The 57,671-nt window shown below is 43.4% G+C and carries 51 protein-coding genes and 2 tRNA genes (1 of these 53 running past the window's edge); 5 read left to right on the top strand and 48 right to left on the bottom strand.

Features of this window, described 5'->3' with window-relative positions:
- From CSX02_RS06225 to CSX02_RS06180, 10 genes are all read right to left on the bottom strand, one after another.
- A protein-coding gene (locus tag CSX02_RS06225; protein WP_031545762.1) for a GGGtGRT protein crosses the window boundary here: on the bottom strand, nt 1-234 show its 5' end (the start). Its footprint begins 777 nt before the window's first position; only the first 234 of its 1,011 coding nucleotides appear in the window; its start codon is at nt 232-234; its stop codon lies off the left edge, out of view.
- A 21-nt stretch (nt 235-255) separates the two neighbouring features.
- Nucleotides 256-957, bottom strand: coding sequence for an iron-sulfur cluster assembly scaffold protein (locus CSX02_RS06220; RefSeq protein WP_031545765.1), 702 nt, complete (start codon nt 955-957; stop codon nt 256-258).
- Nucleotides 958-1,052: 95 nt separating this feature from the next.
- Nucleotides 1,053-1,727 carry an LbetaH domain-containing protein gene (locus CSX02_RS06215; RefSeq protein WP_099386026.1) on the bottom strand — a complete coding sequence of 225 codons (675 nt, stop codon included), beginning with the start codon at nt 1,725-1,727 and terminating at the stop codon, nt 1,053-1,055.
- Nucleotides 1,727-5,632 carry a DNA topoisomerase III gene (locus CSX02_RS06210; RefSeq protein ID WP_099386025.1) on the bottom strand — a complete coding sequence of 1,302 codons (3,906 nt, stop codon included), beginning with the start codon at nt 5,630-5,632 and terminating at the stop codon, nt 1,727-1,729. The genes CSX02_RS06215 and CSX02_RS06210 overlap by 1 nt, the downstream gene beginning before the upstream one ends.
- Nucleotides 5,633-5,667: 35 nt before the next feature.
- Nucleotides 5,668-7,029, bottom strand: coding sequence for an ATP-binding protein (locus CSX02_RS06205; protein WP_099386024.1), 1,362 nt, complete (start codon nt 7,027-7,029; stop codon nt 5,668-5,670).
- Nucleotides 7,030-7,154: 125 nt separating this feature from the next.
- Nucleotides 7,155-8,246: an aspartate-semialdehyde dehydrogenase gene (gene asd, locus CSX02_RS06200; protein ID WP_031545776.1), complete on the bottom strand. Its 1,092-nt coding sequence runs from the start codon at nt 8,244-8,246 to the stop codon at nt 7,155-7,157.
- A 156-nt stretch (nt 8,247-8,402) separates the two neighbouring features.
- The gene (gene argH / locus CSX02_RS06195) at nt 8,403-9,776 is read right to left on the bottom strand and encodes an argininosuccinate lyase (RefSeq protein ID WP_099386023.1); all 1,374 of its coding nucleotides are present in this window, start codon (nt 9,774-9,776) and stop codon (nt 8,403-8,405) included.
- Nucleotides 9,777-9,793: 17 nt separating this feature from the next.
- Nucleotides 9,794-10,435, bottom strand: a complete 642-nt coding sequence (locus tag CSX02_RS06190; RefSeq protein ID WP_099386022.1) for an epoxyqueuosine reductase QueH — start codon at nt 10,433-10,435, stop codon at nt 9,794-9,796.
- 75 nt (nt 10,436-10,510) lie between these two features.
- A complete protein-coding gene (locus tag CSX02_RS06185) occupies nt 10,511-10,828 on the bottom strand; it encodes a hypothetical protein (protein ID WP_143248142.1) in 318 nt (105 codons plus the stop codon).
- 37 nt (nt 10,829-10,865) lie between these two features.
- A tRNA-Thr gene (locus tag CSX02_RS06180) sits at nt 10,866-10,938 on the bottom strand.
- A gap of 149 nt (nt 10,939-11,087) precedes the next feature.
- On the opposite strand from CSX02_RS06180, the gene CSX02_RS06175 reads away from it, so the two are divergent.
- The 4 genes from CSX02_RS06175 to CSX02_RS06160 all read left to right on the top strand — a co-directional run bounded on the left by CSX02_RS06175 (nt 11,088) and on the right by CSX02_RS06160 (nt 15,821).
- Complete coding sequence (locus CSX02_RS06175; protein WP_099386021.1) at nt 11,088-12,164, top strand: ABC transporter ATP-binding protein; 1,077 nt, start codon at nt 11,088-11,090, stop codon at nt 12,162-12,164.
- Entirely contained in the window at nt 12,157-12,981 is an 825-nt protein-coding gene (locus CSX02_RS06170) for an ABC transporter permease (RefSeq protein ID WP_099386020.1), read from the top strand. Before CSX02_RS06175 ends, CSX02_RS06170 begins: the two co-directional genes overlap by 8 nt.
- Nucleotides 12,975-14,816: an extracellular solute-binding protein gene (locus tag CSX02_RS06165; protein WP_099386019.1), complete on the top strand. Its 1,842-nt coding sequence runs from the start codon at nt 12,975-12,977 to the stop codon at nt 14,814-14,816. The genes CSX02_RS06170 and CSX02_RS06165 overlap by 7 nt, the downstream gene beginning before the upstream one ends.
- A gap of 126 nt (nt 14,817-14,942) precedes the next feature.
- Nucleotides 14,943-15,821 (top strand): DUF5688 family protein, encoded by an 879-nt coding sequence (locus CSX02_RS06160; RefSeq protein WP_099386018.1) that lies wholly within the window; start codon nt 14,943-14,945, stop codon nt 15,819-15,821.
- A 139-nt stretch (nt 15,822-15,960) separates the two neighbouring features.
- Here the strand turns inward: CSX02_RS06160 and CSX02_RS06155 are convergent, their stop codons facing one another.
- The 21 genes from CSX02_RS06155 to aroD all read right to left on the bottom strand — a co-directional run bounded on the left by CSX02_RS06155 (nt 15,961) and on the right by aroD (nt 36,430).
- Nucleotides 15,961-16,650, bottom strand: coding sequence for a hypothetical protein (locus CSX02_RS06155; RefSeq protein WP_099386017.1), 690 nt, complete (start codon nt 16,648-16,650; stop codon nt 15,961-15,963).
- A 10-nt stretch (nt 16,651-16,660) separates the two neighbouring features.
- Entirely contained in the window at nt 16,661-17,869 is a 1,209-nt protein-coding gene (locus tag CSX02_RS06150) for a papain-like cysteine protease family protein (RefSeq protein WP_099386016.1), read from the bottom strand.
- A 12-nt stretch (nt 17,870-17,881) separates the two neighbouring features.
- On the bottom strand, nt 17,882-19,345 hold the full coding sequence (glgA, locus tag CSX02_RS06145; RefSeq protein WP_099386015.1) for a glycogen synthase GlgA: 1,464 nt from the start codon (nt 19,343-19,345) through the stop codon (nt 17,882-17,884).
- The gene (gene recN / locus CSX02_RS06140; protein WP_099386014.1) at nt 19,342-21,015 is read right to left on the bottom strand and encodes a DNA repair protein RecN; all 1,674 of its coding nucleotides are present in this window, start codon (nt 21,013-21,015) and stop codon (nt 19,342-19,344) included. Before recN ends, glgA begins: the two co-directional genes overlap by 4 nt.
- A 23-nt stretch (nt 21,016-21,038) precedes the next feature.
- Nucleotides 21,039-21,488: an arginine repressor gene (gene argR / locus CSX02_RS06135; RefSeq protein WP_031545797.1), complete on the bottom strand. Its 450-nt coding sequence runs from the start codon at nt 21,486-21,488 to the stop codon at nt 21,039-21,041.
- A gap of 14 nt (nt 21,489-21,502) precedes the next feature.
- The gene (locus tag CSX02_RS06130; RefSeq protein ID WP_031545799.1) at nt 21,503-22,327 is read right to left on the bottom strand and encodes an NAD(+)/NADH kinase; all 825 of its coding nucleotides are present in this window, start codon (nt 22,325-22,327) and stop codon (nt 21,503-21,505) included.
- Nucleotides 22,324-23,130, bottom strand: a complete 807-nt coding sequence (locus CSX02_RS06125) for a TlyA family RNA methyltransferase (RefSeq protein WP_031545801.1) — start codon at nt 23,128-23,130, stop codon at nt 22,324-22,326. Before CSX02_RS06125 ends, CSX02_RS06130 begins: the two co-directional genes overlap by 4 nt.
- Nucleotides 23,127-24,980: a 1-deoxy-D-xylulose-5-phosphate synthase gene (dxs, locus tag CSX02_RS06120; protein WP_099386013.1), complete on the bottom strand. Its 1,854-nt coding sequence runs from the start codon at nt 24,978-24,980 to the stop codon at nt 23,127-23,129. The genes CSX02_RS06125 and dxs overlap by 4 nt, the downstream gene beginning before the upstream one ends.
- A 19-nt stretch (nt 24,981-24,999) precedes the next feature.
- Entirely contained in the window at nt 25,000-25,893 is an 894-nt protein-coding gene (locus CSX02_RS06115) for a polyprenyl synthetase family protein (RefSeq protein WP_031545806.1), read from the bottom strand.
- Entirely contained in the window at nt 25,893-26,111 is a 219-nt protein-coding gene (xseB, locus tag CSX02_RS06110) for an exodeoxyribonuclease VII small subunit (protein WP_031545809.1), read from the bottom strand. The genes CSX02_RS06115 and xseB overlap by 1 nt, the downstream gene beginning before the upstream one ends.
- Complete coding sequence (xseA, locus tag CSX02_RS06105) at nt 26,098-27,309, bottom strand: exodeoxyribonuclease VII large subunit (protein ID WP_099386012.1); 1,212 nt, start codon at nt 27,307-27,309, stop codon at nt 26,098-26,100. The genes xseB and xseA overlap by 14 nt, the downstream gene beginning before the upstream one ends.
- A complete protein-coding gene (gene nusB / locus CSX02_RS06100; RefSeq protein WP_099386011.1) occupies nt 27,302-27,697 on the bottom strand; it encodes a transcription antitermination factor NusB in 396 nt (131 codons plus the stop codon). Before nusB ends, xseA begins: the two co-directional genes overlap by 8 nt.
- A gap of 131 nt (nt 27,698-27,828) precedes the next feature.
- Entirely contained in the window at nt 27,829-28,200 is a 372-nt protein-coding gene (locus tag CSX02_RS06095; protein WP_031545815.1) for an Asp23/Gls24 family envelope stress response protein, read from the bottom strand.
- 69 nt (nt 28,201-28,269) lie between these two features.
- Nucleotides 28,270-29,412 (bottom strand): glucose-1-phosphate adenylyltransferase subunit GlgD, encoded by a 1,143-nt coding sequence (gene glgD, locus CSX02_RS06090; protein ID WP_031545817.1) that lies wholly within the window; start codon nt 29,410-29,412, stop codon nt 28,270-28,272.
- A complete protein-coding gene (locus CSX02_RS06085; protein ID WP_031545820.1) occupies nt 29,406-30,617 on the bottom strand; it encodes a glucose-1-phosphate adenylyltransferase in 1,212 nt (403 codons plus the stop codon). The genes glgD and CSX02_RS06085 overlap by 7 nt, the downstream gene beginning before the upstream one ends.
- 78 nt (nt 30,618-30,695) lie before the next feature.
- Nucleotides 30,696-31,628, bottom strand: coding sequence for a homoserine O-acetyltransferase MetA (metA, locus tag CSX02_RS06080; protein WP_099386010.1), 933 nt, complete (start codon nt 31,626-31,628; stop codon nt 30,696-30,698).
- 41 nt (nt 31,629-31,669) lie between these two features.
- Nucleotides 31,670-33,631, bottom strand: coding sequence for an NAD-dependent DNA ligase LigA (ligA, locus tag CSX02_RS06075; RefSeq protein WP_099386009.1), 1,962 nt, complete (start codon nt 33,629-33,631; stop codon nt 31,670-31,672).
- 13 nt (nt 33,632-33,644) lie between these two features.
- The gene (locus CSX02_RS06070) at nt 33,645-34,364 is read right to left on the bottom strand and encodes a pseudouridine synthase (RefSeq protein ID WP_034219448.1); all 720 of its coding nucleotides are present in this window, start codon (nt 34,362-34,364) and stop codon (nt 33,645-33,647) included.
- A gap of 63 nt (nt 34,365-34,427) precedes the next feature.
- Nucleotides 34,428-35,510 carry an SH3 domain-containing protein gene (locus tag CSX02_RS06065; protein WP_099386008.1) on the bottom strand — a complete coding sequence of 361 codons (1,083 nt, stop codon included), beginning with the start codon at nt 35,508-35,510 and terminating at the stop codon, nt 34,428-34,430.
- A gap of 51 nt (nt 35,511-35,561) precedes the next feature.
- Nucleotides 35,562-35,633 (bottom strand) — tRNA-Arg (locus tag CSX02_RS06060).
- Between the two features lie 23 nt (nt 35,634-35,656).
- Nucleotides 35,657-36,430, bottom strand: a complete 774-nt coding sequence (gene aroD, locus CSX02_RS06055; RefSeq protein WP_099386007.1) for a type I 3-dehydroquinate dehydratase — start codon at nt 36,428-36,430, stop codon at nt 35,657-35,659.
- A gap of 159 nt (nt 36,431-36,589) precedes the next feature.
- Here aroD and CSX02_RS06050 point away from each other — a divergent pair, with 159 nt between their 5' ends.
- Nucleotides 36,590-37,618 (top strand): 3-deoxy-7-phosphoheptulonate synthase, encoded by a 1,029-nt coding sequence (locus tag CSX02_RS06050; protein WP_031545832.1) that lies wholly within the window; start codon nt 36,590-36,592, stop codon nt 37,616-37,618.
- On the opposite strand, the gene CSX02_RS06045 is transcribed toward CSX02_RS06050, so the two are convergent.
- The 17 genes from CSX02_RS06045 to CSX02_RS05965 all read right to left on the bottom strand — a co-directional run bounded on the left by CSX02_RS06045 (nt 37,594) and on the right by CSX02_RS05965 (nt 57,339).
- On the bottom strand, nt 37,594-38,136 hold the full coding sequence (locus tag CSX02_RS06045) for an NUDIX domain-containing protein (RefSeq protein WP_099386006.1): 543 nt from the start codon (nt 38,134-38,136) through the stop codon (nt 37,594-37,596). The two genes, CSX02_RS06050 and CSX02_RS06045, sit on opposite strands and share 25 nt — an antisense overlap.
- Before the next feature lie 58 nt (nt 38,137-38,194).
- Nucleotides 38,195-39,748 carry a ribonuclease Y gene (gene rny, locus CSX02_RS06040; protein WP_031545837.1) on the bottom strand — a complete coding sequence of 518 codons (1,554 nt, stop codon included), beginning with the start codon at nt 39,746-39,748 and terminating at the stop codon, nt 38,195-38,197.
- 136 nt (nt 39,749-39,884) lie between these two features.
- Nucleotides 39,885-40,499: a regulatory protein RecX gene (locus CSX02_RS06035; protein ID WP_099386005.1), complete on the bottom strand. Its 615-nt coding sequence runs from the start codon at nt 40,497-40,499 to the stop codon at nt 39,885-39,887.
- 6 nt (nt 40,500-40,505) lie between these two features.
- A complete protein-coding gene (recA, locus tag CSX02_RS06030) occupies nt 40,506-41,552 on the bottom strand; it encodes a recombinase RecA (RefSeq protein WP_031545843.1) in 1,047 nt (348 codons plus the stop codon).
- Between the two features lie 237 nt (nt 41,553-41,789).
- Nucleotides 41,790-43,382 carry a peptide chain release factor 3 gene (locus tag CSX02_RS06025; protein WP_031543316.1) on the bottom strand — a complete coding sequence of 531 codons (1,593 nt, stop codon included), beginning with the start codon at nt 43,380-43,382 and terminating at the stop codon, nt 41,790-41,792.
- 9 nt (nt 43,383-43,391) lie between these two features.
- Nucleotides 43,392-45,179: an arginine--tRNA ligase gene (argS, locus tag CSX02_RS06020; RefSeq protein ID WP_099386004.1), complete on the bottom strand. Its 1,788-nt coding sequence runs from the start codon at nt 45,177-45,179 to the stop codon at nt 43,392-43,394.
- Between the two features lie 166 nt (nt 45,180-45,345).
- The gene (gene ftsZ / locus CSX02_RS06015; RefSeq protein ID WP_099386003.1) at nt 45,346-46,575 is read right to left on the bottom strand and encodes a cell division protein FtsZ; all 1,230 of its coding nucleotides are present in this window, start codon (nt 46,573-46,575) and stop codon (nt 45,346-45,348) included.
- A gap of 72 nt (nt 46,576-46,647) precedes the next feature.
- Nucleotides 46,648-47,376 carry a cell division protein FtsQ/DivIB gene (locus CSX02_RS06010; protein WP_242970427.1) on the bottom strand — a complete coding sequence of 243 codons (729 nt, stop codon included), beginning with the start codon at nt 47,374-47,376 and terminating at the stop codon, nt 46,648-46,650.
- A 52-nt stretch (nt 47,377-47,428) separates the two neighbouring features.
- Nucleotides 47,429-48,538 (bottom strand): FtsW/RodA/SpoVE family cell cycle protein, encoded by a 1,110-nt coding sequence (locus CSX02_RS06005; protein WP_031543328.1) that lies wholly within the window; start codon nt 48,536-48,538, stop codon nt 47,429-47,431.
- The gene (gene murD / locus CSX02_RS06000) at nt 48,528-49,880 is read right to left on the bottom strand and encodes a UDP-N-acetylmuramoyl-L-alanine--D-glutamate ligase (RefSeq protein ID WP_031543330.1); all 1,353 of its coding nucleotides are present in this window, start codon (nt 49,878-49,880) and stop codon (nt 48,528-48,530) included. The genes CSX02_RS06005 and murD overlap by 11 nt, the downstream gene beginning before the upstream one ends.
- Before the next feature lie 44 nt (nt 49,881-49,924).
- Nucleotides 49,925-51,928, bottom strand: coding sequence for a peptidoglycan D,D-transpeptidase FtsI family protein (locus CSX02_RS05995; protein WP_099386034.1), 2,004 nt, complete (start codon nt 51,926-51,928; stop codon nt 49,925-49,927).
- 66 nt (nt 51,929-51,994) lie between these two features.
- Nucleotides 51,995-52,465 (bottom strand): FtsB/FtsL family cell division protein, encoded by a 471-nt coding sequence (locus CSX02_RS05990; RefSeq protein WP_099386001.1) that lies wholly within the window; start codon nt 52,463-52,465, stop codon nt 51,995-51,997.
- Nucleotides 52,466-52,474: 9 nt separating this feature from the next.
- Nucleotides 52,475-53,413: a 16S rRNA (cytosine(1402)-N(4))-methyltransferase RsmH gene (gene rsmH, locus CSX02_RS05985; RefSeq protein WP_099386000.1), complete on the bottom strand. Its 939-nt coding sequence runs from the start codon at nt 53,411-53,413 to the stop codon at nt 52,475-52,477.
- 17 nt (nt 53,414-53,430) lie between these two features.
- Nucleotides 53,431-53,862, bottom strand: coding sequence for a division/cell wall cluster transcriptional repressor MraZ (gene mraZ, locus CSX02_RS05980; RefSeq protein ID WP_031543339.1), 432 nt, complete (start codon nt 53,860-53,862; stop codon nt 53,431-53,433).
- Nucleotides 53,863-54,105: 243 nt separating this feature from the next.
- Nucleotides 54,106-55,758, bottom strand: coding sequence for a methyl-accepting chemotaxis protein (locus tag CSX02_RS05975; RefSeq protein WP_099385999.1), 1,653 nt, complete (start codon nt 55,756-55,758; stop codon nt 54,106-54,108).
- A 195-nt stretch (nt 55,759-55,953) separates the two neighbouring features.
- The gene (gene lgt, locus CSX02_RS05970) at nt 55,954-56,817 is read right to left on the bottom strand and encodes a prolipoprotein diacylglyceryl transferase (RefSeq protein WP_330676157.1); all 864 of its coding nucleotides are present in this window, start codon (nt 56,815-56,817) and stop codon (nt 55,954-55,956) included.
- Between the two features lie 21 nt (nt 56,818-56,838).
- Nucleotides 56,839-57,339 (bottom strand): SEC-C metal-binding domain-containing protein, encoded by a 501-nt coding sequence (locus CSX02_RS05965; RefSeq protein ID WP_099385997.1) that lies wholly within the window; start codon nt 57,337-57,339, stop codon nt 56,839-56,841.
- Between the last annotated feature and the right edge of the window lie 332 nt (nt 57,340-57,671).

The raw sequence follows: 57,671 nt of genomic DNA, 5'->3' as shown, positions 1-57,671 counted from the left end.
TGCAGCATCTGCTGCTCTTCTGCATCCCTTTTTGATTGCGATTGCTGCACCTACAGTGTATGCCCAGCAAGCATTTTCAAAGCAGATTGGCTGAATTTTCTTAACCTGCTCATATACATCAAGACCAGCGTCTTTTGTGATCTTTTCTGCTTCTTCGATGGAAGCGATGCCATAGCTGTTTAATACAGCGTTGATCTGGTCGATTCTTCTTTCGTATGATTCAAATAATGCCATTTTATGTCTCTCCTTTCCTGATTACTCTACACGAGGGTCAATGATCTTTACTGCACCCTGCTCAGGAGTTACGCGACCGTATGATCCGGAAGCCTTTTCCCATGCTGTGTTCGCATCATCACCCTTCTTGATAAAGTCAGTCATCTTTCCAAGAGAAACGAACTGATATCCAATTACTTCATTATCTTTGTCAAGTGCGATACCGGTTACATAACCTTCTGCCATTTCAAGGTAACGAACACCCTTCTCCTTGGTTGCATACATGGTACCAACCTGAGAACGAAGTCCCTTTCCTAAATCTTCAAGTCCTGCACCGACTGCAAGTCCGTCATCGGAGAAAGCAGACTGTGTACGACCGTAAACGATCTGTAAGAATAACTCTCTCATAGCAGTATTGATTGCATCACATACAAGGTCTGTATTCAAAGCCTCGAGAATGGTCTTTCCCTGAAGGATTTCTGCTGCCATAGCTGCAGAATGTGTCATTCCGGAACATCCGATTGTCTCAACGAGAGCTTCTTCAATAACTCCGTTCTTTACATTGAGGGAAAGCTTGCAGGCACCCTGCTGTGGTGCACACCAGCCTACACCATGTGTAAAACCGGAGATATCCTCAATCTTCTTTGCGTGGACCCACTTTCCTTCTTCAGGAATAGGAGCAGGCTCATGCTTTGCACCCTTAGCAATTGGGCACATGTTCTCAACTTCTTTTGTGTAAATCATGTTAAGACTCCTTTCGATATTATGTTGTTATCTTTTTAACAGACTGTGGTTATTATACTTTTATTTTCAAAGTCTGTCTAGGTTTTTTTGGTATGTTAGTGCTTTTCCACTACATTTTTTTCATCCTTAAAAATATGATTTTCAGGAATCACAAAGCGTACACGGCTGAGTGGATAAATCTGACATCCTCTTCCGATGACCGTACCCGGATTCAAAACACTGTTGCAGCCCACTTCCACATAGTCGCCGAGCATGGCACCAACCTTCTTTCGATTTGTCGGCAGTTCCTCTTTCGTATCATAGGCATCCTTGATTACCACAAGCGATTTGTCGCTCTTGACATTCGAGGTAATCGATCCGGCTCCCATATGGGATTTGTATCCCAGAATCGAGTCGCCAACATAATTATAATGCGGCACCTGTACGGTGTCAAAAATGATATCATTTTTGATTTCTGTGGAATTGCCGACTACCGAGCCTTTTCCGATGATGGCGCTTCCGCGCACATAGGCACAGTGGCGGATTTCGGCCTCCTCATCGATAATGAGCGGCCCGTTCAGGCATGCAGTTTCAGCAACGGTTGCACTTTTGGCGATCCAGATATTCTCCTCCTTTTGCTCGAAGCGTTCAGGGTCCAGCTTCGGACCGAGTTCGAGAATAAAATCACTGATTCCGGCCAGCGCCTCCCACGGATATTCAAATTGTGCAAGATATTCTCCCGCAATTGTTTTTGTTAAATCATACAAATGAGAAATCTTTGCGTTTTCCATTATTCATTACCTTCCTCTTCTTCGCGATGCATTTGCTCTATCATCTCCGAAATTTCATTCATATCCTGTTCATTGACCGGACCAAACGGCGTAGTCTCCGCCGTTGTTTCGCGCACAACAGGATTGCCCTGCGCATCCATAAAGCCGTCTCCTTCACTTTCAAAGTCGTATCCGATTTGTCCATTTTCCCATTTGAGGCAGGCATCAAAGATATTTCCTGCTTTGGAGCAAAATCCGACAATCTTTTTCGAAGACTTCCCGTTGGCAAGAATTTCTGCAACAACCTGTTCTGACAGTTCCTGTTTGCCTATGGTATGCCAGAATTTTGTACCGCATTCGCATTCATATTGCCATTGACCGCGCTTCATCTTTTGATGGCAGGACGGACATTCTATTTCGGAATCAACCGGCTTTGGCTTCTCCGGAAAATCAAATTTAATTTCTCCTTCATCTGTCAGTTTCAAACCGGCAGCAAATTTGATTCCGGTCTTTGCGACAAAACCTTCGATTGGTGCTGTCTTTTTGAGTGTCAAAAGTTCCAGCAACTGATTTTCTTTTAATTTTACGGATGCAATCTCACCTACGCGGAAATCGCATGTCGATTCTTCCGGATTTCTTTTCCGGTTGACGCAGGAATATCCCCACGGCATAATCGCAATATTGCCCCCGCATTTCGGGCATTTCGCATCTTTGACCAGTTTTGGCTCGAGGTCGTCAAAGTCAAATTTCAGCCCCGTCACTTTACCGTCTTCATCCTTCGAAAGTGCGATGCGCGCATCAAATTTCTTTTTTGACTTTGATTTAAAGCCCCGGATTGTCTCGGTTCTGCCCTCCTCGATCAGCTGTTTCATCTGCTTTTCGTTCAGCGATTTGCCGCACAGTTCCCCTACGGAAAATTTACAGCCTTCGCCCTCTTTGACATAATTGCTGCATCGGTAGCCGTATTGTGTCACAATCACTTTGCCGCCGCAGGACGGGCATGGCACATCAAGTATTTTATCTTCGACATGCTCAAAGTCAAAAACAATCTGTTCTTTTTGATTCTCATCCGGCTTTAGCATCAGGCAGGCATCGAATTTCTTTCCGTTTTTGGATTTGAATCCGCGAATGGTATCCGTGTGCTTTTCCGTCAACAGCTGACGCAGATTGGCTTCCGTCAGTTTTTTACCGGCAATTTCCCCGACTGAAAACCGACAGCTGTTCTCATCATCGCGTCTGTAATTGTCACATCCGAATCCAAACGGTGTCTTTTTGATGGCACCTCCGCACCATGGGCAGGTCACATCTTTGATGATCTGCTCTTCGACATTTTCGAAGTCAAAGACAATTTCTTCCTGCCCCTGTTCATTTTTCTTTAAAACCAGACAGGCATCAAACTTTTTACCGTTCTTGGATTTGAATCCGCGAATGGTATCCGTGCGCTTTTCCGTCAATAGCTGGCGGAATACGGCTTCCGGAATCGTCTTGCCTGCAATCTCTCCGACTGAGAATTTACAGCCTTCGCCTTCTTTGACATAATTGCTGCATCGATAACCGAAATGGGTCTTGCACATCGGTGCGCCACACCATGGGCAGTTCAGATCCTCCATCGGTTCCGGGCGGACATCTTCAAAAGCAAAATCAATATGATAGCGCTTCTGTTCGCCTTCTTCCCATGTCATGACAAGTGCAGCATCAAACCGACTTCCTTTTTTTGAAACAAATCCCTTGACGACATCGGTCTTGTTTTTTTCAATCAGATCTTTGTATTGTCCATCCGACAAGGTCACACCGGCAATTTCTCCGATATTAAAATTACATCCGCTTTTGTCCGGTTTGTAATTGGAGCAGCCCACTCCGAACGGTGTCGTCACAATATCGCCTCCGCAAAGCGGGCAGGACACGCCGATTTTGCGTCTTGCACCTGCGCCTTTTCCATCACGATCCGCAAAATTGCTGATGCGTTCAGCGAGGTCTGACTCAATATTCTGCCCGATCATCTTGACGGTCTCATCATGGATGAATTTTTCCAGTTTGGTGCGATATTCCAGATATTCCACGGTACCGTTTGTGATGCCGTCAAGTCCTTTTTCCCAGGATGCCGTCATCTTGGGATTTAACAATGCAGGTACCGTCATGGATACCACTTCAAATACCATTTCTCCGAATTTGGCAGGGGTCAAAATCTGTGCCTTATTCTGATTCAGATATCCGATATCAACCAGTTTCTTGATGATTTCCGCACGTGTCGCGGAGGTACCGATTCCGGAACCTTTGATCTGTGCACGCAATTCTTCGTCTTCAATCAGCTGTCCGGCATTTTCCATGGCAAGCACCATGGAACCTGAGGTATATCGCTTCGGTGGAGACGTCTTTCCGAATCCGATTTCATATCCACCAACAGAAACCGTATCTCCTTTTTGCAGAGATTCCGCCAGCTTTAACAATGCTTCCGGATCGGTTTTGTCTTCCGTATCCTCCTCGTTCTCCGCATTCTCTTCCTTTGCATCGCCTTCTTTTTTCTTTGGAAGTCCTGCGATTTCGAGATATCCCGGATTTTTAAGGGTCTTTGCCGAAGCAAAGAACGATTCCGTATCTGCCTTAATACATAATTTCACATTGTCATATTCCGCAGCCGGATAAAAAATGCTCAAAAATCTGCGGACAATCATATCAAATACTTTTGCTTCCAACTCATTTAAGTGGGACAGTTCCGTCAACTGTCCGGTTGGAATAATCGCATAGTGATCCGTAATTTTGCTGTCGTCTGTATATTGCGAATTCGCAATCTGCGCATGCAAATGCTTTTGCATAATCGTTTCACAATATTGGGCAGTCGGTTCATAGCCCTTCAGCCGACTGATATTCCTGCCGATTTCGCCTGCAATTGCCGTCGAGAGCACACGTGCGTCCGTACGCGGATAGGTGGTCAGCTTCTTTTCATATAAGGACTGCGCCACATTGAGTGTCTCATCCGGCGAAATCTTAAATCTCTTTGTACATTCCGCCTGCAATTCCGCGAGATTGAATAACAGCGGTGCCTTTTTGCGCGAGGTAAAGCGCTCGATGGAATCCACATGCGCCTCTTTGCCCACCAATTCGCCAATCAGCTTTTGCGCTGTTGCCTCTTCTTTAAAGCCATTCTCCTTATAGAGCAGCGGCGACTCAAAATAGCGGGAGCCCTCGACTGCTTTCCATTCTCCGATGATTCCCGCATCGGTAAAGCGTCCTATAACACGATAAAACGGAGTGCCGTTAAAATTGCGGATTTCCCGCTCGCGAATGACTACCATGCCAAGTACACAGGTCATGACACGGCCGACCGCAATTGCGGCATATTTGTGGGTAGCCGCAGCATTGTTCAACAGTCTTCCGTATTTGACCGACATCACGCGGGAAAAATTAATTCCCATCGCATAATCCTCGATTGTTCGCATGATTCCGGACAATCCGAGATTCGCATAATCCTCCATCGGACGCGCCTCACGGATTCCGCGCAGAATTTCCTCCTCCGTCTGGGAATCAATCCAGACACGGAGCTCTTTCATGCCTTCACGCACCCCTCCGTAATTGCGAATGTTTTCCTCGATGGTTTGTCCTTCTTTTCCGGCATCACCGGCCCAGTAAACCGTATCAATGTCTTCTCTTTGCAGCAGTCCATGCACAATATCATATTGCTTGGACACGCTCTCAATGACATGATATTTGTAATCTTTCGGTAAAAAAGGTAAGTCTTCCAGCTTCCATTCTTTGTATTTTAAATCGTAATCTTCCGGATAAACCAGTCCCACGAGATGACCGACGCACCAGGAAATTACATATTCCGTATTTTCGATATAACCGTCCTGGCGACCGTTTACATGCAATACAGCCGCAAACTCCCGCGCCACCGACGGTTTCTCGGTAATGATTAACTTTTTGCCCATTGCTTCCTCTCTTGATTTTTATTTTGAAATCAAAATTAGAGTTCTCTCATATCAATCAATTCAAGAGTCGCATCTTCTTTGGCAAGTTGTACCAGCTGTGGATCGAATGCTTTTGCGGAAAACAGATAGATATGATCTGCACTGACGCGTGCAAGCGCCATAGTTTTCTTTAATTCTTCAAGCATATCCACAGTCATAACCAGCTTTTCCCAGTTACACAGACCGACAATCATCCGTCTGTCGGTACTTTTTGCAATAATATCAATATTGCCGTTCTTGCCAATCCAGCTTCCCATTTTGCTGATATCAATCGGCAAACGCTTCATCTGATTCAGGAGTGACAAATACTCCTTACATACCTCGATGAAGTAGCGATTCAGATAAGCATCCAGATTCTTTGCAATATATTTGTCATAAAAATCAGACGCAGAAAGGATTTGCAGATCGGAAAGATGCGGATATACAAAGCGATACCAGAAATTGACAAAGGTATCCGAAATCCGGTAAACACCTTTTTTCGCCTGATCCATTCCGCCTGTTTCTACGGATTGCTGCTTTTCGATGATATCGAATTGCGCAAGATTTTTCATATAAACACTGATTTTTGCGCGGGAAAATCCGGTTTCCTCATACAAGTCGTTCAATTTGTCTTTGCCGGACGCAATCGTGGACAGAATGGTATTGTAAACTGCAAGTTCACGCAATTCGGCAGAGATAATATTCTCTGCGGCCTCATACAGATATCCGCCTTCTGTCAAAACCAGATCGCAGATGTTCTGCTTAAAATTCTTTTTGCGGTTCCAACGGCTCAAATAGCCCGGAACACCGCCCAAAACGCCATACAGCGAAACCGTATCGCTGACAGACATCTCAGGAAATGCGCGTACCACATCAAGGAAAGACCAGTCCGTCATCTTATGTACATCCGAAAAGGCCTGCTTCATCTTAGAATGCTCTGCAAGCACCGTCTGCTCCGCCCATACAATCGATGAACTTGTCAAAATAATCATCACCGGACCCGGATACAATTTGCGCTCTTTCAATTCAACAATTGCCTCCCAGAACGTCTCATCCTTTTTCATGATATGATGTGCTTCCTGAATGACAATTACGAGTTTGCTCGGTCCGTTGCTCTTCACGCGTTTGAAATATTCGCGATAAGTCTGTTCCTGTAAATGAACACCATACTGGCGTGCAATTTCATCCCCCATCATGGCAAGCTGAGCTTTTTCAGACGCGCGGCGCGCATGATAAAAGAAAAACCGCTTGTCTTTGATAAATTCTTTCATCAGATTGCTCTTTTCTGAATCTTTTTTGCCATATAAGAACACCAGCTGATTGCCATTTTGTTCATATAAAGCCTCTAATCTTTTCAATTCTGCCGTTTTTACTATCATTTTATTTATCCTCCAAACAACTTGCTTAACGCATCGAAAATTATATCATTTTTTAATTTTTTTCACAATAAAAAACAGGAAACTTCTTATGAAGTTTCCTGAAAATTTTTAAATCAAAAGACTTTTTATTTTTTTGTGATATATCCCTGTGCTTTCAGAAGTTCTGCACATAATACAGCTCCGCCGGCAGCGCCGCGAACAGTATTGTGAGAAAGTCCCACGAACTTCCAGTCATAGACTGTATCTTCTCTCAAACGGCCTACCGAAATGCCCATTCCGTTTTCGTAATTGACATCTTCCGCAACCTGTGGACGGTTATCCTCTTCGAGATACTGGATAAACTGCTTCGGTGCACTTGGCAGATTCAGTTCCTGCGGAACACCCGAATAGCTGCGAAGCCTTTCAATCAGCTGTTCCTTGGTCGGCTGCTTCTTGAATTTTACAAATACCGAAGCGGTATGACCGTTCAATACAGGAACACGGATACACTGTGCGGTAATCAGCGGAGAGGTTGCAGGAACAATCTCCTTCTTCTCATCATCCACATATCCCCATACACGAAGCGGCTCTTTCTCGGATTTTTCTTCTTCACCACCGATGAACGGAATAATGTTTCCAACCATTTCCGGCCAGTCCTTGAAAGTCTTGCCTGCACCTGAGATTGCCTGATAAGTAGAAACAACTACTTCGTATGGTTCAAATTCTTTCCATGCGGTCAGGACCGGTGCATAAGACTGGATTGAGCAGTTTGGCTTTACTGCCACGAATCCACGCTTGGTGCCAAGACGCTCTCTCTGATATTTGATTACTTCCATATGTTCCGGATTGATTTCCGGAACCACCATCGGAACGTCCTTTGTCCAGCGGTGTGCACTGTTATTGGAAACAACAGGTGTCTCAGTCTTTGCATACGCTTCCTCAATTGCTTTGATTTCTTCCTTGGACATATCCACTGCGGAGAAAACGAAATCTACTTCGGATGCAACCTGCTCCACCTCATTGACATTCTTTACCACAATATTCTTAACAGCCTGCGGCATCGGAGTATCCATCTTCCAACGATCACCGATTGCTTCTTCATATGTTTTGCCCGCACTTCTCGGACTTGCTGCAATCACAGTCACCTCAAACCATGGATGATTTTCCAGCAAAGAGATAAATCTTTGACCAACCATTCCGGTTCCGCCTAAAATACCAACTTTTAATTTCTCACTCATTTGATTTCCTCTTTCCGTGTCCGTCTGTCGCGAACAACTGTTTTTGTGTTAGATAATATATTATCGGAATCCGATTAAAAAAACAAGGAATGTGAAAATAGAAAAAATGTAGTTTTTTTCAGTTTTTCTGTTCAATATGCACAATCCGATTCCATATTATTTCAAATAGTCTTCATACTTTGCAATCACCTGCTCCATTGCTGTGCGGGATGGAGCGCCGATTGTCAATCTGGTATTGACACAGGTCTCCATTGAAATTGCATCATAAATATCATTTTCAAAAACCGGACTGATCTGCTTTAATTCCTCCATGGACAGATCGTCAATGGCACAATTCTTTTCGATGCAATAAAGCACCAGACGTCCAACAATTCCGTGTGCATCGCGGAATGCCACGCCATGCTTCACCAGATAATCTGCGGCATCCGTTGCATTGGTAAATCCGTTATTGGCAGATTTGCGCATATTGTCCTTACAGAAAGTCAGTGTCTTTAACATTCCGTCAAATAATGCAATGCATCCTTTTGCGCTATCCATCGCATCAAAAGACAGTTCCTTATCTTCCTGCATATCTTTGTTATATGCAAGCGGAATGCCCTTCATCGTGGTCAAAAGAGACATCAGCGCTCCATAAACTCGTCCGGTCTTGCCGCGCACGAGTTCTGCAATATCCGGATTTTTCTTTTGAGGCATAATGCTGCTTCCGGTGCTGTATGCGTCGTCAATTTCCACAAACTGATATTCATTGGAATTCCAGATAATGATTTCTTCCGAGAAACGGGAAAGATGCATCATCACGATGGAAAGCGCATTCAAAAATTCAATCAGATAATCGCGATCGGACACGCCGTCCATACTGTTTAAGGTCGGACCGTAAAAATCGAGAAGTTCTGCGGTATATTCACGGTCAAGCGGATATGTGGTTCCTGCAAGTGCACCGGATCCGAGCGGACAATAATTCATGCGCTCATAGATATCATGCATACGGCTTCTGTCACGGCGGAACATTTCAAAATATGCACCCATATGGTGCGCCAGTGTAATCGGCTGTGCCTTTTGCAAATGGGTAAATCCCGGCATAATGGTATCCAGATTTTCTTTCATAATGCCAAGGATGGTCTCCAGCAAAGACTTTAACAATTCATCCGTCTCCTGCACCTGTTTACGGGTATACATACGCATATCCAAAGCAACCTGATCGTTGCGGCTTCTACCGGTATGCAGCTTTTTGCCGACATCTCCGATCCGGTCAATCAATGTTGCCTCAACAAAGCTGTGAATATCTTCATAGGCATTGGAGATTTCGAGCCTGCCGGCTTTCACATCGTCGAGAATTCCATGCAGTCCCTGCGCAATCTGCTTTCCTTCTTCCTCAGTGAGAATGCCCTGTTTTGTCAGCATTTTTACATGTGCCATACTTCCTGTGATATCTTCTTGATAGAACTTCTGATCAAAAGAAATGGAAGCATTAAAATTATAAACAAGTTGATCGGTCTCTTTGGTAAATCTGCCGCCCCATAATTGTGCCATAGCAGTACTCCTTTCTCTTAGTGCATTTTTTGTGCTATCTCGCGGTCCCTCTGCTCTTTGGAGAACACACAACCGCAATAATATTGTCGGTACATCCCGTATTCACGGGATATTTCCGTTGATTTCTTGTATCCTTCTTTTTTCTTAAAGTCCGAAAACAAATATAAAATATCATATTTTTCGGCAAGTTCGCCACCGATTTCATTTAATTTGGCAGCATTTTTTAATGGGCTGATTGAAAGTGTCGTCGTAAAATAATCAAACTGATTTTGTTTTGCATATTCAGCCGTCTTTTCAAGCCGCAAACGGTAACAGAGGAAACAGCGTTCTCCTCCTTCCGGCTCCTTTTCATATCCCCTGATATAGTCATAGAATTCTTTCGGATCAAACGGACCTTCCACAAAGGATACAGGATGTTTCACCGGGAATTGCTCTATAAACCGCTTTTGCTCTGCAGCGCGGCATGCATACTCTTCCGGTGGATAGATATTGGGATTAAAATAATATACCGTCACGGAAAAATATTCGCTCAATGTCTGAATGCAATAGGTGCTGCATGGTCCGCAGCAACTGTGCAGGAGCAGCTTCGGTACAGCTTCGTTCTGCCGTATCTTTGCAATTTCTTCTTCCATGCGCTTTTGATAATTGATTTGATTCATAAAAATCTTCCTCAACTTTGCTACTTTATCTCATTAAAACCAACAAATAAAAAAAGAAAGAGTCGTTTACGACTCTTAATTTTCATTCGCAAACAAATATTTCAATGCACAAATTGTGACCGCATACATGATCACCGCAATCACTGCCGTGCTGATTCTCGGAACCAGAATGCCAACAATCAGTACCACAATCATCAATGTACCGTGCAGCCACAGCTCCGCATTGTGAAGGCATACCGCAATTGCAATATCCAAAAGCATAATGCATACCACTGCGACAAGCGGCTGATGAAATGCAAGTGCACCGACAAGTATCGCTGCAAGAAATGCAACCGCAAATGCTGCCAAAATAATCAGATTCTGTTTATCCTTAAAATTTAATTTCTTAAACATATCCATAAGCCTGCCTCCGTTCCTTAGATTGTTCAAAAGCCGATAAGGGGACTCGAACCCCTGACCCACGCATTACGAATGCGTTGCTCTACCAACTGAGCCATATCGGCTTGCCTTACAGCAACAATAACTATACCAAACTCATCCGTCAAAATCAAGCAATAATTCACCGAATCCTATTGACTTTTTTTACTGATTTTATACAATACAGTTCGAAGTTATTTTTCGCAATAAGAATGAGGAAAGGATTTTTTCATTTATGGGCAAGAAACATTTAATTGATTTTGTGGATATTTCAAAGTCTTATCACCATAATCTGGTATTGGATGAATTTAATTTATATATTCGGGAGAATGAATTCGTGACATTACTCGGACCGTCCGGATGTGGCAAAACCACGACACTGCGACTGCTCGGCGGATTTGAGAAACCTGACAAGGGACAGATTCTATTTGATGGTGCAGATATTACAAATGTGCCTGCGAACGAGCGCAAGCTGAATACGGTCTTCCAGAAATACTCTCTCTTCCCGCATATGAGCATTGCGGAAAATATTGCCTTTGGATTAAAAATTGCCAAAAAAAGCGATGCCTATATCAAAGACAAGATTTCATATGCGTTAAAGCTGGTCAATCTTGACGGATATGAGAATCGTTCCGTGGATTCGCTCAGCGGAGGCCAGCAGCAGCGAATTGCGATTGCACGCGCGATTGTCAATGAGCCGAAGGTGCTGCTGCTCGATGAGCCGCTCGGTGCATTGGATTTAAAATTGCGCCAGAGCATGCAATACGAATTGATGCGCTTGAAGGATGAACTTGGAATCACCTTCGTCTATGTCACACATGATCAGGAAGAGGCCTTGACCATGTCGGATACCATTGTCGTTATGAATCAGGGCTATATCCAGCAGATCGGCACTCCGGAAGGAATTTACAACGAACCGGAAAATGCATTTGTTGCAGATTTCATCGGGCACAGCAATATCATCGACGGCATTATGCTGCATGACGAACTGGTTGAGATTCTCGGTGTCCCGATGCCTTGCGTGGACAAGGGCTTCGGCATCAACAAGCCGGTTGATGTGGTGATTCGGCCTGAAGACGTGGAGCTGGTTGCCCCGGGCAGCGGCAAACTGCACGGCACAGTCATCTCCAACCTTTTTAAAGGTGTGCATTATGAGCTCGAAGTACGCGCAGCCGGCTATGAATGGCTGGTACATACCACAAAATATTATGAGGTAGGTCAGGAAGTGGATCTGGATGTCATTCCGTTTAATATCCAAATCATGCACAAACCTGAATCCTCCGACGAAAAGGCGGTGGAAATCGATGAATAAACGAACGGGGCGCCTGTTGGCCGGACCATATCTTTTCTGGATGATTGGATTTGTCATTTTGCCGCTTTTATTTGTATTTGTCTATGCCTTTACCAATTCAGACGGAAACATTTCTTTGGAAGCATTCCGTACCATATTTACCGCAACCAATGCAAAAGCCATTGGACTGTCTCTGGAACTGGGATTGCTGACAACCGTCATCTGTCTGCTTCTGGCCTATCCGCTTGCCATGATTTTAAACGGATTAAAAATCAAAAGCCAGAGCTTTATTGTATTTATCTTTATGCTTCCGATGTGGATGAATTTTATGCTCCGCATTCTGGCATGGAAACAGTTGCTGAACAAAAACGGCGTTCTGAACGCCTTTTTGTCTTTGCTTGGCCTGCCGGGCATTGATATTTTGAATACACCCGCAGCGGTTGTTTTTGGTATGGTTTATGATTTCCTGCCTTTTATGCTTTTGCCGATTTATAATGCGATGAGCCGAATCCGACAGGACTGGATTGAAGCAGCCAGGGATCTGGGTGCAGGCAATCTTCTCATTTTGGTGCGCATCATTTTTCCGCTCACCCTCTCCGGTGTCATCAGCGGAATCGTCATGGTTTTCGTACCGTCACTGACCTCATTCGCCATTTCACAGATTCTCGGCGGTGGTAAGGTTCTGCTGATCGGTAATGTGATTGAACAGGATTTCATGCAGGGAAATCAATGGAATGCCGGAAGCTCATTGTCAATGATACTGATGATTTTTGTCCTGCTTTCCATGGCCATTATGAATTTGTTTCAACATGATGAGGAGGGTACACAGTTATGGTAAAGAAAACACTCTCCCGCATTTACATATTTTTGATTTTTTTGTTTTTATATGCGCCGATTTTGGTTCTGGCGGTGCTCTCCTTTAACCGTTCAGACTCGCGTGTCAGCTGGGGAGGTTTCACACTCTCACGCTATGTGGCATGCTTTGAATCCGAAAGCATCATGTCAGCCTTTGCGACGACACTTGAAATCACTTTCTGCTCGGCTGTCATTGCAACCATCATCGGAACGCTTGCCGCAATGGGTATCAGTTCCATGAAAAAACGCGGTCAGGCTATTTATCTGGGTGCCACCAATATCCCGCTTTTGAATGCAGATATTGTCACCGGTATCTCCATGATGCTGCTGTTTGTCCGTTTCACCAATCTCGGCTTTGTCACCGTCCTGATTGCACATATCACATTTAATATTCCATATGTCATATTAAATGTATTGCCGAAACTCAAACAGGCAAACCGCTCGACCTACGAAGCGGCTCTGGATCTCGGTGCCTCACCTGTGCGCGCATTTTTTACGGTCACCTGGCCTGAAATCCGCTCCGGTGTATTCTCCGGATTTTTGATGGCAGTCACAATGTCACTGGATGATTTTTCCATCACATATTTTACCAAAGGAGCCGGAGTCAATACCCTTTCCACGATGTTGTATGCGCAGCTGCGCAAAGGCATCAAACCGGAACTGTATGCACTTTCCACTATCCTTTTTCTGACGGTATTATTGCTTTTGATTGCCACCAATATCAATGGAGACAAAAAGGTCGACAATCGCCTGATTCGCCGTGTCATCAGCGCAGTGATTATGCTTGCACTGTTTACCGGATCCGTCTTTGTCCTGGTTCAGCAACACCGGATTTCCGGAGGTGGCGACCGCACCATCACGGTATTGAATTACGGAAAATATATTGATGGAGAACTGCTCGACCGCTTTGAGCGTGAAACAGGAATCACCGTCAAATATGAAGAATATGAAGAGCCGGAAGAAATGTATACGAAATACAAAGCCGGTGCCATCTCCTATGATTTGATCTGCACCTCGGATTATATTATTGAAAAATTGATTGAAGAAGACGAATTGCTGCCGATTGATGATTCACAACTGACCAATTATGAGAATATTGATCCCGCATTGATTGAGATGTCGACCTTTGATCCGTCCCATCAATATACCATTCCGTATTTTTACGGCACACTTGGAATTCTCTATAATACCAAAGATTACAGCGAAGATCAGGTAAAAAGCTGGGATCTGATTTGGGACAAACAGGTATCGGGCCACCTGATTATGACCAATTCCGTCCGTGATGCATTTTCACCGGCATTGATTGCATGCGGCTATTCCATCAATGATACCGACCCGGCGCATTTAAAGGAAGCACAAATGGTTCTTTCCAGACAAAAGCCTATGGTCAGTGCCTATTATGTAGATGAAACCGCAAACGAAATGATTGCGGAAAATGCGTCTCTGGCCGTTTGCTATTCCGGAGAAGCGGCACTTGCCATGGATGAAAATGAGCATCTGAAATATATTGTTCCGGACGAAGGATCCAATTTGTGGATTGATTCCTGGTTCGTTCCAAAATCATGCAGAAACTATCAGGATGCACTCACTTTTCTGGATTTTCTCTGTGACAATGAAGTGGCTTTACAGAATTTTGAATATGTCTATTATGCATCGCCGATTCTCTATGTTCAGACACATATGGATATCGATGATCGCTTAAACAGTGCCATCAACCCGGAAAACCGGGTCACACGCAACTGCGAAGTCTATCGCGCGCTTGACAATGACACATCTGCCTATCTGAATACGCTTTGGCAGGAATTAAAGTCCCAATAGCCTATTGCCAATCGTCATATTTTTTGATAAAGTTTAACCACGGTATCCGGTCAATACCGTGGTTTTCTTTTTGCACAGCTCGTGCATTTCCCCCCAAGGAAAGAATGATTTCCATGAAGGAGATACATGGAATATCAGAATTTTATAACAATTATCAAAGAAGAACTGGAACATATCAGTCAAAAGGAAGTCCATTTGGACCGACAGAGCAAAAATAATGATGTCATTGTCGATTCGCTTACCATACGCGATCCGGCATTTAATATTGCGCCAACCATTTATCTGACACCATATTATGCACGCCACCTCGACGGCATGAGCATTCAGGAAATCGTCCGTGACATCTATGACACCTATGAGCAGGCTGCGCCTGTATCTGATTTTGATGTCACACAATATACCGATTATCAAAAGGCTCAGCAGTCCATCTGTATGCGATTGGTGAATTTCGAGAAAAACAGGGAGCGCCTTCGCGATTTACCGCATGTTCGTTTTCACGACCTTGCGATTATTTTCGCCTATATCCTTCCGATTGAGGACAAAGGCTACGGCGCCATCGTCGTGCATCGCAATCATCTTGCATTATGGAATGTCACGGTAGAAGATCTGTATGCAAAAGCGATGGAAAACTCCCCTCACATATTGCCTGTACAGATTGATACCATGGATGCACTGATGAAGCGACTCTGTCCGGAAGGTGTCTTTCCTGACGATCCGCAGCCACAGATGCTTGTCATGTCCAATTCCAGATCCGTTTACGGCGCAGCCACCATCCTCTATCCCAATGTCTTAAAGCACCTGTCCGACCGGTACGAAAAAGATTTGTTTATTATTCCAAGCAGCATTCACGAAGTGATTGTGCTGCCTGATGAGTCATATGACCCAGAAGAATTAAGCCAGCTGATTTGCGATGTCAACGAAATGGAGCTCGAAGATACCGACATTCTGTCGGATCACCCGTATTACTACTCCCGCCAGACAGACGAAATTCTAATGCATCCATAATACAAAAAGTCCTCTACAGTCTGAAAGGAAGTTGCATCATGCAACTTCCTTTTTGTTTCATTCATTATTTTGCAGTAATCTTGATTGCTTTTGCCCAGCTGTCCTTTTTCAAGACAAAACTCCTATATGTTCATTCGTTTTATTCTGCATCGAGCATATTCACAACCTTTGTCAAGTCCACCCCGTTGATAATCTTATAATGCACGCCTTCATATTCAATTCCTTTTTCTGCGCACTTGATTTCATAGGTCTTATCTTCACATTTAATTTTCAGTGTGAACCCACCTTCGTCAATCTCTCCACCTCGTTCTAAACTCACCGTTCTAATGTAATCACAAACATCCTGCGCCACTTTTGAATCCTCAACAATCACTTTCGGCTTGTCTGTATTTTCAGAATCATAGAGTTCAATCTTTTTCGGCTCTTTGAATAAAAACAGTCCATTCGCGGATCCTGCCATTTGTAATATCGGCAATAAACTTACCCCATTTGTAATTTGATAATGCTCATCTTTGTATGAAATTCCATCTGCAGCGTAACTAAACTCGTATTCCTGGGATTCACAAACCACTTTCACATGAAATCCGCCTTCCCCGATTTCCCCTCCGGGCTCTAATTCCGCAGACTGTATCAATTGGCAAATATCATCTAACACTTTTTTATCTGTTACCACTATCGATGGATTTCTAAAATCATTAGCTTCATATATTTCTATTTTTTGTGGATCATCTAATTTCAACGACAGATTATCTCGTTTTTCACTAGAACCACATCCCGCCAAAACTAAGACTCCAAGAATTAATATCAATAAACATACTTTCTTTTTCATAATCAATCTCCTATGCATAATAGGACAAAGTCCTTCTCCATTTCCATTTCGTTCCATATGAGGTAAAATATACATTCCCCCTATTATACTTTACAGTTATTTGAGTATCTTTCTGTGGATTTCTGATAACAATATAGTCACCACCCACTCGACAGGAATATCCATACAGTGTTACAGCATGTGCACCTTCTTCTGAATAGCATGACATGGCAATCGGATACTTATTATCAATATTACATTTCACACGTCCTATGGCAAGAACTCCATCTGTCATTGCATATGAAATTCCAAATTTTTTTAGAGCTACTTTCTTTTGTGTAATAGTAGCGCCTTGATCATACGATATATTCATCAGATCACAAACACTATACGCGGAGTAACGAGTTCCTTTTCTATAATTAACTATCGTAGCCACCGACGCAGCCCAACACATATCCCGCCCATTTTGGCTAACAGAATAACCATTTAGTTGGCATATCCTTGTCCCATGACTACCTTCCATGTCATTGACAGCAAAACTAGGTGTATATCCTTCTTTTATAGTTTGTTGTCCCACTTCACTACCATTTTCATCAAGCGACAACAATTCATTTGCGACATATTCAACGGTTTCACGATATTCTTCCTTTTCAAAACGCGCTATAGCCTCTTGCTCTTTCTCAAGCAATGGGGCAGCATCTTCATAAGTATAGAAATCACTAGTTCCTTTTGTAATTATATAGTCATCACATATAGCAAAAATTAGAGACTTATCAGATACATAATCAATCTCATTTAGCCAATCAACATACACATCATCGCCACTAATTGTATACCCATCTCCCGTTTCGATTACAGCCACAACAAAAACCACTTTTTCATCTTCCAAAACAGGGAAGTAATACGCAGGCTCAGTGTTTCCAAATAAATTCACTATGATAAATGATGAATCAAGATAGCAATCATCAACAGATTCTATTTCCCCGGTATCTTCAAATTCTTTTGAAACAGATAATACATCCTCATAATTTTCTTCCGCATATTGCTTTGCACTTTCAGGAATATTCCGGTCTATCATTATTGACTTATAGCTCATATCGCTCTGATATGCCCACACCCTATTAGGAATAATCAAAAGAGTCAGCAACAATGATACCACATTTACAACAGCAACCTTCCAATGAATATGCGATTTTCGCTTTTCCAACCCTCTTAACACATTTAATTTTGCACTTCCCATATTAGCCCCCTTCTATATCGTACTTTCATCTGATATTATCAAAGAATCATATAATTTTGCATATTCTGCAGCTGATTTCTCCCATGAAAAATCCGTTCGCATATCCCGTAATACCATCGCATTCCATTTATCGCGATGTTCATAATAGACTTCACATGCATATTGAAGAATATGCAAAAGTTCATGCGCATTATAATTGCAAAATGAGAAGCCGGTTCCGGTATTCTCATATTCATTATACGGACAGACACTGTCTTTTAATCCACCGGTCTCACGCACAATCGGAACGGTGCCATAGCGCATACTCATCATCTGGGACAGGCCGCACGGTTCAAACAGGGACGGCATCATAAATGCATCCGCTCCTGCATAAATCGCATGTGCTCTCTCTTCCGAATAACCAATATAAGAACCGATTTTATTCGGAAAACGTTTCTGGAAATAATGGAACATGTGCTCATAACGATTTTCGCCGGTTCCGAGAACCACAAACTGGATATCCAGTGTCGTCAGCACTTCCTCGAGAATATATGCAATCAGGTCAAATCCCTTTTGATCCGTCATGCGCGATACAATTCCTACCAGCAATACATTCTCTCGTTCCGGCAGGCTGAATAATCGCTGCAGGCAGGCCTTATTCAACGGCTTGCCATTTGCGATGGTATCACAGTCAAAATGATCGATCAGATACTCATCTTTCTTTGGATCAAAAATATCATAGTCAATTCCGTTTAAGATTCCGACCAGGTCTTCTTTGCGCGATTCAAACAGGCCATCAAGGCCTTCTCCTCCTTCCGGAGTCATGATATCATGCGCATAAGTCGGACTTACTGTACATATTTTATCTGCATATACGCAACCACCCTTGAGCAGATTTGCCTCACCATAGGATTCCATGCCATGATGATCAAAAATATATTCCGGCAAGCCGGTTACATCCATGACATCACGGATTTTCCATCGTCCCTGAAATTTCAAATTATGAATGGAAAATACGGTTCTGATTCCACTGTAAAATACATCCGATCCAAACGTCGTATGCAGGAAAACCGGAATCAGACCGGTTTGCCAGTCATTGCAATGAATGACTGCCGGTGCATAATTCAAAAGCGGCAATGCCGTCAGCACTGCTTTTGAGAAAAATGCAAATTTCTCGACATCTTCATGCAAATTATGATATGGATTCGGGCCGGCAAAATAAAATTCATTATCGACAAAATAATAAGTTACATTGCCTCTTTTGGCCTCAAAAATACCAGCATATTGTTTGCGCCAATTCAAATCCACATAAAAATGACATACATAATTCAATTCAGAGAGAAATTTTGAATCCATACATTCGTACTTTGGCAAAATCACTCTGATTTCAAATTCATTCGGGTCGATATATTTTGGCAATGCTCCTACAACATCAGCCAATCCACCCGTCTTGATATAAGGTGTTGCTTCGGAAGATGCAAATAAAATCTGTTTCATAAGCCAACCTTCTCCTTCGCAAGACGCTTCATTTCCTGTGCATTTTGCATTACAGCATCCGTAATCTCAACTCCGCCAAGCATGCGGGCCAGTTCTGTAACGGAAGCCTCCTCAGACAATTCTGCAATCTTTGTATGCGTCGAAGCATCAGCAACCGATTTTTCAATCAGAAAATGATGATCTGCCATCGCTGCAATCTGTGGAAGATGCGTAATGCAAACCACCTGATGTTCTCTGCCGAGTGCTTTGAGCATCTCGGACACTTTCTGCGCTGTACGGCCACTGATTCCGGCATCAATCTCGTCAAAAATCAATGTATCGATATGATCTTCTTTTGCAAGAACTGTCTTAACCCCTAACATAATACGCGACAGTTCGCCGCCCGATGCCACTTTCCGAAGTGGTTTCAGCGGTTCCCCCGGATTGGTGGAAATTAAAAATTCACAGTCATCAAATCCATTCGCGGAATAAGACTTGTTCCGTTCAAATTTCATTGTGAAAGAAACATCGAGAAAATTTAATTCCAACAATTCTTTTTTTACTTTTTCCGTCAATTCAAGCGCTTTGTCCTGTCGGATTTTTGAAACCTGCTCCGACAATTCGTGCAACTGCTTTTGTGCGTTTGAAACGGATTGTTTTAATTGTGACAAATATGCATCATAATCATTTAAGACTTCGATGCGCTTTTTCTTTTCTTCACATGAAGCGAGTATTTCTGCAATGGAACCGCCGAATTTGCTCTTTAAATGATTTACGAGATCCAGACGGCTTTCCACTTCAAAATAATGTTCCTCATTGAAATCCGCATCCGACAGATAAGCTGACAATTCGCGATTAAAATCGCTCAAAAGATTATCCAGCTCTGTCGCCTGATCCACAAGTCCGGACAATGCTTCATCATAATCCGAAACACTCATCAATTCCCGCAACGCATGTCCGATCAGATCCGATGCCCCATCAGATCCGGTTTGCTGATATACCGTACCGAGCGCCTCAAGAATTTTTTTGCCGTTTGCAATCTTGCGATATTCGCTCTCGAGATTCTCGTCCTCATTCGGTACCAAATTGGCAGCTTCAATCTCGGATATTTCATAGCTTAGGAATGAAATCTCTTTGGTGCGCTCCTCCTGTCCCAAATCCGCATGTTCAAATTCATCGCATAAGGATTTGTAATGCTGATAGGATTCTGCCATTTTGGCTTTCAAATCCTGCAATTCTTCTTTTGCATAGGAATCGAGAATTTCAAGATGCTTTTTCTTGGATAACAGACTTTGATGTTCATGCTGTCCATGAATATCAATCAATACACCCGCGACTTCCTTGAGCTTGCTTCCCGGAACACTCTCACCGTTGATCTTGGCAACGGTACGCTGTGGAGTGATTTTACGACTCAGTATCACATCCCCGTCCTCCGGTTCGATTTCCATCTCTGCAAGCTGTTGCAGGGTTCGTTCGTCATCCACATGAAATACCAATTCAACGAAGGCCATGTCAGCTCCTTCTCTCAGCATTTCCTTTGGGACTTTTTCTCCCAGCGCCAGATTCATGGATCCGAGCAAAATGGATTTGCCGGCACCCGTTTCTCCGGTCAGGATATTCAGTCCTTCCGAAAAGTTTACTTCTTCCTCTTCGATCAAAGCAAGATTCTTCACGTGTAAACTTAGTAACATAAAACTCCTTCCACTCTCTCGACCTAGTAAATGAGTTCTTGAAGTTTTTCCTGTAATGCATGTGCATCTTCAACCGATTTGGTTGCGCACATAATGGTATCATCGCCTGCAATTGAGCCTACCACTTCATCCATATCCATTGCATCGATTGCGGCGCAGACAGCACTTGCCATTCCGGATACAGTCTGTAGAACCACGATATTCATAGCGAGGTTCATAGATACAAAACCTTCCTTCAGGACACGCACATATTTGTCTTTTGATAATGTTGCACGCTCATAGAATGGTACATATTTCTGGCGTCCGGATCCGGTCGTCAGCTTTGTCAGATTCAGTTCACGGATATCCCTTGATACCGTTGCCTGTGTTACGGAATACCCTTCGGCCTTCAACATTGCCTGAAGTTCTTCCTGTGTCTCCACACTGTGTTGTACAATTAATTCCAAAATTTTCTGATGTCTTTTCTGTTTCATAAGCTTCTCCTGTTCTATTGCTCCATTTTGCGGCGCAAGTTTTCCAAAAAACTAATCCTACTCAAACGGCAAATTTGAATGGTCTGTTCCGCCCGTCCAATTTTGTACCGTTCACCTACCTGCATCATATATACCTTGTCTCCATCCACGCTGACGCTCACACATTCGTCACGCTCTGCACTTCTGGAGTCCAATTCCACCTCGATCACGTCATCCATATCCAGCACAATACTGCGGGAACTGAGTGTATGATCATTGATTGGGGTCAGCAGAATCAGCTTTGCTTTCGGATTCACGATTGGTCCGCCGGCCGAAAGATTATAGCCGGTCGATCCCGTCGGTGTTGAAAGAATGATTCCGTCTGCCCGATATGTATTTAATTTTGTACCGTTGATATACACATTTAAGTGCAAAAATTTCTGTTCTCCGGCACTATAGAAAAAAATATCATTCAATGCCAAATGTTCTTTCGGATCCTTGCCTCCGAGATTCTTTAGCATCATCCTCTCTTCGATATAATAATCATCCAGAAACAGATGATCGATTGCAGGATAAATCGTATTTTTTTCAAGTTCGCACAAATAACCGAGATTGCCGAGGTTCACACCGATAATCGGCAGTTTCAGGCTCTCCATTCTGGTTGCGATGCGAATCAGGGTGCCATCTCCTCCAAGTACGATTATGGCCTCGGTTTCTTTGGGGACATCCTGTACGGTCACCTCCTGATGATCCATAACCTTTGCCGTGCCACCCTTGTCAAAAATATATTTGATGATCTCGCGCGAAATTTGAAATCCGAGATCCTTTTTGCTGTTTGTTATGAGAAAATAATGTTTCATTTTTTGTCTAATTCCTCATGTGCCGCAGCGACAACCGCATCTACCGAAACAGACGGATCGATTGTTTTTGCGGAATCCTTCCGGATATGCAAAAGATATTCAATATTACCCTCAGGCCCTTTGATTGGTGAGAAAGCCAAATGAAGTACGCTAAAGCCGATTTCCAGTGCAAAATCAATCACCTTCTCAATCACTTCTTTGTGTACGGCCGGGTCACGAACCACGCCCTTTTTGCCAACCTTTTCCCGACCGGCTTCAAACTGAGGCTTGATCAGGCAGACCATCTGTCCCTGCTCCTGCAAAAGTGCAATCGCGGCCGGAAGCACTTTGGTCAGTGAAATGAATGAAACATCCACTGAGGCAAAATCGAGAATGTCATCGATGTCATTTTCGGTCACATAGCGGATATTGGTTTTTTCCATGCATACCACTCTCGGATCCGTACGCAGCTTCCATGCGAACTGACCATATCCAACATCCACAGAATATACTTTCTTTGCTCCGTTTTGTAACATACAGTCCGTAAATCCACCGGTCGAAGCACCGATATCCATACAGATTTTATCATCCAGGCAAATATCAAATTCTGCCATGGCCTTTTCCAATTTCAAGCCGCCACGGCTGACATATTTTAATGTCGATCCGTGAATTTCAATCTGGCAATCATCCGGAAACATGCTTCCGGCCTTATCTTCACGATTGTTATTGACAAAAACATTGCCCTCCAGAATCATCGTCTTCGCTTTTTCACGCGAAGGGGCAAGATTTCTCTGTACCAGAAGGACATCGAGTCGTTCTTTCATAATTCCTCCAAAATTCGCTTTGTAATCTTCTCTGCACTCAGCCCCAGTTCATCGAGAAGCTGTGCAATCTTGCCATGCTCGACGTAGCCGTCTTCGATGGCAATCGGCAATACCTGTATCTGCAGCTTTTCGCGCTGCACGAAATCCGAAATATGTTCGCCCATACCGCCGCTTCGGATATTTTCTTCCATGGTCACAACAAGATCATGGGTATCAGCCAGATGCCTCAGGGCATCCTGATCAAACGGCATTGCGAAACGGGCGTTGATGATGGTCGGATCGTAGCCGTGGGAAGCCAGCTGCTTCGCAACCTGCTCCGCCGTTTTGACCATGCTTCCGAGTGCAAACAATGCGATTTTGCTTCCTGCATGCAGCAATTCCGACTGCCCGTAACAAATTGCCGCACGATACTCGCGCAAGCCGTCATAGGCTTCTCCTTTTGGATAGCGCACTGCAATCGGGCCGTCATATGCAATCGCATATTTTAACATATCCGATAATTCCCATTTATTTTTCGGTGCCATAACAGTCATGTTCGGAATCGATGACAAGTAGGAAATATCATAGATTCCCTGATGGGTTTCCCCGTCACTTCCCACAATTCCGGCGCGATCGATTGCAAATACCACCGGCAGATTCTGAATGCATACATCATGCAAAATCTCATCATAAGCGCGTTGCAGGAAAGATGAATAAACCGCAAATAACGGTTTGAGTCCGGCCTGTGCCAGACCTGCCGCAAAGGTCACTGCATGACCTTCCGCAATTCCGACATCAAAAAACCGCTTCGGATAAGCAAGTCGAAACCGCTTCAATCCAGTCCCTGTCTCCATTGCAGCTGTGATTGCAACCAGCTTCGGTTCACGCTCTCCCATCTTTTTCATCACGGTTGAAAATACATCCGTATAATGGGATTTTTCGCGCTTATGTTCCGGCAGTCCGGTCATCACATCAAACGGATCTGTCCCGTGAAAACGCGCAGGATGTCGTTCTGCCGGTTCATATCCCATTCCTTTTCGCGTCAGCACATGTACCAGTACCGGTCCGTCGACACGCTTTGCATCACGAAATACGCGGCACATATCCGCGATATTATATCCGTCAACCGGTCCCAGATAGATCACACCCATCTGTTCAAATAACATCCCCGGCACAAACATCTGCTTGACGGAATTCTTTGCTTTTCGAATCTGGCGAACCATCTTCGGTCCACCCGGAATCTTGTTCAAAGACTGAACCACATCGTCTTTTAAGCCACGATATGCATCCGCGGTACGAAAGTTCGATAAATAATGATTGAGTCCACCTACATTTTCAGAGATAGACATTTCATTGTCATTTAATACAATAATAAAATTGCTTTTCAAATGAGATGCATTATTCAATGCCTCAAATGCTAGGCCACCGGTCATGGAACCATCACCGATGACGGAAACCACATGATAATCTTCTCCGAGAATATCGCGCGCTTCTGCCAGACCGAGTCCCGCTGAAATGGATGTGGAGCTGTGTCCCGTATCAAAGGCATCACATGCGCTCTCTTTGCGTTTTGGGAAACCGCTCAATCCGCCATGTGTGCGAAGGGTATCAAAAGAATCCTTTCGCCCGGTCAGAATCTTATGCGTATAAGACTGATGTCCCACATCCCAGATGATTTTGTCTTTTGGCAAATCAAATGACAAATGCAATGCCATGGTCAGTTCCACTACACCAAGATTGGATGCCAGATGACCGCCGGTCTTCGAAATTGTCTGTATCAGAAATTCACGAATCTCATATCGCAAATCTTCAATTTCTTCTTTCGACAAATTTTTGATATCATTTTCCTTTTGAATCTTGTCCAAGATCATAGGTTTCGTCCTTTTGGTTTTATTTTCTCCGATGAATCAATGAGAGAATCAATTCCTTCAAAAAAGGATTGGTCTGTTCGATCGTGTCTAATTTGGCTACCGCCTGTTCGGATAAGCTCTGCACCATTTTTTGTGCTTCCTCAAGTCCCAAAAATGACAGATATGTCGCCTTCTCATTCTTTTCATCGCTTCCAATCGGTTTGCCGAGTTCTTCCATTGTCCCGGTCACATCCAGAATATCATCCTGAATCTGGAATGCGATTCCGACATCATGTGCGATTTCTTCCATCAAAGCCACCTGTGTCTCATCCGCATCCGCAAGAATTGCTCCGATTGTCATCGCACTCTCGAGCAATGCGCCGGTCTTTAGATCATAAATAAAATCCAGCTTCTCCCGCGTCACAGATTCACGGTTTTTCTCAGAGAGAACATCCACTACCTGTCCACCGATCATCCCGTAAATACCGGCTTTTTTTGCCAATACCGTGAGTGCCTTTCCGATATTCGGATTCTCCGGTTCGAGTGCAAATGCCTCACATGCCGTCTCAAATGCGAAATTCAAAAGTGCATCTCCGGCCAGAATTGCCATTGCCTCTCCATAGACTTTATGTGTGGTCAACCGGCCTCTACGATAATCATCATTGTCCATAGCCGGCAAATCATCATGAATCAGGGAATAGGTATGGATAAATTCCAGTGCAACCATAAATGGGACAATTGCCTTGCTTTTCCCGCCGAACATGCGGTAACTTTCCATCATGAGCATCGGTCGTAACCGTTTGCCTCCTGCCTCAACGGAATAATTCATTGCCTCAAAAATGCGCGCCTGATAAGTATCTGCATTCGGCAAATAACGGCGAATCATCTCCTCGATTTCATTTGTCTTTTCTGCAAGCTGCTCCGCAAAATCCATTAGAATTCCTCCAAATTGCCGTCCGGAGCCATCACAAGCATTTCTTTTTCAATAGCATCAAGCATTTCTCCGGCTTCTTTAATCTCTGAAATACCCTGCTTGTATAATGCAAATGATTCATCCAGTGAAATATGATCACTTTCCATCTTTTCAATCAATTGTTCCAGCCGATCCATTCTCTCTTCGAGAGAAACTGATTTTTCTTCAGTATGATTCATGATATTTCTTAACCTCTTTCACTTCTGCCAATACTTCTCCGTCCCTCAGGGTGATGGAAATCTCATCCTTTTGATGAATCTCATCCACTGAGATCAGACGCTTCTGTCCGATTTGAACATATGCAAATCCACTTTCCATTTTGCGAAGCGGTGAATTGCTTTCAAGCGATCTGATGATGAGTTGCAGTCGATTCCTGCAAGCATCCAGTCGGTGCTTCATGACATATGTGATCTTATCGCTGATATTGTCAAGTCTTTGCTGCAATTCACGCAATTTGTGCTGCGGACTGAGCAACTCAATATGTTTTGCATCGTTTTCAAGACGCAGGCGGACATGACGGATTTTATTGTTCATCACCGTATTCATATGCATCCTGCTCTTTGCCAGATCCTGCATGAAATTATTTCTGTCGAATACGCATAATTCAGCTGCGGCCGAAGGTGTCGGCGCACGCATATCTGCGACATAATCTGCAATCGTCCAATCAACTTCATGGCCGACCGCCGATACAATCGGTGTCCTGCAGTCAAAAATAGCTCTGGCCACGATCTCTTCGTTAAATGCCCACAAATCTTCGATGGAACCTCCGCCGCGACCGACTATGATGACATCCACACCGTAGGTTTCCAGAGCCCGGATTCCCTGTACAATGGTTTCCGCAGCCCCCTCGCCCTGCACCTGCGCAGGATATAAAATCAATTGTACCGATGGATTGCGACGGGAAGCCACATTGCGGATATCCTGAATCGCCGCCCCTGTCTGAGCTGTGACAATTCCGATTGTGGAAGCATATTTCGGAATCGGCTGTTTGTATTCCGGTGCAAACATTCCCATTTCTGCCAATTCCCGCTTCAATGCTTCGAATTTCAGAAACAAATTGCCTGCGCCGTCCAGCTCAATCTCTTTTGCATACAGCTGATATTCACCGCTACGCTCATATACATCCATGCGGCCGCTGACAATGACCTTGTCGCCTTCCTTCATGGAAAAAGAAAGCCCGCCTCTGTCCTGACGAAACATGACACATTTCAGGACTCCGCCTTCATCCTTCAAAGTAAAATAGATATGGCCGCTCGAATGATATTTGCAATTCGATACTTCCCCTTTGATGGATACATGATTGAGCACAAAGTCCTGTGCAAACATGTTTTTGATATATTTATTGATTTGTGCAACAGAATAGATACTCTTATTCATTCGTCTCAAATTTGTGGAGTACACCATTTACAAAGCTTCCGGAATTATCGGTTCCGTAACGTTTTGCAAGTTCGACAGCCTCATTGACCGCAACTTTGTAAGGGATATCCTCCTCGTAGCGAATTTCATAAAGTGCAAGTCGAAGAATTGTCAAATCCACTTTACCCATTCGTCCGGTCTTCCACCCCTCGCTCACCTCATCAATCATGCGATCGAGATCGGTCTTCTTTTCAAGGATGTCAGATACCTTGCCATCGATATATGCACGGTCAGATTCTTTCATTTTCTGCTCAAACAATTCCAGCTGTTCCTTCATCGCGTCGGAATCATGAAATTCAGCGCGGAATAACAATAAAAATGCGTTCTCTCTTAATTCTCTTCTGGTCATATTAACTCCTGTATATCCAAAATATTTGCATATTGTAATATGCGTGAAAAAAGGATGTCTATAAATGAATATAGACATCCTAATTATACTACAAAATGCTTAAATTATAAAGGGTAAGTTAAGGTTTTCCGCTATTCTCCCATTGCCACGCTGACAACGCGAACATTCACTTCCGATACAGTCACACCTGTCATGGTTTCAACTGCACTGCGTACTTTTTCCTGAACCTTCTGTGACACTTCCGGAATAGAAAAACCATATGCAATATTGATTGCCACATCAATCAAAATGTGATCGTCGAGCAAATCAATCTGAATCCCCTTAGACAAATTTTTCATTCCAAGTTTGGATACGATTTCATTTGTGATATTTCCGGCCATAGAACTCACACCGTCGACCTCTGTTGCAGCAAGTCCCGCAATAATAGCGACAACATCCTCCGCAACTTTTACTTCGCCGGTTTCATCGGATTTTATGTTTAAAACTTTCTTATTTTCAGACATTATCAAAAGCCTCCTTAAAATTCATATGCCTTATTATACCAAAAATTCCCTCAAATGAAAACTTTTTAATTATACAGTCTGTCCTTTTGCAACATATACCTGGAACGAATCATTGCCCGACAAATATTTATTCGGAGAGATGGTCACATTTTTATCTGTAATAATATATTCCAGATGAGAATTCTCACCGACAACCGTATCCTGGAAAATAACACAGTTCTTCACGGTTGCGCCCTTTTTGATTTTTACGCCACGGAACAGTACACAGTTCTCAATTTCACCTTCAATGATGCATCCGTCGGAAACCAGACAATTCTTTACCTTTGAACCGTTGATATAGCGGGTCGGGTTGTCATCACGTACCTTGGTATAGATGGAATTGCCGCGGAAAAGCTGATTCAGGTTTTCCTCATCCAGCAATCGCATATTTTCTTCGAAATAGCTCTTTACACTGTTAATCTGTGCTGCATATCCGGTATATTCATATGCGTGAACATTCATATCACCCACATGGCGGGCAATGATATCACGCGTGAAGAATGTATATCCATGGACATATGCCTCATCAATCATACGGACGAGCACTTCTCTCTCGATTACAAACATGTTGAATGAGAAATTCTGGATTCCGGTCTCGCGCGGATTGACAAAAATTTTGCGCACACGCTGATTCTCAATATCAAAGGTATAATAAAACTCATGAAAATTGGAATTCGGGTACAGCAATGCGTGTGGAATTTCCTGTTTCCGGTAAACCATCGACAGATCCGCTCCGGATTCCATATGTTCACGAATCAAATCTTTAAAATCGATATTGAGCGCCATGTTGGCATCCGCCATAACAACATATTTTTCATGCTGTGTCTCAAGGAATCCCTTGATACTCTCCAATGCCTCGATACGTCCGTTATATACCTTCAGATTCTTCTGCGCATATGGTGGGAAAATATTCAGTCCGCCCTTCTTGCGCGCCAGATCCCATTCTCTTCCGCTTCCGAGATGGTCCATCAGAGAATGATAATTATTTCTTACAACCAGTGATATATTGCTGATTCCCGCATGCACCATGCAGGAAATCATAAAATCACACAAACGATATCTTCCCGCAAACGGAATGGAAGCCATGCTTCGCTCGGAAGCCAGCTCCGGAATCAGACTGTCATAACTGTTTGGGAAAATAATTCCCAATGCTTCTGCCTGTGAATTTACCATTGTTCTCCCCCCTCTTTCACATCTTCATAAACCATGGCTTTCGGGCCGATCTTGGCTCCGTCGCCGATTGTGACATAGGAGGCAATTGTAGCAACATCACCGACAGAGTTATCCTCTGTGCCTTCTCCTACAATCGCATTTTCTCCAATGGTAACATCCTCTGCAATAATGCAATGCTTTACCTGTGCTCCACGTTTGATGACGGTACCGCCCATGATAACCGCATCTTCTACGAGTGCACCTTCCTCTACCTCAACACCGGCAAATAAAATCGAATGTTTTACGGTGCCTTTGATGCGGCATCCATCCGTAATCATCGAATTCTGAATTACGGCATTGCCTGCCACATGATGACCGGTCATACCGCTGTTTCGGGAATAAATCTTCCAATTCTCATCAAAGAGGTTGATTCCACTGTGTTCCGGGTCAAGCACTTCCATATTTGCTTCCCACAAAGAAGGAATGGTTCCGACATCTTTCCAGTATCCTTCAAACCTGAAAGCATACATCTTGCGATGATCGCGCAGCAGATTCGGAATGATATTATTTCCGAAATCATTTTCGGAATTCGGATCTGCTTCATCTTCCTCGAGATATTTCTTGAGAATATCCCAGTTAAAAATATAAATACCCATAGAAGCCAGATTGCTCTTCGGCTCCTTCGGTTTCTCCTGAAATTCCGTAATGCGATCGGTCTCATCCGTTACCATCAATCCGAAACGGGATGCTTCCTCCCACGGCACTTCCATAACTGCCACAGAAAATTCTGCATTTTTCTGCTTATGAAACTCCAAAAATTCACTATAATCCTGCTTACAAATCTGATCTCCCGAAAGAATAATCACATATTCAGGATCATAACGCTCAATAAAAGAAATGTTTTGATAAATCGCATTTGCGGTGCCTTTGTACCAGTCACTGCCGGAAGCCCGCTGATATGGCGGAAGAACATGAACACCTCCGTACAGACGGTCCAAATCCCAAGGCTGACCATTCCCGATATATTCATTCAGGACAAATGGCTGATATTGTGTCAAGACCCCCACAGTATCAATACCCGAATTCACACAATTCGATAACGGAAAATCAATAATTCGATACTTCCCTCCGAATGGAACTGCCGGCTTCGCCAGTTTCTGAGTCAATGCATAAAGTCGAGAGCCCTGCCCGCCGGCCAACAACATTGCAACAATTTCTTTACCCATGTGTTACCCCCTTCACAACAAAAAATATTACATATATAATCGTATCACATTTCGACTGTATGTAAACAAATTTTGAATCTATTTATTATAAATTTCCTTCAAATTTACAAATTCATATGGCGTTGTCTGATATACGTAATAATTCAACCAATTCGAATACAAAATATTGCCATGACTTCTCCACTGAAGCAACGGTTTTTGTGTTTCGTCGTCATCCGGATAATAATTCACCGGAATGTCAATTTCCAGCCCCTTTGACTTGTCCCGACGATATTCCGTATCAAGCGTCAGCCTATCATATTCCGGATGTCCCATCACAAAGATTTTCTTTCCGCTTTGATCCGTCACGAGAAAGACCCCGGCTTCCTCCGACTCCGCCAAAATCGTCAAATCCGGCTGTGCTTCGATATCTTCTTTCAGTACAGTGGTATGGCGGCTGTGCGGTGCATAAAAGCAGTCGTCAAAGCCCCTTACCAATGGGACACGGCGATTCTTGACACGATGTTTGAACACACCGAACATTTTTTGATCCAGATAATGTTTTTGGATGCCGTAATGATAATATAATCCGGCCTGTGCACCCCAGCACAGATGCAGTGTGGAAGTGACATGTGTCTTGGTCCATTCCATAATTTTGCATACTTCATCCCAATAATCCACTTCCTCATATTCCATCTGTTCCACCGGAGCACCTGTAATAATCAGACCGTCAAAATACTGGTCTTTCACATCCGAAAAAGTTTCATAGAACTTGTTCAGATGGCTCATGGAAGTATGGGTTGACTCGTGGCTTTCCACCGCAAGGAATGTGATATCCACCTGAATCGGCGTATTCGAAAGCGAGCGCAGAATCTGCAGCTCCGTATCTTCCTTGAGCGGCATCAAATTCAAAATTCCAATCTTAATCGGACGAATATCCTGATGCTCTGCACGGTTTTCGTCCATCACAAAAATATTTTCCTGTTCGAGCAAGCCTTTTGCAGGCAAATCATTATTTGTTCGAATCGGCATATTACAAAACCTCTTTTCTGTTCACCAATCTTTTTACCAGTTTATTTTCCAAATTTATCAATGAATTCGTCCTCGCTGATAATCGGAATCTCAAGGCTGCGCGCCTTGGTATTCTTTGAGGAAGTTGAATTCACATCATTATTTACCAGATAATCGGTATTCTTGGATACGGATCCTGCAACTTTTCCGCCGTTGCCTTCCACATATGCCTTAAATTCATTGCGGTTGGCAAAGGTATGCACATCTCCCGTAATCACAAATGTCAGTCCCGCAAGACTTCCTGTCAATGACATGGCCGCCTTTGTCTCATCGATCTGCACTTCTTTCAAAAGCGCATCCACCTCGAGCGCATGATTGGCTGACTGATACCAGTTTTCAATTGCTTTGGACTTCTCTTCCCCGATTCCGTCAATATCGGAAAAAGGCAAGCCCTTCTGCATTCGATCGCAAAAGGCCGCAAAACCGATGTTGGCAATAATTTTCTTTGCCGCGTCCGTTCCGATCATCGGAATGCATAAAGCATATATGAAATGCTCCGGTGTAATACTGCGGCGGTTTTCAATGGCGCGCAGCATATTGTCACAGGACTTCTCACCAAAGCCTTCCATTTCGGCAATTTCTTTCGCATGATCCTTCAAATGATACAGATCCGCAAATTTGCGTATAAATCCGGCATTGATAAAGCGCAGCATCGTCTGCTCCGACAAACCTTCCATATCGAATCCGTCTTTGCTGACAAAGCGGCTGAAGTTCTTTGTATGCTTTGCAAGACAGTCCGGATTGGTACAATGCAATGTCTTTGTATTGCTCTTTTCCGAAATATGAATTTCGGTTGTGGCTCCGCATACCGGACAAACCTCCGGAATGGAGAAACTGCCTTTTGCTTCCTTTACTGCAATGCATTTCGGAATGATCTTGTTTGCTTTTATGACAGAGACAATACAATCATCGGTAATGCCCAACCGCTCCATTTCACTGATATTGCAGAGCGACGCACGCGAAACCGTGGTTCCCTCGATGCTGACCGGCTCAAAAACGGCAACCGGGGAAATCGTCGATGCGGCGCAGGACCATAATACATATTGCAGTCTGGTGTCGACTGCCTCGTCCTGCCATTTGAACGCAAATCCGGCTCTTGTTGCATGATGGCCGGTCACTGAACCGGTTGAAGCATATTCCGTATCATCATAGCAGATGACCAGACCATCCACCGGAATATCCATCTTTCCGTCTTCCACAATGTGCGTCCATTTTTCTACCGTCTCGGCAACCGTCTCTGCCCTGCAGGCTTCGCGGTCCACCGTTTGAAAGCCCATGGAATCCAGCCAGTCCATTCTCGCGCCCCAGGATTTCAGTTCCCGTTCGGTTGATACCAGTGTAAATGCATGAAAATTGACGTGGCGTTCCCGAACCACTTTCGGATCATCCAGATTCAGTGTTCCCGCAGCAAGATTTCTCGGATTGGCATATTTCTCATCCTCATCCTCAATCAAATCATTCATTTTCCGGAAATCGGTATAAGAAATGGCCGCTTCTCCACGCACCACAAGATGGCCTTTTTCCGGAATATTTTTCGGAAATCCGCCGATTGCATCCTTCAAAAAAGTGATATTGGTTCCGACAGTACCATTTCCGCGTGTCAAAATACGTGTCAGCTTACCGTCGTCATAAGTCAGTACCAGTGTCAGTCCGTCCAGTTTCCATGACAGCCAGATATCATATTCTCCGGCCCAGTTTTCAAGTTCGGCAACGCTCTTTGTTTTTGCGAGGGAAAGCGCCGGAAATTCATGCATTTCCTTGTTGCCGGCATTCTCTTCATATCCGGTTTTCTGCGTCGGAGAATCCGGCAAAACGATACCGGTTTCCTGCTCTAACTTTACCAGTTCGTCGAAGAGCGCATCCCACTCATAGTTGGACATGATTTCATCCTGTCCGTTGTAATATTTATCGGAGGCCTCATTCAATTGTGCCACGAGTGCCTGCATTTTTTGCGTATTATCCAAATGTTTTTCTCCCTTAATCTGATTCTTTTAATCCAAGAAGTGACAAAAGCGTCTCGTATTCTTCCCCTTCAATTTTGCGATATTCGCCCGGCTGCAGTCCGTCCAGAACAATATTCATCACACGAATCCGCTTTAATTTAACCACGCGATATCCAAAATAATCGCACATGCGCCGAATCTGTCGATTCAGCCCCTGTGTCAAAATAATGGAAAAAGTCCTCTTGTCAATCTGACGTACCTTACAAGGTCTCGTTGAGGTATTCAGTTCCGCCAGCGGAACCGGATGTGACATTCCATTTAAAAATGATTCGGAAATATTCCGATTCACTGTTACAATATATTCTTTTTCATGATAATTGCGCGCCTTTTGAATGCGATTGCTCAATTCCCCCTGGTTCGTCAAAAGCAATAATCCTTCCGACTCTTTGTCCAGTCGTCCAACCGGATAAATCCGAGTTTCATAATTGATATAATCAATGACATTCTGCTTCTCACGCTTTTGTGCGGTACAGACAATCCCCACCGGCTTATAAAAAGCCAAAAGAACCGGTGCCTCCTTGCGATGCACCACCTGTCCGTTGACGCGAACCTCGTCACCCGGATTCACACGGTCCCCCGGCTTTGCCATTTGGTTGTTGATATAAATATTTCCCGCCTCAAGCTGACGGTCCGCCTCTCTTCTCGAACAGATTCCTGCCTCCGAGAGATATTTATTGATTCGAACTGATTCCAATCCCTGCAATCTCCTATTTTAATACCAAAAGGGAGTTCCACCCGGAACTCCCTGAAACAAGTCTTACTCTTTTACAACCTTAACATATTTGGTAGCGATATATCCGGTCTTTCCATCATAATCGATCTTGGTCCAGTCGCCTTTCTCTCCCAATTTTGTATAGGTATTACCTTCATATGCCTTTCCAAGCACATCCGCATCAGACTTTGCTTTCTTTCGCACATTTACTTTGTCACCGGTTACTTTAACCGTAACTTTCTTTTCTTCTTTTTGCGTCTCTTCCGCTTTCTGAGTGTCTTCTGCCTTTTGTGTTTCCTCGGCTTTTTGTGTTTCCTCAGCCTGCTGTGTCTCCTCGGTAGACTGAGTATCATTGCCTGTGTTAATAGACTCTGCCCATACACGGATTGCCGCCGGAAGTGTGGATGTAATCATATTTGACAAATCCTTGTCTGCTGCAACCGCCTTATTGTAGTCGGTTGAAACTTTGGTACGCAATGCGATGACATCTTCATGCTGCTGGAACATCTGAATCAACTCATCCACGGTCGGATCCAAAGAATTCTCACGATGGTTATAATTGTAATTGCTATACAGGTTATTGATATATAATTTTCCGTCTTCATTGGTCTCTACATAGAAGAAATCCAATGTCGGTGCAGTCGCCTTAATATCCTTAAATTTGATATCGTAATAAACAGATACCAGATAAGATCCGTCTGTCAGACCTTTCATTGTATAACATGAAATATTATTATAGCTTTCGATATATTGTGAAAGCACTGCAATGTATCCGGCTTCATTGTCAGAAACAGGTGTTGCGGCTGTCTTTAATGTATCCATATCATTATTCGCATATGCAACAAAATACTGCTCAATCAAAGCATTTAAATCCGCATTCTTGTCCTGCTCATATTGATCATCCAGTTTGAAATCCTCTAATGCACCGACTTTCATCTGTGAAGATGATTCTGTATCTTCTGAATTACGATTGGTCCACTTCGGTCCCGTACACTGAATCAAAACGGTAATCATGACAATCAGCAGCACCGCAGCATAAATATAACGCTGCTTGGTCATACAAAAAGTCTTTACCGCATCAAAACATTTCTGAAATTTATCTTTAAAGTTATTATTATTCTGGTCCATGATTGAAACCTCCTAAGCTTCACTTACCCTCTTAATCTCTTTTATAAAAGATGCGCCCGGCGGGAATCGAACCCGCATCACAGGAGTCGGAGTCCTGCGTTCTATCCATTAAACTACGGCCGCATGCATTATAAATTTATACCACATTACGCATGTTCGGTCAAGTCAGACGAATGTAACACATCTAGTATTTTCGCAAGTTTGCACGCCTCAATCTGGCCCGGTGCGCTTGACACTCCGGGATTTCCGAATGTCATGCAGGAGCCCGTCAGTTCACCTGACACACGGGATACTTTTCCAAGTGTTCCCATTGACATGGTCACAACCGGAATCTTTGGATAATTCTGCACAAAACGATTGGTTTCCAACATCAGTGCAAGGACATCCTCCTGCGTCTGTGGCATCACCGCGAGTTTTACGATATCCGCCCCGCTCTCCTGCATTCTTTGCAACAGCATTTGCATAATTTCCGGCTGCGGTGTTTCATTAAAATCATGATGCGAGGCAAGTACACGCACGCCCATGTCCTGCAGCATTTTGATTTCCTTATTTGGATTTTTCATCTGAAAGAATTCCACATCGACAAAATCAACCACATGTGATTCTGCCGCGATCTGGTGCAAATCCGAAATCTGCTCCTCTGTCAGACTTCCCATCCCGCCCTGTTCTTTCGAACGAAAGGTAAATATAAACGGTGTCTTTTCAATCAATGGCGCCATAGCCTTCAGAAGTTGCCGGATTGCATTCCAGTCATCTGATTTTTCATATGCATCCACACGCCATTCAATCACCTGCGCCTGCATCTGTACCAGTCTTTGTGTTTCTCTAAGTACATCAGGTTCCGTCCGTCCCGTCACCGGCAGACAAATCAAAGGTTTCCCCTCACCAAATGTCGTCTCTTTTATCTCAAAATAATGCATATCCTATCCTCCAATTACTCCTCTTATAGTACCCAATCTCCCGACAAAAAGCAACTTATGCGCATCGAAAATAATTGACATTTGCGTGGGATTCAGTTATGATACTTTGATGTAAGTGTTTCACACTTTAATTTTGGAAAGCAGAAAAGAGGAAGTAAAATGAGTTTTTTGTTTAAGAATCAGTTACCAACCCCGGCAGAAATCAAGCGTGATTATCCGTTAGGTGAGAAACTGACTGCACAAAAAGCAGCCAGAGATCGCGCGATTGCCGATGTCATTACCGGAAAAGATGATCGATTTTTGGTTATCATCGGACCATGTTCCGCTGACAATGAAGAATCTGTCTGTGATTATATCCGTCGACTTGCTCCAATCCAGGATGAAGTAAAGGACAAAGTCATTATCATTCCTCGTATCTATACAAACAAGCCGCGTACAACCGGTGAAGGATATAAAGGAATTGCTTCTCAGCCGGATCCGGAAAAAGCGCCGGATATGGTAGAAGGATTGATTGCGATGCGCAACCTGCACATTCGTGCAATTTCTGAGACCGGACTGACTGCAGCTGATGAAATGCTCTATCCTGAGAACTGGGGATATGTCGAAGATTTGCTGTCCTATGTTGCAATCGGTGCCCGTTCTGTCGAAGATCAGCAACATCGTCTGACTGTCAGTGGATTTGATGTAGCAAGCGGTATGAAAAATCCAACCAGCGGTGATTTTTCGGTTATGTTGAATTCGGTCTATGCAGCGCAACATCCACATCAGTTTGTCTATCGCGGATATGAAGTGGAAACAACCGGAAATCCGCTGACCCATGTGGTTTTGCGAGGAGCGGTTTCCAAGCATGGCAATACCACGACAAATTATCATTATGAAGATCTGATCCGTCTGCATGATATGTATGCACAAATGGATCTGGTAAATCCGGCTGCCGTAATTGATACCAATCATTCCAATTCCGGCAAACAGTATAAAGAACAGATCCGTATTGCCAAAGAAGTCATGCACAATCGTAAAGTATCCAATGATATTCACAACCTGGTAAAGGGACTGATGATTGAAAGCTACATCGAAGAAGGCGCACAAAAAATCGGTGAAGGAATTTACGGAAAATCCATCACCGATCCATGTCTTGGCTGGGAAGATTCCAAGCGCCTGATTTATGATATTGCAGAACAGGCATAAGACATAATTGCAGCAACGGTTTTGCTGTCCTGAATGATTCCGTCAAAGATCATTTTTTGTACCTGTTTTAAATCCAGAATTTCAAGGTCGATGGACTCCGCCTCGTCGAGGTGTTGTTCACCGGCCTTTAAATTTTTTGCCACATAAATATCAATATGTTCATCACAAAAAGCACCGGCCGAATTAATGGATACCAGAAAAGAAATATCATCGGAATGATACCCGGTCTCCTCCTCAAGTTCCCGCTGTGCCGTAAGCCTGGTATCCTCATCCACAGAGTCCCGACATCCGGCAGGTATTTCCAGCGTTTCCCGTTCCAGCGCATTGCGATACTGACGCACCAGTATCACCCTTCCATCCTCAAGCACAGGAAGCACACAGGCTGCGCCCATACGATGGGAAACAAAATCCCATTCTTCTGTATTGCCGTTCGCCAATTCCATTTTATCTTTGTAAATATCAAGAATGGTTCCCTGATATACCAATTCTCTGCTTAGTCGTTTCTGATGAAAAACCATATTCCATTCCTCCATAATGACAAAGGACCGACAGAACAAGTCTGTCGGTCCAAGTTTTTTACTTTGCATAGTCAATTACTCGTGATTCACGGATTACATTTACCTTAATCTGACCAGGATATTCTAATTCAGATTCAATCTGTTTTGAAATATCACGCGCCATAAGTACCATCTCCGCATCACTAATTTGCTCGGGAACTACCATTACACGAATTTCTCTACCTGCCTGAATAGCAAAAGATTTTTCGACTCCCTTATAACCATTTGTAATTTCTTCAAGTTGCTGTAACCGGTTCGAATAAGTCTCAATTGTCTCGCGTCTTGCACCCGGTCTGGCAGCACTGATTGTATCAGCCGCCTGTACCAAAAAGGCAATTGTAGTCTCCGGTTCAACATCGCCATGATGTGATTCTACTGCATTAATCACAAGGCGTGATTCCTTGTATTTCTTACATAATTCAACACCAAGCTGAATATGTGATCCTTCCATTTCATGATCTACGGCCTTACCAATATCATGTAAAAGTCCGGCACGCTTTGCAAGACGAACATCTTCACCAATCTCAGCAGCCAACAATCCACAGATCTGAGCCACTTCAATTGAATGCTTCAATGCGTTCTGTCCGTAACTGGTACGGAACTTCATCTTACCAAGTAATTTGATCAATTCCGGATGAATTCCATGGACTCCAACTTCGAGTGTAGCAGCTTCACCTGCTTCTCGAATCATATTCTCCACTTCCTTCTGGGCCTTCTCAACCATTTCCTCAATCCGAGCAGGATGGATACGACCATCCACAATCAGCTTCTCAAGGGCAATGCGGGCCACCTCGCGGCGAATTGGATCAAAGCTGGATAAAATAACCGCCTCCGGTGTGTCATCAATAATCAGATCAACACCGGTCATGGTCTCGAGGGTACGGATATTACGTCCTTCACGACCAATAATGCGTCCTTTCATTTCATCATTTGGAAGCTGAACAACCGAAATGGTTGTCTCGGAAACATGATCGGCAGCACATTTCTGGATTGCGGTAACCACATAATCCTTCGCGCGCTTATCGGCTTCTTCCTTTGCTCTCGCTTCCGCTTCTTTAATCATTTTTGCAGTATCAAGTTTTACATCTTCTTCAATGGTTTTTAAGAGAAATTCTTTTGCTTGTTCAGAGGTTAATCCGGAAATTCTTTCCAGTTCCTGAATGCGCTGTTCATTCAGCTTTGCGACCTGTGCCTTTTGTTTGTTGAGATTGTCTTCCTTTTGGGCAAGCGAAGCTTCTTTTTTCTCAATTGCTTCAAGTTTCTTGTCCACAGACTCTTCCTTTTGAACAACTCGGCGTTCGTTGCGCTGCATCTCGTTTCTGCGTTCCTTAATCTCTTTGTCAAGGTCATTCTTTGCTCGAATGTTCTCTTCTTTGGCTTCGAGTAAGGCTTCACGCTTCTTCGTCTCTGCAGTTTTTACAGCCTCATCAATAATCTCTCTTGCTTTTTCTTCTGCATTACCAATCTTGGATTTTGCGGAATTTTTCAAGACAGAACTGGTGATCAGCCATACAACAACCGCGGTCACAACAACAGCAATCGCAATCAATATAATTGCATGTGTTATGTCCATCTCAGGAGCACCTCCTTATTTAGTTTTCATTGTACATATTACAAAAGAAATTTTCTAAAATCGCTGTCAATAAATACAACAATTTAATATTATCCTTTTTCACTTCTTCTGTCAAGAAATCCGTGTCAGATTACAGTTACCATTCCTGCTTCATAGCAGCGGAAATTTCGGATGAAGAAAATCCTTTTCGCATCAGAAATGCATAGTTTTTTTGTTTTTCCTTGATATCTGCATGCTCCGGATCATACCCCCGCTTTTTTAATAATTTGACAATCATAGCTCGCTCATCCGAGGTATATATTTCATCCATGCATTCTTCAATCGTCTGCCTGTCAACGCCTTTTTGCAACAACTTTTGCGTCAGAATCCGGCGGCTGTATTTCGACTGATAAAATAAGATATAATTCTGCGCATATCTTTGATCATCCAGATAATGATATCCGGTCACATATTCGATTGCAGCATCAATACAACGCTGCGGATAGCCGTTTTTGCGCAATTTTTCACGCAAGTCTGCCTCTGTGCGGTCCATCTTTTCAAGCAGATGCATGGCTCGTCGGGTTGCGCGCCGGGATAAGACTTCCCTGATAATCTGCTCATAGACAGGCCCCGGCAAAACAGATTGTTCACGGATGGAATATGCTGACAATTCTTTGCCATAGAGAATAAGAGGTTCCCCTCCTTCAAGGGAAACCTCATATTTACCTTTCGCAAGTTTTTTAATTTCTGTTACAAAAAAATCCTGCTCCATACATGTTTACTCTTCCGGTGAAATATCCTGAGTCTCATCTAATGCTTCGTTTTCGCCTTCTGCGTTAAAATAGTGATCGCGCACCTTCTGCTCAATCATATTGCAGAATTCCGGGTTCTCGCGCAAATAAGTTTTGGCATTTTCACGGCCCTGACCAATCTTGTCGCCTTCATATGCATACCATGCACCGGATTTGTTGATAATGCCGACATTTGCAGCCAAATCCAGAATGTCTCCTTCTTTGGAAATTCCCTGACCGAACATGATATCAAATTCTGCTTCACGGAATGGTGGAGCGACCTTATTTTTCACGATCTTTACGCGTGTATGGTTACCAATCACCTCTCCAGCCTGCTTTAATGCCTCTACTCTTCTGACATCCAGGCGAACGGAAGAATAGAATTTCAATGCACGACCACCTGTTGTCGTCTCCGGATTACCAAACATGATTCCGACTTTTTCACGCAACTGGTTGATGAAGATAACAATACAGTTTGATTTGCTGATGACACCGGTCAACTTACGAAGTGCCTGGCTCATCAGTCGTGCCTGAAGACCCACATGGGAATCACCCATATCTCCATCGATTTCAGCCTTCGGAACAAGTGCTGCAACAGAGTCTACAATGACAATATCAACTGCTCCAGAGCGCACCATGGTCTCTGTAATTTCGAGTGCCTGTTCTCCGCAGTCCGGCTGTGAAATATAAAGATTGTCAATGTCAACACCAATATTCTTTGCATAAACCGGATCAAGTGCATGTTCCGCGTCAATAAATCCGGCGATACCACCCCTCTTTTGTACTTCGGCTACACAATGTAATGCAACTGTGGTCTTACCGGATGATTCAGGTCCGTAAATCTCAATGATACGCCCCTTTGGCAGTCCTCCAAGGCCCAATGCAATATCCAGACTCAAAGAGCCGGTAGGAATGGTCTCCACGTTCATATGTGAGGCATTATCGCCAAGCTTCATTACGGAGCCTTTTCCATATTGTTTCTCAATCTGCGCAATCGCAGCATCCAATGCTTTTAATTTATCTTCTTTTGCCATTTTATTATCCTTTCATCGATTCAATCATATTTTATCCTGACGGATTTTCGAACAAACTTTCTGAACATCCGTTCGGTTCTGTAATTATACTAATATACTTTCCAGTGGATGTCAACCGATTTTTCTCCAAACGACTTTTTTATTATAATTATTTTTCAAAAGCATTGTCAACCGGCGCCAGTCCAAAAAAAAGACAAAGTCCTGTGACCTTGTCTTTTTCATATTCATGATGCTGTCTTAATTTCTGCTGAATTCTTCCAGTTCCAGCCCTTCATTTCGATCCAGTACCATGCCGATACTCCACTCATTGATAAAGATTAAGAGTGGACGATCTTTCATATCTTTTACTTTCTTCATATCACTGGTTCCGACCAGACGGTCCATATCAACCGTCTCCGGATTCTTGATCCATCGAATGTATTCATAAGGCAGATTCTCGAGTCGAATTTCAACATTATATTCGCTCTGTAAACGGAATTTCAATACGTCAAACTGAAGCACGCCGACCACGCCAACAATAATCTCTTCCATTCCGCCCTTGTATTCCTGGAAAATCTGAATTGCACCTTCTTGCGCAATCTGTGTAATTCCCTTGACGAATTGCTTTCGCTTCATGGAATCAACCAGGGAACATCTTGCAAAATGTTCCGGGGCGAAAGTCGGAATTCCCTCGAAACAGAATTTTTCTTTTGCCGTTGTAAGTGTATCACCGATAGAAAAAATACCCGGATCAAACAAACCGATAATATCTCCGGCACAGGCACGGTCCACCATTTTGCGTTCATCCGCCATCATCTGTTGTGGCTGAGCAAGCTTGATATTCTTGCCTCCCTGCACATGATAGGCTTCCATTCCGGCCTCAAATTCACCGGAAACAATACGCATAAAGGCAATGCGGTCACGATGGTTTTTGTTCATATTGGCCTGAATCTTAAATACGAAAGCCGAAAAGTCTTCCGAGAAAGGATTGATTTCGCCTTTGTCCGAAGTTCTCGAAAGCGGTGCATAGGTCATTTGCAGGAAATGACGCAGGAAAGTTTCCACGCCAAAGTTGGTCAGTGCACTTCCGAAAAATACAGGGGACAATTCTCCCTTTGTAACCAGTTCCTGATCAAATTCCGCTCCGGCACCTTCGAGCAATTCAATTTCGTCCAGCAGCTGCGCACGCTTCTCTTCCCCGATTTCATCCAAAAGGGCAGGATCGTCAATGGAAATCAATGTTTCCTGTCCCTCCTGTGTACCTTTTCTGGTATCCGAGAAAGTCATGACCTGCTTTGATTTCAAATCATAAACGCCCTTGAATTCTTTTCCGGAACCGATTGGCCAGTTGATCGGGCAGGTTGCAATGCCAAGCTCATTTTCGATATCATCCAATAATTCAAATGTATCATTGGCATCACGATCCATTTTATTGATAAATGTGAAAATCGGTATATGACGCATCACACAGACTTTAAACAGCTTACGGGTCTGTGCCTCGACACCTTTGGAAGCATCAATAACCATCACGGCTGAGTCCGCAGCCATCAGGGTACGATAAGTATCCTCCGAGAAGTCCTGATGTCCCGGGGTATCGAGAATATTGATACAATATCCGTCATAATTAAACTGTAATACCGAAGAGGTAACGGAAATACCTCTTTGCTTTTCAATTTCCATCCAGTCGGAAACGGCATGTTTGGCAGTCGCCTTTCCCTTTACCGATCCGGCCTGATTAATTGCGCCTCCATAGAGAAGGAATTTTTCGGTCAATGTCGTCTTGCCGGCATCCGGATGTGAAATAATCGCAAATGTACGGCGTTTTTCAATTTCTTGTTTCAAATTGCTCATATGATATCCTTACATACGCTCCGGTGCATCAAATCCCAACAGATCAATGCAGGTTTCAAGTATGTCCTTTGTTAATTGTAATTCTTTGATAAATGACAGCTGGCGTGCACCATCCTCTTCCGAAAGGATTTTGGTCTCATGATAAAATCCGTTGAATGCTTCTGCCAGTTCATAAATATATGCGCAGATTTTGTGCGGTGCTTTTTCTTCATAGGCACCGGTAATCGCTCCGGCAAATCCTGCCAGTGCAAGATTCAGCTTCTTCTCGCTTGCATTTGCTGCAGGAAGGATTGCACCAGCTGCATCCGGATTCTTTCCGGTTGCAATATATTTTGCAAGGATGGATTTGATTCGGACGATGGTATAAAGAATATAAGGTCCCGTATTTCCTTCAAATGAAGTGAAGCGGTCAATATCAAAGACATAATCCTTGACAGCCTGGTTCGACAAATCTCCGTATTTGATTGCAGCAAGTGCAATCTTCTTTGCCGTCTGACGCGCTTCTTCCTCGGAAATATCCAGTTCTTCCTTGGCTTTTCTGTTTTCGGAAATTTTTTCATACATCTTGTCATTGACATCTTTTACCAGATTTTCCAGACGCATAACGCCACCTTCTCTGGTCTTGAACGGTTTTCCGTCTTTGCCGTTCATCGTACCGAATCCGATAAAGGTCAATTCCGTATTTGGGGAAACAATTCCTGCCTTTTTTGCGGTTCTGAAACACTGTACGAAATGAAGTTCCTGACGCTTGTCAGCCAGATATACCATCGCATCCGGATGGTAATCCTTCTCTCTCCAGACCATGGTTGCAAGGTCTGTGGTCGCATATAAGGAAGATCCGTCACTCTTTAAAATGATACAAGGCGGAATCTCTTTTGCATCGCTTTCTTCTCTGACATCAACCACCAAAGCACCCTCACTGACATGTGCAAAGCCCTTGTCTTTTAACATCTGTACCATATCCGGGATATATTCTGCGGCATCTTTTTCACCTTTCCAAAGTTCAAAAGACACATTCAGATTTGCATAATTCTTCATTAAATCCGGGATGGAAATATCCAGGATATGCTGCAAAAGCGCACGATATCCACGGCGTCCCTGCTGTAATTCATTGGTTGCGGCAAGTGCAGCTTCCTTAAAGGCATCATCCTCTTTGGATTTGCCGCTTGCAGTTGGATAAATTTCCTCTAGTTCAGAAAGAGTAAATGGTGCTTCCTTCGGATATTCACCCTCAAAAGACGAATCAAAATAGCACAGATCCGGTTTGCGCACCTGTAATTCTGTAATGATCAATCCCATCTGAAGTCCCCAATCGCCCAGATGTACATCGCCGATTGCGGTATCTCCCATATATTTTGCAATACGCTTTACCGACTCACCGATAATCGCAGAGCGAAGATGTCCGACATGAAGCGGTTTTGCCACATTCGGTCCGCCGTAGTCCACAATGATGGTCTTCGGATTCTTTGCGGTTTCCAATCCGAATTTCGGTTCCTCTTTCATGCGATTCATATATTGTGCGGTATATTCCGGAGCCAAAATCATATTTAAAAAGCCCGGCTTAACCGATTCCACAGAAGAAAACATCGGATTAGAGGCAAGTGCTTCCGCAATCTTGTCTGAAATCATAAATGGTGCACATTTATATTCTTTTGCTGCAGCCATCGCCCCGTTACATTGATATTCACACAAATCCGGACGATTGGATACCGTAACTTTACCATATTTCTCATCATATCCGTTTTCCACAAAGGCAGAAGTCACAACTGCCGTGATTTCATCGATTAATTTCTTCATGTTCTCTCCTTTGTAATTTCATAATGCCATACCATATGCATTGTACAACTTTTAGAGTTTATCAGATTTATCTCTAAAATGCAATGTTTAGACACGGAATCAAAAAGAACCGACCTGATGGTCGGTTCTTTTTTGTATTCATCGTATTAAAATCTTTTGCAAAATGCTATCTTCTTGAATTCTTTAAGAAATCAGGAATATTAATGTCCATCGGCTTAACTGTCGGTTCCGGTTTTGCCGGTTTTTGAATACCGGACAGGCCCGCACCAATGGAAGAAACATTTGCGGTCGTATTCACTGTGTTTGTGGTATTCACAGTGCTCATCGGACGTGCACTTGGACGATTTACAGTTGATGTATTCATGTTCAAGCCGGTCTGTGGCTGATTGTAATGCATGGTCGGTGTCGGAATCGTACGGCTTGTAGCTGTCGCACCGGTATTGCCTGTGGTCTCAAGACCGGTTGCAATAACAGTGATGGTAGCTTCATCCTGCATAGATTCATCATATTTTGCACCAAAGATAATATTTGCATTATCGCCGGCAAGTTCCTGTACATAGCTTGCAGCATCATTTGCATCCATAAGAGAAATGTCTCCGGAAATATTGATGATGACATGTGTCGCGCCATTAATGGTAGTCTCAAGCAACGGAGATGCAACAGCCAGCTTCACAGCCTCGATTGCCTTCTCATCACCCTTCGCACTACCGATTCCGATATGAGCCATACCCTTATCTTTCATAACGGTCTGTACATCTGCGAAGTCAAGGTTAATCAATGCAGGGAGATTAATCAGGTCGGTAATACCCTGAACAGCCTGCTGTAATACCTCATCAGCCTTCTTCAATGCTTCCGGCATGGTTGTACGGCGATCAACAATTTCAAGCAATTTATCATTAGGAATCACGATCAATGTATCTACATTGGACTGAAGTCTCTCAATTCCGGAGATTGCATTGATCATTCTTTGCTTAGCTTCAAATTTGAAAGGTTTTGTAACTACACCGACAGTGAGAATACCCATTTCTTTTGCGATTCTGGCAACAACCGGAGCAGCACCGGTTCCGGTTCCTCCACCCATACCACAGGTGACAAATACCATATCAGCGCCTTTAATAGCTGCAGATAATTCTTCTGCACTCTCCTCAGCTGCTTTCTCACCGATCTCAGGCTGCGCACCGGCTCCGAGACCCTTGGTAAGCTTCTCTCCAATCTGAATCAATGTCGGAGCTTTGCAAAGCTTTAATGCCTGCTGGTCCGTATTTACCCCTACAAATTCAACTCCCCCGATATTTTCTTCGATCATGCGATCGACTGCATTATTTCCTGCACCACCTACGCCGATCACAATAATCTTTGCGCCGGATTCTGCTTCTGTCGTTCTTATCTCAAGCAAAGGTCTTTCCTCCTCTATTTCCAATCATATAGATTATAATATAATTTTTCCCGCAAATAATCAACAAAAAATTTACTCATCTCTGTCAAAAACAATATTTGGGGAATCTTCTGTCCAGTTTTCCAAATGCAACATTCCGCTTTCACCTTTTAACTTTGGTAAAATCTGTGCCAAATGTTCTACTTTTTGTGTAATTTGCTCCACTGTTCCAAGCGGAACCCATATATTTTGATAGATCAGAATCGGAGAATTCTCTCTTCCGTATACAATGGAGTCCGGAACCAGTTTCTCTCTTTTTAAAGTCTGCGTCAATGTCAACAGGTCATCCAGCAGTGATTGTTCGATGGAAAGTTTCTCGTACAGCTGAATGGAATCACATTGCAGTCCCTTGATCATCGGGACTCCTTCGATGACTCTCTGCGAGATTTCCGCTACAAAGCCATCTTTATCAAAATAGACATTTGCATCTTCATTCTCGTCATAAAAATATCCCATTACACCTTTTTCATATACTGTGATATGTAATTTGCTCGGGCTGTCCAGTTTGATTTCAACCGTATCCACAAAAGGAATGGGATCCATCGATGTAAATTTATATTTCAAATATACATAGATACTGTTCCATGAATATTTGTCATTGAGCACAGCGTTCTCAATCACCGAATTCTCGTAGAGTGCATTGCCCTCCACTTCTACCGTCTTGATGCGAAAACAGGTCCATCCTATTGCAAATCCGCCACCAAGAACAATGATCAATATCAAAAATATGATTCCGGCGGCTTTGCGCCGTCGCTTTTTCATTCGTTCTTTTTTTCGTTCCTCTTTGATCATATAGATACCTTTTCTATTTCTGTCAGCGAATATTGTCCAGTCGAATCTGTCGGGACACGCCCAGCACGACTCCCATCTCCGCCATCAATATCGATACGGAAGTACCTCCGTAACTGATGAATGGAAGTGTAATACCGGTATTCGGAATGGAATTGGTAACAACAGCAATATTCAATATTACCTGAATTGCCAAATGCGCCATGATTCCAACCACCAGCAAAGAGCCATACAGATCGGCCGCATTATTTGCAATCACCATCATGCGCCATAAAATCAAAGCATAGAGCAATATGGTACAGATTGCACCAAACAGGCCCAATTCTTCGCAGATAATCGTAAAAATAAAATCATTTTGCGATTCCGGCACATTGCCGAGCTTTTGCATACTCTGTCCCAGGCCTTTGCCGAATAATCCGCCTGAGCCGATGGCATACAGTCCCTGCAGGGTCTGATATACATCATCCCCGCTTGCATTCTCCGGATGCAGCCAGGTCTGAATACGCGCCATTCGATATCCTGCAATGGAGACAAAGATTGCTCCTACCATGATTGCAGAAATGACCAAAACGCCAAACGGCTTGTATTTTGGGCTTGCGACAAAAATCATACAGGCGCAGATGCCAAATAAAATGATTGCGGTCGAAAGGTTCATATATGCAACCACTCCCACCAGCGGAAACATTACAATAATTACTTTAAAAATATTTCGCACCGAATACATTGCATGCGGCGCATGCTCAATGAACATGGCCAGGAAAAAAATCGATGCAACTTTGGCAACCTCCGATGGCTGAAAGCTGATTGGTCCCAGATACAGCCAGCGGGCCGAACCGTGTGAAGCTCTTCCGAGTCCCGGAATATATACCGCAAGGCACAAAAGCATTGCCAGCACATACAAAGCAGTACCCCATCTTTTCCAAATGCGGTAATCCACAAATGTAAGAAAGGCCATTGCAACCAGTCCAAACAAAAGATTTCGTATCTGAAGTTTTAAATAATGTCCACTATCGCCAAATTTGTTTGCTGACAGATATGAACTGGAACTATATAGCATAACCAGTCCGAAAAATATCAAAAAAATCAATATAAACAGTAGCGAATAGTCGAAGTAAAATCTTCTTTTACTTTCCATAGTCTCTTACAATTTCTTTAAAAATGCTTCCTCTTTGTTCATAATTGTCAAACATGCCCCAGCTTGCACATGCAGGGGATAGTAAAACAGCTTCTCCACTCTTTGCATGGTCGTGACAATAATCAACCGCTTCCTTGAACTCCTTGAGAATGACAACATCATAAAAGCCATGACGGTTTGCGCATTCCTTAATCTTTTCTGCGGTCTGCCCGATCAGAACAAGGCCTTTTACCTTGCCGCCGAAGCTCTCTATCCATTCATCGAATTCCGATCCTTTGTCATATCCACCGCCAATCAGCCAGGTCGGACGATTCATCGCCGAAATTCCCTTGATTGCCGCATCCGGATTCGTACCCTTGGAATCATTATAATATACAACACCGTCGACTTCTTTGACAAATTCGATTCGATGCTCCACGGCAGTAAAATTCTTGAGGGTATCCACAATATTTTCCATCGGAACGCCCATGGAAACTGCCATTGCACAGGCAGCCATCACATTCTCAAAATTGTGGATTCCGAGAATATTCAGGTCATTGACCGAAATCACTTCCGTTGTTGTACCGGCGGTTGCATAATATATTTTTTCATTTTTGTAATAAAAGCCTTCTTCAAGAACATGCATGCTGCTAAAGAAAACGACGCGTGCATTGCATTTTCCGGCAAATTCACGAAGCACTTCATCTTCATAATTGAGCACACAGACTTCCTCTTTCGTCTGGTTTAAAGTAACATCTTCCTTTGCCTTGATATAATTTTCCATTGTATGATGTCTGTTCAAATGATCCGGTGTGATATTTAAAATTGCGGATACACTTGGGTGAAATTCATGAATGGTTTCAAGCTGGAAGGAAGAAACCTCCGCCACGAAAACCGTCTCATCCGTCGACTTTTCCACACGCTGGGTATACGGAATTCCAATATTTCCTACCACACGGACATCAGAAAAATATGATGACATAATTTCACCCGTCAATGCGGTTGTCGTCGTTTTTCCGTTCGTTCCGGTGATTGCAATGACACGTCCTTTGCCAAAGCGATATGCCAACTCAATTTCACCCCAGATTTCTATATGATTGCGTTTCATTTCTTCCACAATCGGCAAATCTGTCGGCACACCCGGCGACAAAACGGCAATGTCAATCTGTTCGAGAATCTCATCTTCGATTTCCCCTACATAAATCGGTATATTTTGAAACCGTGGATATGCTTCAATAAAACGTGCTTTGTCAAATGCACTGTTGCCTTCAAAAAAGCAAATGTCTTTCTCTTCATTCATCAACAGACCGGCTGCTGCGATTCCGCTTTTTCCGGTTCCGAATACCAAATACTTTTCGCTCATTTTGTTCCTCTCTTCCCTTTTATTTTTATTGATTACAATTCTGTTTATTCCGGATTATCAGGATCATCCTGTTCGTCCTGTTCATCCTGACTAGCCTGACCATTTTGCTGGTTTTCCTGTCCCGGAGTCTCCTCAGGAATCTGATTGTCCTGAATGGATCCGTCTCCGTTTTCGTCCTGCAGCTGTGCATCGTCATGGCCGACAGCACCGGTGATATCCTTGCCTTCATTGACTCCGGTCTTTTCTTCATCCGGATAAATATTCATATAAGGATATACTTCTTTTAAAATTTCACGTGTCAGATTCAGCGCATAACTACTGTGTGCCTGATCCTCGACATTTGGTGTATCAATGACACAATAAATCACAAATTGCGGATTCTCATAAGGTGCAAAGCCCATAAAAGAAACCAGATAATTTTTCTCGGCACGAGGATATTTCTGTGCGGTACCGGTTTTACCGCCCAAAGAGTAGCCATCCACCTTTGCCGAAGTCGCAGTACCCGAAGTAACCGTATGATAAAGATATTCACGAATCAGTGCACTTGTCGACGATGATACGGTCTGTTTTAAAGCAATCGGGGAATATGTCGAAACTGTATTTCCCTTTGCATCCACTATTTTTTTCAGCATATGTGGCTGGTAATAGGTCCCTCCGTTAATCAGTGAAGAAAATGCCGAAATCATCTGCACCATTGTACAGTTGTAATTCTGTCCGAATGAGTTTGTTGCCAGATCGACCGGTTTGATTTTATCCAGTGTATAGATCAGGCTGGCCGTATACGCTTCACCCGGCAAATCAATTCCTGTTTTCTGACCAAATCCGAAAATAGACTGATATTCGAGGAATTTCTCAGCACCAATCTGATAAGACATCTGCATCAGCGAGTCGTTGCAGGAATCCATCAGCGCTCCTTCCACCGTTTCCGTTCCATGACCACTTCGGTCGAAACAGTGAATTTTGTCCGGTCCGAATACCTCATATCCGTCACAATAAAATGTATCACTTTGCTTTACAGTTCCTGTTTCAAGTCCACAAGCAACCGTAAAAGGCTTTTGCACCGATCCCGGCTCATAGGTCTCAGTCACACAATAATTCTTCCAGATTTCATTTAATGCCGCATAAGTTTCTTCCTGTGACATTTTCTTGATCTGCTTCTTCGTATAATATGCACTCAGGTCTCGCGGCTTTGACAAATCAAATGTCGGATAGCTCGCCATCGCAATAATCTCTCCGGTATTCGGATTTTGCATCACAACCGCGATATTCTTCGCGCCCGGCCCCTTGGTCTTATTGTTGGTATATGCCTCATTGAATTCCGCAATCTTCTTTTCTACGATTGCCTGAATATTTTCATCAATGGAAATCACGATGCTGTCACCGTCCTCAGGTGCGATGACCGTTTTTTCATAGTCGCTGTTGCTGTTTAAGTAGCCGTATTCGCGTCCGTTGATTCCATTTAATACATCATCATAATAATGCTCGAGTCCTGTGGTTCCGACATCTCCTGCGGAGGTAAATCCAATGACATCGGCAGCCAGCGTCTTATAAGGATATGAACGCTTGTATTCCGTTTCAAACCACACGCCATTGATATCCGGATTTTTCTTTTTCCCTTTATCATCAACCTCTTCCTGAAGTTTGACAAATTTTTGCACTTCATCATAGCTTAATCCTTTTGCCAGAATAATATAGGCGCGTTTCTGTTCTTCCGCGATATATTTTCGAATTTCTTCTTCTTTTAATTTTTTGGGAAAACAGCTTAACAATGCCGTTACGGTCGGTTCAATATATTTTTCATCCGAAGTCAGCACTTTGCAGTCGAGAATAATATTATAGACAGCTACGCTTGTGGCAAGTACCGTACCGTTGGTATCAAGAATATCTCCTCTTTGATAAGGAATAATCTTGCTGTCATAATCCTGTTTTGACAAAACCAGTTTTTTGTATTCCTCACCATTATGATATTCGATATACATAATGCGTCCAATAAGTGCACAAAGGCAAGCCAGCAATATTCCGAAAAATACTACCAGCTTGCTCTTCATATACAAAGGAAATTTTTTACTTTTTCTTTTCTTCCTCTTCTTTTGCTGTTGTGCCATGTGATGCTCCTACTTTACAGGAATATCCCCATATTGATCCATATAATTGTTTTTGTCTACATGATAATAAACAATCTGATCTTCACTTGCATATTTCATTCCCAGTTCGTCCATTGCGATTTCTTTAATCTTGTTCAAATCAACAGATGTATTCAAATACTTTTCCATTTCATCGTTCTTTGTGCGCAAGGTTGTCACTTCACTTTCAAGTGTGGCAATATTCTTTAAATTCAATGTTGCATTTGACTGCGCCTTAACAAGAAATACACAAGAGGCAGCACACAGTATAACACATACAGTCAAAAATGCAACAAAGCCAAAGTTCATTGCAAGTTCGCGCTCTCTGTTCCTTCTGACTGCATTTCTTCTGTTTTTCTGCTTACGCTCTCTTTCAATTACGTGAGGATCTCTGCGCGGCACACGCTGCGGTGCGGCTGCTCTTATTGTATTTCCTTCTACATAATAATTTCTTGTTTCCATAGGCTCTTCCTACTTTCTTTCAAACACTCTCAATTTTGCACTTTTACTCCGTGAATTTGCAGCGAGTTCTTCCTCACTCGGCAAAATCGGTTTGCGGCTGATTACAGTGCCTTTCGATTTGTTTCCGCATACACACACCGGAAAGTTTGGTGGGCAGGTGCACGGATTTTCATTCTTTTTAAAAGAAGATTTTACTATTCTGTCTTCTAAGGAATGGAAGGTGATAATACATAATCTACCTCCCAGATTCAGCAATTCTATCATCTCGTCCAAATGTTCCTGCAATACAGTCAATTCCTGATTTAATTCAATACGAATTGCCTGATAGGTTCGCTTGGAAGGATGTCCGCCCGTCTTCTTCACCTTGGCCGGAATCGCCCGGTCGATAATCGCATTCAGCTGGCCTGTTGTCTTAATCGGTTGTTCCTGTCTTGCCAGACAAATATGCTTTGCAATATTCTGTGCGAAACGGTCTTCTCCGTAATCACGGATAATACGGAACAATTCTTTTTCGGAATATGTATTCACAATTGTCTCTGCGGTCATCTCCTGACGCTTGTCCATTCTCATATCCAACGGTGCAGATTCCACACGATATGTGAAGCCGCGATCCGGTGTATCCAGCTGAAAAGAAGAAACACCGAGATCCAGCAAAATACCATCCACTTTTTGAATTCCAAGCTGATCAAGCACATGAACCATGTCCGAATAATTGCTTCTTACAATGGTCACCCTATCCTGAAATTCTTCAAGGCGCTTGGATGCAGCCGCAATCGCATCAGCATCCTGATCGATTCCAATCAGACGTCCCCCGGAAGTCAGACGTGAGGCAATCTGATAAGAATGTCCGCCACCGCCTAAGGTTCCGTCAACATAAATTCCATCCGGCTTGATATTCAAATTTTCTATGCATTCGTCCAACAGGACTGAGTAATGTTTAAAATCCATATCTTTGCTTCCAATTCTTAGATGCCAATTCCAAGTTCTGCCATATGTTCTGCAATTTCATCCATATCTTCATAATCGCCACTCTCGTTCCAGCGTTCCTTACTCCAGATTTCCACACGGCTTAAAACGCCAACGGATACGATATCTTTTTCGATTGCGGCATATTCTCTCAGATTTGCCGGAAGTAAAATTCTTCCCTGCTTATCCACTTCGCAGTTTGCTGCACCTGCGAAGAAAAATCTCATAAATTTTCTTGCATCTTTTGAGGTCAGTGGTTTCTCTCGAAAGGATTCTTCAATGCGGTTCCATTCTTCCTGGGAATAAACAAACAGGCATCCATCCAGTCCCTTTGTTACCACAAATTCGTTGCCGAGCTGCTCACGAAATTTGGATGGTACGATCATTCGACCTTTTGCATCTATTGAGTGATTGTATTCGCCCATGAACATGTCGGCTTTCCTCCTTTCCTTTATCCACTAAGTTTTCAACTTATCCACCACTTTGCTCCACTTTGATGGAATTTTGTACCACTTTCCACCACTTTTCTATATAATACACCACAAATCTTGAAAAATCAAGGTTTTTCGTGACTTTTATCCTAGCCATTGCAACAAAAAAAGCACTTGCTGATCGCAAGTGCTTTTTGTCATTTTTTATTCAATTTGCATTCAATTCAAGACCCTTTTTTCTCTCTAACGGAAGAATCCCATTTCATGATCGAGTACTTTTGCAACATCATTCAGACTGTTTGCCTTATCCGAAAGCATCTGCATGGTATCGGACAATTCCTGCATGGAAGCTCTTGTTTCTTCTGAACTTGCTGCATTCTCCTGTGAAATTGCGGAGAGGCTGGTAATAATCTCTCCAATCACACCGCTTGCCTTTTCCGACCGTTCTACATTTTCAACGATCTGATCGGTCAGTGCAAGTGATTGCTGGATATCCGAAATCAATGCATCAACCTGCTCAATCGTACGATGAATGGTACTTCTCTGTTTACTGATAGTCTCCTGTACGGTACCGGCCTCTTCCATCGTCTTATTGGAATCGGATGCCAATCCCTTCATGGCTTCCTGAATATTTCTTGCCGCATCCGCAGACTGATCAGCCAGCTGTCTGATTTCATCCGCAACAACGGCAAATCCCTTGCCTGCTTCTCCCGCACGCGCAGCCTCTATGCTGGCATTTAACGACAACAGATTGGTCTGCGCTGCAATCGCATCGATAATGGTAACCGCTTCGCTGATGGTGCTGACCGCAGTATTGGTATTGCCAATCAATTCCACAATGCCATCAATTGCCTTGATACTCTCTCTTGTCGACATGCGCAATTCTGTCAATTTATCCTGGCTCGCACCGGAATTCAGTTTCATGGAATCCGCCAGTTCCTGCATGGATTTTGTATTTTCGATAATCAGGGTAACCGCCTGATTAATCTCAGCGACACTCTCGACAGCTTCCTGCAATGACTCTGCCTGGCTTGAAGCACCGGTCGCCACATTCGAAACCGCAATGGTCACATTGTCGGCAGTCTCTGTAATGGTTTGAACCGTATCATACAGATATCCTGCCGAATCATCCATTTCTCCGGATGACAACCTTGCATTTCCAATGACAGAGCGCACCTTGTCAGCCATCTGATCCAGTGCCCGTGCCATATCACCGAGCTCATCCCGTCTGTTTCTTACACGATCGCTCAAGTGGATATTCAAATCGCCGGTTGCCATCTGTTGAACAGCACTGACGCTTTCCTGAATTGCTTTGATAATCTGCAATACATATAAAAGAGTCAGAACTGTCAGGACAATGATGATTATGGCGGCAATTGTAATCATAAGCTTAATACGGTCATTGATATAGGTTGAAATATTAATTTTTTTCATTCCAACAAAGGCCATACCATACACTTCACCGCTTTGATCATCCAGTAACGGTTCATATGCCACATAATATTTTTCGCCATTTATCACCACATTCTGCGCCTGATAGCTCTGTTTGTTTTTAATTACAGCATCGATAACAGCATCGGAAGCCTTCGTTCCGACAACACCGGAGATACTGGATCGTTCTCTTGTATCTCCCACAAAATAAGTATAATCATATCCGGTCTTCTGATTCATATCCATTTCAAGATCAGATGCATCCCCGCTGTCCCTTGTATATTGAAGCACCATTGCATAGGATTTGCAGGCTGCCAGCACACCGGTCGCAACCTCCTCTTCCATTCCTCTCCTCAGGTTAATCACTCCTACAAGCGTAGCAGCAAACCCCACAAAAATCATTGCCAGCATTACCAATCCACTCAGCAGCACCTTCAGAGATGCCTGTTTTCTCGTGTTTTCCATAAAACACCCTCCATGTACTATACCCTCATGCTACCAATACCATATAAAAATACCCATTGGTAATTATAATATGTTCTTGCAATTCTGACAATTACGATTTTTTCTTTTTATTTTCGCACTATATCTTGTTGTTTATCCTGTGAAAGCACACAAAAAAAGCAGCAATCGAATCATTCGAATTGCTGCTTTCAAGCACTATGAAACTGATTTTTGCCGAGCCAGGCGGATACGCATCGTGATAATCCACACAAGGGAAACCACAAACAATACCATGCCTAGCGCCGCCGAAACGCGGATTTGTGTATTCCATAAAAGCAATGAATCGGTGCGAAGCTGTTCGATCCAAAAACGACCGAATCCATATCCGCCCAGATACCAGAGGAATACTTCTCCTTCAAATTTGCGTTTGTTGAAGAAAATCAACATGCAAATCAAAACCAACAGATTCCATACAGATTCATACAAAAAGGTCGGATGAACCTGAATATATCTGACTCCGTCAACTACCACCTGATGTTCTAACAGTTGATCCGTCAAATCCCCGGAACGGACTGCCGACAACGGTAATTGCATTGCAAAAAGGTTGTCCGTGTATCCACCGAATGCTTCTCTGTTAAAAAAATTGCCCCAGCGGCCGATGATTTGTCCCAGAACCAGTCCCAGTCCTGCCGTATCGCACAATCTGCCATACGGAATCTTCTTTACCTTTGAAAAGACAAATGTTGTAATAATTGCCGCAATGACACCGCCGTAAATCGCCAGGCCACCTTCTCTGACATTGATGATGGAAGCCGGATGCTTACTGTAATATTCCCATTCAAAGAGAACATAGTAAATGCGGGCTCCAATCAAAGAACACACTATCGCAATCAAAGCCAAATCCACATAGGTCTCCGGATTCTGATCCGTCTGTTTTGCTTTCCAGCAGGCAATTCCCAGTCCTGCAAGCATCCCCAGTGCAATAACGATTCCGTAATATGCAATGGAAAAATCACCGATTTTTATTGCTTTTCCCACATGCGACAAGAAAATATGCAAATGCGGGAAATTGATATTCATATCCACAATATTATTCCTCTACTATTTGCCACAGCAGAATTTGTATTTCTTTCCGCTTCCGCATGGACATGGATCGTTTCTTCCGACCTTTTTGCCGACTATAACCGTACCGGACTTCTTCTGTTCCAGATACAATGCTTTCTTTGTCTCTGCATCGAAGATTTCATCCCACATCGGGAGCTCATACAGCCAGTCTGCCTTTGCATCAACCATGTTCTTGTAGAGCTTTTCTTTATCAAATGCAAGCGATACCTTTGTATCTTCCTCCATCTCTTCAATTGGATTCGGAGTCACAAGGGAATCATTGATTCCATCCAAAAATCCTGCCATCTCCAGAGTAGACAAACCATACTTCTCTGCCAATTCCTTCACGGTTCCTTCAACCTTTTCATCCGGATTGGTCAACAATTTCTCATATACGCTCTTTTCAAGCAAGAAATAGTTCTGCCAGAATCTCTGTAACTCCCCTTTATTTGTTTTCTCATTGTAAGCAATTTTCTGCCATTCCTGTAATAAAGCCATTCTACAACTGCCTTTCTTTCTTCATAATCTACGTGACTTTTGCCACTCGAAAATTATACCATTTTCACGCCTCCTACGCAACCGTTCTATCTCCCTTCTCGTTACCATTCACAACATGTATTGCCTAGCATCCTCAGTCCATAAACCCAGTACCCCTTCACTTTGCAAGAATATTTTGGTTTTCATATATGCAAACGCTCGCATCCTGATTTACATGTGTCTTTTGCATGCCTGTACAATTTTGAAAAAAGTTTTATGGTTGGCGGACACCAAAAACTTTCGTATATGTACTTCTCATCTAAAGGATACCCGGGTGAATTGGAGTGCGCTAT

The sequence above is a fragment of the Agathobacter ruminis genome (assembly GCF_002735305.1).
In the GTDB taxonomy this organism is placed as follows: domain Bacteria; phylum Bacillota; class Clostridia; order Lachnospirales; family Lachnospiraceae; genus Roseburia; species Roseburia ruminis.
Note: the sequence above shows the minus strand (reverse complement) of the source record. Positions and strands in the feature narration are given on the sequence as shown.

What these genes read in the sequence shown, in the direction of transcription:
- CSX02_RS06220 (WP_031545765.1), bottom strand. Translation starts at nt 957, where the DNA reads ATGATTTACACAAAAGAAGTTGAGAACATGTGCCCAATTGCTAAGGGT.
- CSX02_RS06215 (WP_099386026.1), bottom strand. Translation starts at nt 1,727, where the DNA reads ATGGAAAACGCAAAGATTTCTCATTTGTATGATTTAACAAAAACAATT.
- CSX02_RS06210 (WP_099386025.1), bottom strand. Translation starts at nt 5,632, where the DNA reads ATGGGCAAAAAGTTAATCATTACCGAGAAACCGTCGGTGGCGCGGGAG.
- CSX02_RS06205 (WP_099386024.1), bottom strand. Translation starts at nt 7,029, where the DNA reads ATGATAGTAAAAACGGCAGAATTGAAAAGATTAGAGGCTTTATATGAA.
- asd (WP_031545776.1), bottom strand. Translation starts at nt 8,246, where the DNA reads ATGAGTGAGAAATTAAAAGTTGGTATTTTAGGCGGAACCGGAATGGTT.
- argH (WP_099386023.1), bottom strand. Translation starts at nt 9,776, where the DNA reads ATGGCACAATTATGGGGCGGCAGATTTACCAAAGAGACCGATCAACTT.
- CSX02_RS06190 (WP_099386022.1), bottom strand. Translation starts at nt 10,435, where the DNA reads ATGAATCAAATCAATTATCAAAAGCGCATGGAAGAAGAAATTGCAAAG.
- CSX02_RS06185 (WP_143248142.1), bottom strand. Translation starts at nt 10,828, where the DNA reads ATGTTTAAGAAATTAAATTTTAAGGATAAACAGAATCTGATTATTTTG.
- CSX02_RS06175 (WP_099386021.1), top strand. Translation starts at nt 11,088, where the DNA reads ATGGGCAAGAAACATTTAATTGATTTTGTGGATATTTCAAAGTCTTAT.
- CSX02_RS06170 (WP_099386020.1), top strand. Translation starts at nt 12,157, where the DNA reads ATGAATAAACGAACGGGGCGCCTGTTGGCCGGACCATATCTTTTCTGG.
- CSX02_RS06165 (WP_099386019.1), top strand. Translation starts at nt 12,975, where the DNA reads ATGGTAAAGAAAACACTCTCCCGCATTTACATATTTTTGATTTTTTTG.
- CSX02_RS06160 (WP_099386018.1), top strand. Translation starts at nt 14,943, where the DNA reads ATGGAATATCAGAATTTTATAACAATTATCAAAGAAGAACTGGAACAT.
- CSX02_RS06155 (WP_099386017.1), bottom strand. Translation starts at nt 16,650, where the DNA reads ATGAAAAAGAAAGTATGTTTATTGATATTAATTCTTGGAGTCTTAGTT.
- CSX02_RS06150 (WP_099386016.1), bottom strand. Translation starts at nt 17,869, where the DNA reads ATGGGAAGTGCAAAATTAAATGTGTTAAGAGGGTTGGAAAAGCGAAAA.
- glgA (WP_099386015.1), bottom strand. Translation starts at nt 19,345, where the DNA reads ATGAAACAGATTTTATTTGCATCTTCCGAAGCAACACCTTATATCAAG.
- recN (WP_099386014.1), bottom strand. Translation starts at nt 21,015, where the DNA reads ATGTTACTAAGTTTACACGTGAAGAATCTTGCTTTGATCGAAGAGGAA.
- argR (WP_031545797.1), bottom strand. Translation starts at nt 21,488, where the DNA reads ATGAAACAGAAAAGACATCAGAAAATTTTGGAATTAATTGTACAACAC.
- CSX02_RS06130 (WP_031545799.1), bottom strand. Translation starts at nt 22,327, where the DNA reads ATGAAACATTATTTTCTCATAACAAACAGCAAAAAGGATCTCGGATTT.
- CSX02_RS06125 (WP_031545801.1), bottom strand. Translation starts at nt 23,130, where the DNA reads ATGAAAGAACGACTCGATGTCCTTCTGGTACAGAGAAATCTTGCCCCT.
- dxs (WP_099386013.1), bottom strand. Translation starts at nt 24,980, where the DNA reads ATGATCTTGGACAAGATTCAAAAGGAAAATGATATCAAAAATTTGTCG.
- CSX02_RS06115 (WP_031545806.1), bottom strand. Translation starts at nt 25,893, where the DNA reads ATGGATTTTGCGGAGCAGCTTGCAGAAAAGACAAATGAAATCGAGGAG.
- xseB (WP_031545809.1), bottom strand. Translation starts at nt 26,111, where the DNA reads ATGAATCATACTGAAGAAAAATCAGTTTCTCTCGAAGAGAGAATGGAT.
- xseA (WP_099386012.1), bottom strand. Translation starts at nt 27,309, where the DNA reads ATGAATAAGAGTATCTATTCTGTTGCACAAATCAATAAATATATCAAA.
- nusB (WP_099386011.1), bottom strand. Translation starts at nt 27,697, where the DNA reads ATGACCAGAAGAGAATTAAGAGAGAACGCATTTTTATTGTTATTCCGC.
- CSX02_RS06095 (WP_031545815.1), bottom strand. Translation starts at nt 28,200, where the DNA reads ATGTCTGAAAATAAGAAAGTTTTAAACATAAAATCCGATGAAACCGGC.
- glgD (WP_031545817.1), bottom strand. Translation starts at nt 29,412, where the DNA reads ATGGTAAATTCACAGGCAGAAGCATTGGGAATTATTTTCCCAAACAGT.
- CSX02_RS06085 (WP_031545820.1), bottom strand. Translation starts at nt 30,617, where the DNA reads ATGGGTAAAGAAATTGTTGCAATGTTGTTGGCCGGCGGGCAGGGCTCT.
- metA (WP_099386010.1), bottom strand. Translation starts at nt 31,628, where the DNA reads ATGCCGATTCGAACAAATAATGATTTGCCTGCAAAAGGCTTGCTCGAA.
- CSX02_RS06065 (WP_099386008.1), bottom strand. Translation starts at nt 35,510, where the DNA reads ATGGACCAGAATAATAATAACTTTAAAGATAAATTTCAGAAATGTTTT.
- aroD (WP_099386007.1), bottom strand. Translation starts at nt 36,430, where the DNA reads ATGCATTATTTTGAGATAAAAGAGACGACATTTGGTGAGGGGAAACCT.
- CSX02_RS06050 (WP_031545832.1), top strand. Translation starts at nt 36,590, where the DNA reads ATGAGTTTTTTGTTTAAGAATCAGTTACCAACCCCGGCAGAAATCAAG.
- CSX02_RS06045 (WP_099386006.1), bottom strand. Translation starts at nt 38,136, where the DNA reads ATGGTTTTTCATCAGAAACGACTAAGCAGAGAATTGGTATATCAGGGA.
- rny (WP_031545837.1), bottom strand. Translation starts at nt 39,748, where the DNA reads ATGGACATAACACATGCAATTATATTGATTGCGATTGCTGTTGTTGTG.
- CSX02_RS06035 (WP_099386005.1), bottom strand. Translation starts at nt 40,499, where the DNA reads ATGGAGCAGGATTTTTTTGTAACAGAAATTAAAAAACTTGCGAAAGGT.
- recA (WP_031545843.1), bottom strand. Translation starts at nt 41,552, where the DNA reads ATGGCAAAAGAAGATAAATTAAAAGCATTGGATGCTGCGATTGCGCAG.
- CSX02_RS06025 (WP_031543316.1), bottom strand. Translation starts at nt 43,382, where the DNA reads ATGAGCAATTTGAAACAAGAAATTGAAAAACGCCGTACATTTGCGATT.
- argS (WP_099386004.1), bottom strand. Translation starts at nt 45,179, where the DNA reads ATGAAGAAATTAATCGATGAAATCACGGCAGTTGTGACTTCTGCCTTT.
- CSX02_RS06010 (WP_242970427.1), bottom strand. Translation starts at nt 47,376, where the DNA reads ATGAAAAAGCGACGGCGCAAAGCCGCCGGAATCATATTTTTGATATTG.
- CSX02_RS06005 (WP_031543328.1), bottom strand. Translation starts at nt 48,538, where the DNA reads ATGGAAAGTAAAAGAAGATTTTACTTCGACTATTCGCTACTGTTTATA.
- murD (WP_031543330.1), bottom strand. Translation starts at nt 49,880, where the DNA reads ATGAGCGAAAAGTATTTGGTATTCGGAACCGGAAAAAGCGGAATCGCA.
- CSX02_RS05995 (WP_099386034.1), bottom strand. Translation starts at nt 51,928, where the DNA reads ATGAAGAGCAAGCTGGTAGTATTTTTCGGAATATTGCTGGCTTGCCTT.
- CSX02_RS05990 (WP_099386001.1), bottom strand. Translation starts at nt 52,465, where the DNA reads ATGGAAACAAGAAATTATTATGTAGAAGGAAATACAATAAGAGCAGCC.
- rsmH (WP_099386000.1), bottom strand. Translation starts at nt 53,413, where the DNA reads ATGGATTTTAAACATTACTCAGTCCTGTTGGACGAATGCATAGAAAAT.
- mraZ (WP_031543339.1), bottom strand. Translation starts at nt 53,862, where the DNA reads ATGTTCATGGGCGAATACAATCACTCAATAGATGCAAAAGGTCGAATG.
- CSX02_RS05975 (WP_099385999.1), bottom strand. Translation starts at nt 55,758, where the DNA reads ATGGAAAACACGAGAAAACAGGCATCTCTGAAGGTGCTGCTGAGTGGA.
- lgt (WP_330676157.1), bottom strand. Translation starts at nt 56,817, where the DNA reads ATGAATATCAATTTCCCGCATTTGCATATTTTCTTGTCGCATGTGGGA.
- CSX02_RS05965 (WP_099385997.1), bottom strand. Translation starts at nt 57,339, where the DNA reads ATGGCTTTATTACAGGAATGGCAGAAAATTGCTTACAATGAGAAAACA.